We start from the raw sequence: 57,671 nt of genomic DNA, 5'->3' as shown, positions 1-57,671 counted from the left end.
CTGAGCAAGGTTCGGTTGGTGCCTCAGGTGATTTAGCGCCATTATCACATTTATTTTTACCGTTGCTAGGTGAAGGTGAATTTTGGGTAAAGGATGAGATATTACTAGCAAAAGAAGTATTGGCCAATCATGGTTTAGAACCGTTAACTTTAATGGCAAAAGAAGGCTTAGGTTTAATTAATGGTACTCAGTTTATTTTATCACATGCTATCGTAGGGTTGAAAAAGATGGAGTATTTATTAGACCTAGCAGATGTTGCAGGAGCGATGACTTTAGAAGGATATTCAGGAAATGTTTCGCCATTTAAAGAAGAATTGCATAAAATTCGTCCGTTTAAAGGAAACTTAAAAGTAGCAGAACGTATGCGTATGCTTTTAGAAGGTTCGCAAAATGTAGAAGATACAAGTTTCCCTAGAGTACAAGATCCATATTCTATTCGTTGTATGCCTCAGGTACATGGAGCTTCAAGAAATGCGTTCCATCATTTAAATGAATTGGCAGAAATAGAAATGAACTCTGTAACAGACAATCCAATTGTCTTAAGTGCAACAGAAGCAATTTCAGGAGGTAACTTCCATGGACAACCTTTAGCAATGACTTTAGATTATGCTTCTATAGCAGCAGCTGAATTAGGAAATATTTCAGACAGACGTTGTTATTTATTGTTAGAAGGGAAATATGGATTACCAAGATTGTTAACCACTGGAGGAGGATTAAACTCAGGTTTTATGATTCCACAATATACAACAGCGGCTTTAGTAACAGAAAACAAATCATTATGTTTTCCTCCTTCGGCAGATAGTGTTCCAACCTCATTAGGTCAAGAAGATCATGTATCTATGGGAAGTATTTCAGGAAGGAAATTCAACCAGATTTTAGGAAATTTAGATAAAGTTTTGGCAATAGAATTAATGTATGCGGCACAAGCAATGGACTTTAGAAGGCCTAATACATTTTCAGAAATTATTGAAGATAATTTTACCTTAATTCGTAGTCAAGTAGCCAAGTTAGAAGATGATCGTGTATTAAAAGACGATATCAATGCATTAGTTACTATGGTTAAAAACCAAGAGTTTACAGTAGCATAATTTATAGTTTAAAAAGAAAGTATTATGACATTTAAAGAACAAATTCAACAAGGAATACCAAGTGTTTTACCTCCAAAAAAGGAATATGATACCACTATAAATCATGCTCCTAAACGTAAAGAAATACTTACAGATGAAGAAAAGAAGTTAGCGTTAAGAAATGCCTTGCGTTATTTCGATAAAGAATATCATGCAGAATTATTACCTGAATTTAAGGAAGAGCTAGAGAAATACGGACGTATATATATGTATCGTTTTAGACCAGATTACAGAATGTATGCACGTTCAATTGAGGAGTATCCAGGAAAATCATTACAAGCAAGATCTATCATGGTAATGATTCAAAATAACTTAGATTATGCCGTTGCACAACACCCACATGAATTAATTACATATGGAGGGAATGGAGCTGTGTTTTCTAACTGGGCGCAGTATTTATTAACCATGAAGTACTTATCTGAAATGACAGATGAGCAAACTTTAGTAATGTATTCAGGACATCCAATGGGATTATTTCCATCTCATAAAGATGCACCGAGAGTTGTTGTAACAAATGGAATGATGATTCCTAATTATTCTAAGCCAGATGACTGGGAAAAGTTCAACGCATTAGGAGTAACTCAGTATGGTCAAATGACGGCGGGTAGTTATATGTATATTGGCCCGCAAGGAATCGTACATGGAACAACTATTACGGTATTAAACGGATTTAGAAAAATAGGAAAGTCTCCAAAAGGAAATTTATTTGTTACTGCTGGTTTAGGAGGAATGAGTGGAGCACAACCGAAAGCAGGAAACATTGCAGGATGTATTACGGTTTGTGCTGAGGTAAATCCAAAAATTACACAAGTACGTTTAGATCAAAAATGGATTGATGAAAAGATTACTGATTTAGACGAATTAGTAGCTCGTGTTCGCAAGGCCAAAGAAAATAAAGAAGTTGTTTCTTTAGCATACTTAGGAAATATAGTAGATGTTTGGGAGAAGTTTGCAGAAGAAGATATTCATATTGATTTGGGGTCAGATCAAACCTCATTACACAATCCTTGGGCTGGAGGGTATTATCCTGTAGATATTTCGTTTGAAGAGTCAAATGAAATGATGGCAAACAATCCTGAGTTATTTAAGGAGAAAGTACAAGAAACCTTACGTCGTCATGCAAAAGCAATTAATAAACATACAGCAAAAGGAACTTATTTCTTTGATTATGGAAATGCCTTTTTATTAGAAGCAAGTAGAGCAGGAGCAGATGTAATGAATCCAAGTCCTACATTGGGAAGAGAATTTAAATACCCTAGTTATGTTCAAGATATTATGGGACCAATGTGTTTTGATTATGGATTCGGACCATTCCGTTGGGTATGTGCTTCGGGAAAACCAGAAGATTTAGCAAAAACAGATGCAATTGCTTGTGAAGTTTTAGAAGAAATCATGAAAAATTCTCCTAAAGAAATTCAACAGCAAATGGCTGATAATATCCAATGGATTAAAGGAGCGCAAGAAAATAAATTAGTAGTGGGTTCTCAAGCACGTATTTTATATGCAGATGCAGAAGGACGTATGAAAATAGCACAAGCATTTAATGAAGCCATAGAAAGAGGAGAAATTGGTCCTGTAGTATTAGGTCGTGATCATCATGATGTATCTGGAACAGATTCACCATATAGAGAAACTTCGAATATTTATGACGGTTCTCGTTTTACAGCAGATATGGCTATTCATAATGTAATTGGAGATAGTTTTAGAGGTGCAACTTGGGTCTCAATCCACAATGGAGGTGGAGTAGGATGGGGTGAAGTTATGAACGGAGGATTTGGCATGCTTCTTGATGGTACTTTAGATGCATCAAGACGCTTAAAATCAATGCTTTTCTGGGATGTTAATAACGGAATAGCGCGTAGAAGCTGGGCAAGAAATGAAGAAGCAGTTTTTGCCATTAAACGTGCCATGAATGTTGAACCTAACTTAAAAGTAACTTTACCAAACTTAGTGGATGATGCATTATTAGAAAATGTATAAACCCTAAGAAAAATGAGGAAATTAAAATTACTAGTACTACCAATTATTGCTTTGGTAATTACATCGTGCAGTTCAGTTAAAGTAGCAACCGATTATGATACTAAGGCAAATTTTAACGATTATAAAACCTTTGCGTTTTATAAAACAGGAATTGACAAAGCACCTATTTCCGATCTTGATAAGAAGAGAATTATGCGTGCTGTGGAGGCTGAATTAGTAGCTAAGGGAATGACGAAGTCGTCAAATCCAGATGTCTTAGTTAGTTTATTTACGAAATCTAGAGAACGTATTAATATCAACGATAATAACTTTGGCTGGGGCTGGGGTTATGGTTGGGGCTGGAACCCATGGATGTGGGGAGGAGCCAATCGTTTAAATGTAAATCAATATACAGAAGGAACATTGTTTTTAGATGTTATTGATGCGAAGAACAAAGAGTTAGTGTGGCAAGGAATTGGTACAGGAGCATTAAAAGTTCGTAGCGGTGCAAAAAAAGAAGAACGTATTAAAGAATTTGTAAAAGAAATTATGGCAAAATATCCTCCAGGATGGGATAAGAAGTCGTAAAAAATAATCCTTGTGTATACAAAAACGTCAAGCTAGACTCTAGCTTGGCGTTTTTTTGTGAAAAAAATGTTAAAGAAAATGTAACAAATCGCTTTTTTTTTCTTCTGATAGGAAATTAAAATAATCAAAAATCAAACTTACTATGAGATTAGTTATTAAAGATTTAACTAAAACTTACAAAAATGGGGTAAAAGCCATTGATCACTTAAATATAGAAATTGGAACAGGGATGTTTGGACTGTTAGGTCCGAATGGAGCAGGGAAGTCTTCTTTAATGCGTACAATAGCAACGTTACAAAGTCCAGATCAAGGAACTATTACTTTTGACGGAATCGACGTTTTAAAGAATCCAATGGAGTTTAGAAAAACATTAGGGTATTTACCACAATCGTTTGGAGTATATCCAAAAATGTCAGCAGAAGATTTATTAGACTATTTTGCTACTTTAAAAGGAATTTCTTCAAAAGCCGATCGTCAAAAAATTATCAAAGAAGTTTTAGAGATAACTAACTTATATGAGGTAAGAAAGAAATATGTAGCCGGATATTCTGGAGGGATGAAACAACGTTTTGGAATTGCACAGTTGTTATTAAATAATCCAAAGTTAATTATTGTAGATGAACCAACAGCTGGATTAGATCCTGCGGAACGAAGAAGATTCTTAAATGTACTTAGAGAAGTAGGAACCAATTCAACAGTAATATTCTCTACACACATTGTAGAAGATGTAAAGGAATTGTGTAATGAAATGGCTATCTTAAATGGAGGGAGAATCCTTAAGCATACAACTCCAGTAGAATCTACAAAAGAAATAGAAGGAAAGATCTGGACAAAAGTGATTGATAGAGATGATTTAGAAAAATATGAAGCAAGTTATAATGTGCTTTCTTCAAATTATAATGAAGATGATTCATTAAATATTAGGGTCTTTTCTGAAACACAGCTTTTAGAAGGTTTTGTAGCTGCAAAACCACAATTAGATGACGTGTATTTTATTGCTTTAAAGCAAGATGAACCTGTTACTGCATAAGTAAAGGTAAAGTTGAATTTAAAAAGATAAAATTATGTTTTCTACAATATTTTTACATGAGATTAAGTACTGGCTTAAAAAACCAGCGTTCTATATATATGCAGCAATACTCTTTGTATTGTCAACTTTTTTCGCAGCTGCCAGTGCAGGAATTTTTGATAGTTTAACAGTATCGGTTGTTGGTAGTAAAGTGGTAAACTCACCGATGGGGGTTTATGGAATGTTCAATGGAATGTCTCAATTAATATTCTTTCTGTTTCCTTCTATTATTGGGGTGACGATTTTTAGAGATTATAAAAGTGATATGCATTCTATTTTGTATTCGTATCCGTTTACCAAAGCAAGTTATTTATTTGCCAAGTTTTTTAGTGGACTAGTAATTGTAACTTTAATTGTGTTATGTATAGGCTTAGGGGTGGTTATTGGATTTAGATTACCAGGAACAAACCCAGAAATAGTAACAGCTTTTAATTTTGGTTCTTATTTGCATTCATATTTGGTGTATATAATTCCAAATTCATTATTATTTGGAGCCATTGTTTTTGGAGTTGTAACATTTACCCGAAATATTACAGCCGGATTTATAACCATTATAGCCTTAATGTTTATTCAAGGATTAACGGTAGGCTTATTATCTGAAGAAGAGAATAGAATGATTGCTGGTTTAGTAGATCCTTTTGGAGATGCTGCTTTGAATTATTATACGAGATATTGGACTTTAGCAGAGCAAAATGACTTATCGCTTCCTTTTAAAGGAGTTGTTATTTATAATAGATTACTTTGGTTGGGAGTAGCGGGAATTGTTTTCGGTTTTGTATACAAGTACTTCTCATTTAGCCAAAGCGCAGTATCGTTATCATTATTTAAAAAAGAAAAGGGAGAACGTGTAACCAAAAAGAACTTTGGAGGAATTACAAGAGTTCAGTTACCAAAAGTTACTTATGGTTTTTCTTTTGTTGAGAATTTAAAAGCTGCTTGGAAACTTGCTAAAATAGATTTTAAATATGTTGTTAAAGCATTACCGTTTATAGCAATTGTTCTTGTAGGGTTAATTTTGGCCTTACTTACCCTATCTGAAATAGGAAATATCTTAGGTACTAAAACATTACCAGTTACTTGGAAAACGTTGCAAAGTGCTAGCGGAGCATTTGTGTTGCCAATTAACCTAATTACCTTTTTATATGCAGGAATGTTAGTGCACAGAGGTAAAATGGCAAAAGCAAATCATTTGGTAGATGTAACTCCAACACCAAACTGGGTATTATGGTTATCTAAATTAGTAGCCCTGTTAAAAGTACAGCTGGTTTTATTGACTGTGGTAATGCTATCTGGTTTAATTTATCAAGTATATAAAGGCTTTTATAATTTTGAAATCATGCATTATATGTACGAATTGTATGTGCTACAGTTTATGCACTTTGCAGTTTGGGCGTTAATGTCATTATTCATTCAGACACTAGTAGGGAATGCGTATTTAGGATTATTCATTTTATTAGTATTAAATATAGGGTTGCCATTATTAAGCTTAGCCGGAATAGAACAATCTATATTTAAATACAATCAAGGACCTTCATTCAAATATTCAGATATGAATGGTTATGGTTGGGGATTAAAAAGCTATTTAATTTATAAAGTGTATTGGTTATTGGCAGGTTTTGTACTGTTAGGACTAACAAGTTTGTTTTGGGTACGAGGCATTCCACATTCATTTAAAGAGAGATTATCAATCTTTAAAAAACGTTTTAATCTAAAAACAGGAATTGCTCTAGGAATATTGTTTATTGGCTTTATAGGATTAGGAGCACGTATTTATTATGAGAATAACGTAGTAAATGAAAGAACTTCTAGAAAAGAACGTGAAGAACAACGAGTAGAATGGGAGAAGAGCTATAAACAATACGAAGGAAAGGCACAGCCAAGAATTGTAGCAGTGAATGTTGATATGAACATTTTTCCGAAGAAATTGGATTTTAAAGCGATTGGAGTTTATAAAATGATTAATAAAACAGATGAGGTTATTGATAGTCTATTTTTAAATCATAATTCATACCCAAGTACTTTTGAATTTAATAAACCAACCACATTAGTATTGGAAGATTCAGTTATGAACTTCGATATCTATCAGCTTAAAAAACCATTACAACCTGGAGATAGCTTAGAATTGAAAATTACTGTTAAAAACAAAGAAAATACGTTTTTCAGAAAAAATTCACCAGTGCGTTACAATGGTACTTTTATTAATAACTTCCAATTGTTTCCTTCATTTGGATATTCAGATAGCAGTGAGCTTACAGACAATCAAACACGTAAGAAGTATGGATTGCCTGAGAATGATTTAAAACCACATCCATCAGATAGCACGGCATTAGGAGATACCTATATTTCTAAAGATTCAGATTGGATCGATTTTGAAGCAACTGTATCTACTTCTGAAGATCAAATAGCTATTGCACCAGGATATTTACAAAAAGAATGGATAGCGGATGGTCGTCGTTATTTCCATTATAAAATGGATAGCAAAATCTTGAATTTCTTTGCTTTTAACTCAGCAAAATATGAAATAAAGAAAGACAAGTGGAATGATGTTAATTTAGAGATTTACTATCAAAAAGGGCATGAATATAATCTTGATAGAATGATGAAAGGAATTAAAGCTTCGTTAGATTATAACTCTAAAAGCTTTAGCCCATATCAACATAAACAAGTACGTATTATTGAGTTTCCTAGAACCGCAGGAAGCTTTGCGCAATCGTTCCCAAATACGATTCCTTATTCTGAAGGTGTTGGGTTTATTGCTGAAGTAAATAAAGAAGATACTGGGGTAGATTATCCATTTGCAATTACAGTACATGAATTAGCGCATCAGTGGTGGGCACACCAAGTAATTGGAGCCGATGTATTAGGAGCAACGATGTTATCAGAAAGTTTATCTGAATACGTAGCCTTAAAGGTATTGGAGCATGAAGAAGGGAAAACAGAAATGCGTAAGTTTTTAAAGAAAGCCTTAGATGGTTATTTAACACAACGTACTTTTGAACGTAAGCGAGAAAAATCATTAATGTATAATGATGGTCAAGGATATATTCGTTATCAAAAAGGATCTTTAGTGTTTTACGCTTTAAGCGATTATATCGGTGAAGAAAAGTTGAACAATGCCTTAAAAGAGTATGTAGAAAAAGTGAAGTTTCAAGATGCTCCCTATACTACTTCTATTGAAATGGTAGATAAAATTCGCGAGGTAACACCAGATAGCTTACAATATGTAATCAAGGACATGTTTGAAACAATTACCTTGTATAGAAACCGCATTACTAAAGTATCTTCTAAAGAGTTAGATAATGGAAAGTACCAAGTTGATATTGAGTTTGATGTATCTAAGTATAGAAATAACGATAAAGGAAAACGTTATTATGGAGAAAAAGCAGGAGATACTATTTCTTATAAAACAGAGAAAATGAAAAAACCAATTCTTTCTGTTCCATTAGCTGATTATATTGATATCGGAATTTTTGGTGAACGTGAGGTTAACGGAAAGAAAAAGGAAAAAGAACTGTATTTGAAGAAACATAAAATTACTCAAATACATAATAAGATTTCAATTATCGTTGATGAAAAACCTGTTGAAGTGGGTGTAGATCCATACAACAAATTAATAGATACGAAATCAGATGATAATAGAAGAAAATTATAATAGAAACGAATAGTATTTTTGATTTTAAAAAAGGCTGCCTAAAATGGGCAGCCTTTTTATTTGAAATGATTTAAGTAAGATTAGTCTACGATGATTTTACTATCGTGCGGAAATTCTTTTTCCAATCTCTCTTTCTCTTTGTTGTATATTTTTTCAAGTTCTTCTTTATCCACTATATTTTCTTGATATTTAATTTCAAGATCAATGATAAATTCAAGCTCTTTGAGTAAATATTTATAGGTGTCAATAGAATTGTAATTAGCTATTTTTCTTAGATTGATTAAACTACTAAAAATAAAGTTATGACTATACTCCGAAATGTTTTTAGAAACTACTTCATTAGAAATAATATTTTCCATTAAATCAGGATAAGGAATCGGGTTATCTAACTTTACTTTACTTACAAGATTCGCATTATAGCTAGAATCTTTTTCAATAGTATTGATATAAGTACCCAAACCTTTTGAATAATCAAAAGTGTTGTCAATAATGTTTTTAGCCGACTTTAAAAGTTTAATGGTATCTGCTTTCTCCTTTTTAAGATTTTCTCTATTCGATAAATTTACAGCCAGTAATACTCCAAAAAGAGTAGCTAAAAGAGTTGAAACAAAAGATAAGGTTTCCGATTGTTGCTTTTTCTTTTTTAGAAGTATTAAAAAGCCAATACTTATCAAGCTAAGAAGTATTAAAATAAAAGTGTATCCCATAGAATTTAAAAAATTTAATCAATAGTACTATTTATGAGGCTATTTAACAAGCTTTTTATTATAGGAAGTTAAGTAATCATAAAAACGATTACTTTTGTAGTCATGTATAGGCAACGAATAGAATTAGAAGAAGGAGATTATTACCTTAATGAACAAGGATATAGAGTGTTTACAGAGCAATTTCATTTAAGAAGAGGATATTGCTGTAAGAATGGATGTAAACATTGTCCTTATGGATACGATAAGAAAACAGATAGTTTTAATAAATAGTGACTTTTACAGGATAAATGTATCTTAAAAATATAAATTTAGTTAGATGAAAAAAATTATAGCATTTACATTTGTAATTTTATTAACAGGATGTGCAGAATTACAAAAAGTAGTGAATCAATTGCCACAAGGAGGAGTATTAACACAAGATCAAATTGGAGCTGGATTGCGCCAAGCATTGGATAATGGGATTCAAAACCAAGTATCTAAACTAACTGCTAAAGATGGTTTTTATAGAAATGAATTGGTTAAAATATTATTGCCAAAAGAATTACAAGTTGTAGATAAAGGCTTACGTAAAATAGGATTAAGTTCTTTAGCAGATGAAGGATTAAGAGCTATTAATAGAACAGCAGAAGATGCAGTTAAAACAGCTACACCAATTTTTGTAGATGCAATAAAAGGAATCACATTTGCTGATGCAAAAAACATATTATTGGGAGAGCAAAATGCAGCAACATCTTATTTAGAAGGAAGAACTTCGCAAGCTTTATACGGAAAATTTAATCCGGTAATTAAGAATTCATTTTCAAAGGTAGGAGCAGATAAAATATGGAGCGATCTTATTACTAAATACAATAGTATTCCTTTTGTAAATAAGGTAAATCCAGATTTAACAGATTATGTTACAACGGAAGCTCTTAAAGGAGTGTTTACGATGATTGCTGTTGAAGAAAAAGGAATTAGAGAAAAAGTTGGTTTACGTAATACTGATTTATTAAGACGTGTTTTTGCACTTCAAGATGGAAGGTAGTTTGAAATAAAAATAAGAATATAAAAGACTCTTAATTATTAAGAGTCTTTTTTTTATGGGAAATATCCCTTTTTTTTCGAAAATTGCAGTTGTTTATATGGCTGGTTTTCAAATAATTGTGTATATTTATGTCCCCTGTTTAATGAAATTTATCATGTCAAGAATTAGTCAACTACATAGGTATAGAAAGCATCTTGAGGAGAGATACAACAAATTAGTTGAGAGAGCTAATGATTATAAGTATGAAGACGAATGTAAAAGTGATCGTTCTGCCTTCAAAGCAATGAAAGTATTAGAAAAGCTAAATAGGTTAAAGTATTTAGACAATGAATTAACGGTTAATCCTGTTATGTAACTTTTTAAAATAGTCAAAAGCTTTTAGTAATCTACTCCCATACCAAGAGAACATTTCACCGTCAACAAACACCGTTTTGGCATGATGGGTGAATCTCCCTACCTCAAAAGCATGTTCATCTTTAAAAGGATATGGCTCAGAGGATAAAAAAACTAAATCAGGATCACCTTCTAATCGTATCTTCTTTAATGCTACTTCAGGATAGCGTTCTTTGTTTTTATAAATGTTACTATATTTATTTAGCTCCAATAAATGATTTATAAAAGTATTGTTGGCAGCTACCATCCATGGTTCTCTCCAAATAAAATAAGCAACTTTTTGTGCTTCTTTGTCTTGAATGAAATTTTTAAAATCTGTAATCTTAAATGCTAGTTTTTGAACGATTTTAGAAGCATCCGTTCTTTTAGCAAAAATTTCACCATACTGAAGAATCAACTCTTGAGCATCTTCCAGCGTAAAAATATCAGAAACATGAGTTGGAGCAATTTTCTCACAAGCTTCAACAATTTCTTTGGTGTTTTCTTCTTTATTACATAAAATAATATCAGGTTGAAGCTCTTTTATTCGGTCTACTTTTATATTCTTAGTACCTCCAACAATGGTTTTTGTTTTTCTTAAATGAATAGGGTGGATACAAAATTTGGTTACACCTACAATAGAATCTTCTAGCCCCAAGTCAACCAATAATTCGGTTTGACTTGGAACCAGTGATATAATTTTCTTGGGTGTTTGAGTCAATTCTATAACTCTATCTATTTGATCCTTATGTTTTTTCATTATCCTTTTAAAAGTACACTCATCTGAGATTGCAATTCTTCAGCTTTTTTAGCTGCAGCTTCAGCAAAATTCTCAGTATTTGAAGCATAGATAATTCCTCTTGAAGAATTTATAAGTAGCCCAATATTGTCTGTCATACCATATTTACAAACGTCCACTAAACTTCCTCCTTGTGCACCAACACCAGGAACTAATAAAAAGCTCTCAGGAATAATTTGTCTAATTTCAGCTAAATATTCAGCTTTCGTAGCTCCAACAACATACATTAGGTTTTGAGCATTATTCCATTTCTTAGAAGTTTCTAAAACTTGTTTGTATAACTCCTGATTGTTGACCTGTAATGTTTGAAAATCAAAAGCACCTTCATTAGAGGTTAATGCTAACATAATAGTATGTTTATTTTCAAAAGCTAAAAAAGGCTCCACAGAGTCTTTTCCCATATAAGGAGCAACGGTAACACTATCAAAAGATAAATCTTCAAAAAATGCTTTTGCATACATGGTTGAGGTGTTTCCAATATCACCACGTTTTGCATCAGCAATAGTGAAAATTTCTGGATGTTTTTCATTTAAATAATTGATGGTTTTTTCCAACGATTTCCAACCTTTTATCCCGTAAGCTTCATAAAAAGCGGTATTAGGCTTATAGGCAACACATAAATGATGTGTAGCATCGATAATTGCTTTGTTAAAAGCAAAAATAGGATCTTCCTCTTGTAATAAGTGTTGCGGAATTTTATTTAAATCTACATCTAAACCGATGCATAAAAACGATTTCTTTTTTCTTATTTGGTTAACGAGTTGTTGTGTTGTCATTTGTTGTTGTAAAAGTTATGCAAAAGTACACTTTTTTGTCACTTTCTGTTATCTTTGTTGTATATGTTTCAGTATATCATAAGCAAAGTATTTTACGGTTTTCTAACACTTTTTGGAGTAGTTACAGTAATTTTTTTATTGTTTAACATTCTACCGGGTGATCCAGCTCGTATGATGTTAGATCAGCGTGAAAATACCGAGCAACTTCAAAATATTAGAAAAAAGTATGGTTTTGATAAGCCTATTTTCACACAGTATTTGTACTATTTAAATGATGTTTCTCCATTATCATTTCATAGTAAAAGTAAAGAAGACTATACTTTTTTATCAGAAAAAAAATACAATGCACAAAAGTTGTTTTCAATAGGGGAAACAGATATAGTTATAAAATATCCGTATTTACGAGAATCTTTTCAAAAGAATGGTAAAAACGTATCTGAGGTTATTGCTGAAACACTTCCTAATACGGCAATTTTAGCGGTGGTAGCAATTACTTTAGCTTTAATAATAGGTATTGTTTTAGGAATTTTTTCAGCATTATTTAAAGACACAGTTTTTGATAGAATTATTGCTGTCATCAGTACTTTAGGAATGAGTGTACCTTCTTTCTTTTCGGCTATCTTATTTGCTTGGTTTTTCGGATTTGTATTACACAAATACACGAGTTTAGAAATGACGGGGAGTTTATACGAAGTAGATAATTTTGGAGAAGGGGTATATATTCAGTGGAAAAACTTGATACTACCTGCAATAGTTTTAGGAATTCGCCCGTTAGCAGTAGTAATACAATTAATGCGTAACTCATTGTTAGAAACCCTTAGCCAAGATTATATACGAACCGCAAAGGCAAAAGGATTAACATTGTTTAAAGTAATAAAAACACATGCATTGAAAAATTCATTAAATCCTGTAATAACAGCAATTTCAGGTTGGTTTGCTTCAATGTTGGCCGGAGCAGTGTTTGTAGAGTATATTTTTAATTGGAATGGTTTAGGAAAAGAAATAGTGAACTCTTTGAACACCTTAGATTTACCGGTAATTATGGGAAGCGTATTGGTAGTTGCAACCTTGTTTATTATCATTAATATTTTGGTTGATATTATTTATAGTTGGTTAGATCCTAGAATTAGACTTCAATAAAATGAGAAATATAATTGCCTTATTATTAATTAGCAGCTTTGTAAGTTGTGGGGTTTTTCAGCCCAAACAATTTAGTCAAGAGGCATTAGAAGAAGAATTGTTAACAGTTGATAGAAAAGAAACTTCTTTAAAAGAGATTCTGGCTAAGAATCAAGAACAAAAAAAGTTCATTCAAATCTACGCAAGTTACTGTCCAATTAGTCAAGATAGCTTTGATGATGTGGTTAAGTTTCAAAATAAAAATACAGATGCCGAGTATATTTTTCTATCGGTAGATCATAGTTATCATGACTGGAAAAGAGGATTGGAATCACTTAAAGTAAAAGGAAGTCATTATTATATTCAAAAAAAAGGAAAGGGAGTCTTAGGGGAGTTTTTGAAGCTGAAAACCATACCGAGATTTTTAATTATAGATAAAGAGGGTAATATATTAGTGTATAAAACGTCTAAGCTTTCAGAAACACTTCAGCAAAAAATAAAATAATGATTAAAAATGTACTTTTTGTAGCCCTGGCATTACTATGTTTAGGGTGTACATTTGAAACTCCAACAGTTTTTTCAGAAAAAGCGTTGAATGATACTTTTATAAGTACTCATGGAGAACCAATTACATTTCAAGAAATTCTTGAGGAGTATAAAGGAAAAAAAATACTAGTGAATGTTTGGGCTTCTTGGTGTGGTGATTGTAGAGAAGCATTGCCAGAAGAAAAAAGACTTTTTGAAGAATATCCAGAGGTAGTATTCTTGCATTTATCATTAGATAGAGATATAGAAAGTTGGAAAGCAGGAATAGAAAAACTAGGAATTGAAGGAGAACATTATTTTATGAAATCTGGATGGAAAGGTGATTTTGGTGAATTTTTAAACTTGAATTGGATTCCCAGATATTTGATTGTGAATGAGAAAGGAGAAATTGAAATGTTTAAAGCAACGAAGCCAACCGATAAATTAATAAAAGAAAACTTAAAAAAATAACGTACATTAGCTATACTACTAATAATCTAAAACATTTATTATGAAGAGAATAGTATTGCTTTTATTGTTAACATGTTTAGTTTCGTGTAACTCAGAAAAACCAACAGCTTTTCCTGAAGAAGTATTAAATGAGAAGTTTTTAACAATAGATGAAAGCCCCATAACATTTAAAGAAATTCTAGCAAAATATAAAGGAAAAAAGGTTATGTTTGAAGTCTGTGCATCATGGTGTGCAGAATGTATATCAGGTATTCCTAAGATAAAAAAATTAAAGCAAGAGAACCCAGATGTGGTGTTTGTGTTTTTATCAATAGACAAGAACATTCCACAGTGGAAAAACGGAATTGAACGATTCTTTAATATTGATGGAGATCACTATTTCTTATCATCTGCTTTAAAAGGAGGTTTTGCTAAAAGTTTTGGAATAAAGGATATCCCTTACTACATGGTGGTAAACGAATTAGGAATTGCATCTTTATCAAGAGTATCTGAGCCTACAGATCCTAGATTGGAAGAAGCATTAAAAGAATAATAAATTAAAGAGAATAATTTAGTGAGAGCGAAAATAGTTGCAGGTAACTGGAAGATGAATAAAAACCTTAGTGAAGCTAAAGCATTAATAAAAGGTTTAAAAAAGGAATTAAAAAAAGTAAAATTAGATAAAAATACAAGAGTGGTAATTGCTCCTAGCTCTGTAAACCTCAGATCTGCGGTTAACAGAACAAAGAAATCAGTAATTGAAGTTGCTGCTCAAAATGTTTCTCACGAAAAAAGCGGAGCGTTTACAGGGGAAGTTTCTGTGGATATGCTAAATGATATAGGAGTAGCATCTAGTATTGTTGGACATTCAGAAAGAAGAACCTACTACGGTGAAACGGATGCGTTGTTAGCTCAAAAAGTAGATACAGTATTAGGAAAGGGAATGGAAGCAATTTTCTGTTTCGGAGAACAATTAGAAGATCGAAAAAGCAACAATCATTTTAAGGTGGTTGAAAGTCAAATAAAAAATGCTTTATTCCACTTGGAAGCAACTAGTTTTTCAAATATTGTGTTGGCTTACGAACCAGTTTGGGCAATTGGAACTGGAGAGACTGCGTCTCCTGAGCAAGCTCAAGAAATGCATAAATTTATACGAAGCTTACTAAAAGATGAGTATGGAGATAAAGTGGCTGATGCAATGTCTATTTTATATGGGGGAAGTGTAAAACCAGCAAATGCTGAAGAAATTTTTTCTAAACCTGATGTAGATGGAGGTTTAATTGGTGGAGCATCTTTAAAAGCAAATGATTTTATAGAAATAGTAAAGGCAATTTAAATGCCTAAGACATGGTTAGAAAAATATAATTCAACGAAACCACCTGTTGTTAAGGTGATTGATAAACGTTTTGCCGACTTAGAAGAAGGAACGAAAATGTTTATCGCAACTCCGAAAATTATAGATAACTATGTGAATGAGATTCCTAAAGGAACTTCAGTAGATATAAAGGTAATGCGTAAAGATATGGCAATTGAACATTTCGCAGAAAATTCTTGCCCTGTTACTACAAGTATCTTTTTAAGAATAGTTGCTGAAGTAGCTTTAGAATCTTTAACTAAAGGAAAAACTACCAATGATATAACTCCCTTTTGGCGAGTTGTACACCCCAAAACACCCTTGGCGAAAAAACTTTCTTGTGGTGTAGCATTTATTAAAGAACAAAGAAGTAAAGAAAATATTAATGGATAATATTTACATTGAATACGATTTTACAGTAACTCCAAAAGATCCAGCAACCGAAATTCTAATAGCAGAACTAGGAGGTGTAGGCTTTGAGAGTTTTGTAGAAAATGAGCATGGAGTAGTGGCGTATATTCAAAAAAATGATTGGAATGAAGCTATTTTAGAAGATTTATTTGTGCTATCATCTTCAGAATTTAAGATTGAACATTCACATAAAGAAATAGCGCAAACCAATTGGAATGCGGAATGGGAGAAGAATTTTAATCCTATTCAGGTTGATGACAAAGTAAGTGTAAGAGCTCCTTTTCACGAGAATCCAAACTTAGAATTTGATATTGTAATTGAGCCTAAGATGAGTTTTGGTACTGGACATCATGAAACAACACATATGATGTTACAGCATTTATTAGACCTTGAGCTTCAGGGGAAGAAAGTGTTAGATATGGGATGTGGTACTGGTATTTTAGCAATTTTTGCAGAAATGAAAGGAGCACAACCTATTGATGCTATTGATATTGATGCTTGGTGTTATGAAAATTCTGTTGAAAATGCGCAGCGAAATAATTGTAGTCATATTTCTGTTTATGAAGGAGATGCTAGCTTGTTAAAGGATAAAAGCTATGATGTTATTATTGCTAATATTAATAGGAATATTTTATTGCAAGACATGGAAACATATACAAACTGTTTAACAGATGATGGTGTTTTATTGTTAAGCGGTTTTTATAAAGAGGATATTCCATTGATAGATAAAGAGGTATCAAAATATAATTTATCTTTGCAAAAAACTATTGACAGGAATAATTGGGTAGCCCTGCGTTATAAAAAATAAAACAAAATGAGTACAATAGAAAAAATTCAAGAGGAGTTAGATGTTTTGTTTCAGGAAACACAAAAGCATGAAATAGTTTTACATAACGATGATGTAAATACGTTTGACTTTGTTATTGATAGTTTAGTAAGCGTTTGTGATCATACTTTAGAGCAGGCAGAGCAATGTACTATATTAGTTCATTATAAAGGGAAATGTACCGTTAAAACTGGTGAGTACAAAGATTTAGAGCCTCGTTGTTCTAAATTACTTCAGTTAGGTTTATCTGCTGAAATAGTTTAGAATGGAGAACGTTTTTAAGTATTACGAGTTTTCTGACTTTATAAAAGATACATCAGGAACATTTTCAGGGAATGAAATATGTTTTTCTGTATTAAATGAGCAACATTTTTTAATTTTTGAAAAAAAAGAAACCAATTATAATTTATACGTTTCTAGATATTCTTCTCAAAAGGAAATAGGTGTCAAGCTCCCAGAAATACTAGAGGTATTGATTGAAAACTATGATAAGTCGATACCAGAACACAGAATAATTTTACGTAAATATTTGTATTAAAAAATCTCAAAATGAAAATTTTGAGATTTTTTTTTGCAATTAAGTGACTTTTAAAAAAAAGGTGGGTCTTAATTTATGAAAGCGAAACAGAAACAATGTTTTGTTAAGTTCATTAAAATAAGAAAGTGAAAGTATTATAGATATAAGTTACCCTTAAAACTTCTCTTAGTAAGGCTTTACCCCTTATTTGTTTTACAGATGTCTGAAAAGAGAGGTTTCCTCTATAAGAAAAAATATAGTAGTTTTTAAAATAGTAGTAGTTAGTTTTTATACTAAGTTTGGTTAGACAAAAGGCTCTAGATTTATTTTAGAGTCTTTTTCATTTTAAATGTGACTTTTTTAAAAACAATGTGTCAAAATAGTAAAGACAAGAAATAATTTTTGATACAATAAAAAATAGTAGTAGTTAGTTTTTATACTAAGTTTGGTTAGATAAAAAAGCCTTAAACATTTGTTTAAGGCTTTTTTTATTTTATTACTTTAATGGATAATATATATCTGTTTGAATTTTTTCTGGACTTACGGTACTTGGATCATTCACATATAGTTCCCAAATTGGCCAAGTTCTTTCTAGATTATTAGTTAGAATGTAATTGTCAATAGCTACATGAGCTTGCTCATCTCCAACGCCATAATTACCAAATTTAGAAATAGTAACAGCTTTCCCTTTTGGTAAATTAACTACTTGCATTCCTTCTGCAGGAGCTAATTTAGTATGTAACAATAAACCAATGTAAAATTCAGTTTCATTGGTAGCTTCATCATATTTAGAAAAAACTGCTCCAGGAGTATAATCTCCTAGTTTTAAACCTGCTTTAGTGGCATATATACCCGCTTTAGGCAAGTCTTGCATAAATAATTTCGTCATGTTCTCATGATCAATTTTTACTTTATGATGATAACCAATAAAGGTTTTAGCATCCACTTCCGCAATGCTTAGATCACCTAAAGAAAATTTAGGAGCTTTTGGAATAGTCTCAATCATAACTTTTTCCAGATTGTTTAATCCATTTTCTTCCATTGGTCCTAACATGTTGTCCCAACCACCTACCATAGCGGCAATAGCTTTAAACATGAAAGGAGACTTTTCTGCAGTCATTCCCCAAGTAACCTTCGTTCCTTCAGCTACTTCTTCAAAATCCCAATAAATACCTCCTGGGTCACCATCCATAAACGTTATTTCTTGTTGGATTGATTTGTTAGGTTCAATTGCAATAGTTTTCATACTCCCTGGACCATCTTTACTAGTCCAGCTATTATAAGCACCTACACCAACGGTTTTGTCTCCATAGGTAACCACGATAGTAGAATCTTCATCATGCCATGGACCCCATTTCTCCCAAGTTTTTAAATCGTTTACCGTATTAAAAGCATGAGCAATAGGAGCTTTTATAACTTTACTTCTTTTTACATCGTATTTCCCGTCATAAGTTCCTACGTAAATAAGACCTAAAACGATTAATGCAAGTAGCAATAGTAGAATGTACTTCAAGATTTTCATTTGTGTATAAAGTTTTAGTTATGATATAAATATACTGATTTTTAGTGTATTGTGTGTTTTGAATGTGTTGCAAAAAAGAAGAGTTGCAATTTTGCAACTCTTCAAATAGTATATATTATGTAGCTTATTTTAATTCAGCATCTTCGGCATCATTCCAGTTCCATTTTCCAACGATATTACCTTTTTCAACAGTAATAATACCTGGGTTTGCTCTGATGGCTGTTTTAATTGCTTTTTCATCACAACTTCCGAATATATATGGAAGATTGTACTCTTTTTGAAAAGCATTTAATCCTTCGAAGTTTTCTTCGTAAATAACATCAGCCATCATCATGTCTGAAGTTAAGATATAAATTTCATATCCTAAGCTCTTTGCTTTTGCAGCAGCTTTAGATACTTCATGAAGACCTTCTTTATTTGCCTTTTCAATAGTTGTCATTAAGATCATCATTGCCTTATCTTTCGACAACATTTCTTCTAATTTATCACCATCTACAGTTCCTATTTCGAAATCATGAATAGGAGGCACTTCGTCACTATCATCTTGATATTGCATTCCTTGCTCAATGTTTGTACCAATAGAATATGCTCTAAAGTCAATAATTGGTAAATGACTTAATACATAGTACGCTATTAGTAAAGAGAAGAATACGGAAGCATAAGTAGCAATTGCAGATAACTTATCTGAAACTAGTGGTTTTATATACTTTATTCCAGCAATTAGAATCCCTATAAAGACCATAAAAATTAAATTTTTATAGAAGGTTTCTTTTGGGGTTAATTTAATTGCATCACCAAAACATCCACAGTCTGTTACTTTGTTGTAGGTGTACGAATACCAAGTAAGGAATAAGAATATTAAGTTAAGTCCAAACAAACTCCAAACTGTAAGTTTGGGCTTGTAACCAACTAAAAGCATTACTCCTAAAACTAATTCCGATACGATTAATAAAATCGCAAACGGAAGTGCAAATGGAATTAAAAACTCTAGGTTTAAAACATCTGCACTAAAGTATTCTTCGAATTTGTATTGAGATCCAATAGGATCAACCAATTTTACAAATCCAGAATAAATGAATAATAGTCCTACTAATACTCTTGAAATGTGTGTTAATAATTTTAAAATCATAGTTAGGGGTGTTTATTATTATTGGGGTTCAGCTTCTGAAAAGTGAATCAACGCAAAAATTGCATAATTTATCATGTCTTGATAGTTTGCGTCTATTCCTTCAGAAACCAACGTTTTTCCTTTATTATCTTCAATTTGTTTAACACGCAATAATTTTTGTAAAATTAAATCTGTTAAAGAAGAAATTCTCATGTCTCTCCAAGCTTCACCGTAATCATGGTTTTTGTTTTCCATTAATTCTTTGGTGATTTTTATATGCTTATCATATAAATCTGTTGCTTGTTCGGTTGACAAATCTGGCTGTTCTACAACTCCTAATTCAAGTTGTACCAGAGCCATAACAGAATAATTGATAATACCAATGAATTCCGACTTTTCGCCTTCATCCACTTTACGAGTGGTATTTTCTTGCAACTGACGTATACGCTGTGCTTTAATAAAAATTTGATCAGTTAAAGAAGGAAGCCTTAAGATTCTCCAAGCACTTCCATAGTCACTCATCTTATTAACAAATAAACTACGGCATTCATTAACTACCGTATCATATTGTTTTGAAGTATTCTGCATGTTTGTTTTCTCAAATAATCACGTAAAAATAGCAAATCAAATAGGTTTTCGATTATTTTTACCAAAGAATTTATAAAATCGTAATTAAAATTTAAAGAATGACGATTAATTGCAAAGGAAAACTTATTGATTTAAGTACTCCAAAAGTAATGGGGATTTTAAATATTACACCCGATTCTTTTTTTGACGGTGGGAAATACAAAAATGATAAAGCTGTTCTCGTTCAAGTAGAAAAAATGTTGAATGATGGGGCTACTTTTATAGATATAGGTGGATATTCTTCAAGACCAGGCGCAAAGCATATTTCTGAAGAAGAAGAGTTAATGCGAGTAGGGCCTATAGTAAAAATGGTTCATGAAGAATTTCCTGAAGTTTTAATTTCTATTGATACCTTTAGGAGTAAGGTGGCAAAAGAAGTAATTGCTATGGGAGGAGCGCTGGTTAATGATATTTCTGGAGGAAAAATGGATGCCAATATGTTTGCTACGGTAGCACAACTTCAAGTACCGTATATAATGATGCATATGCAAGGAACACCGCAAAACATGCAGCAAAACCCTGAATATAAAAATGTAGTTACAGAAGTGATTGCTTTTTTTGCAGAGCAATTACAACAATTGAAAGAGTTAAAAATTAATGATATAATTGTAGATGTAGGCTTTGGATTTGGGAAAACACTCGAACACAATTTTGAATTACTCAATAAACTATCTTTATTTAAAGTATTAGATGCACCTATTTTAACAGGAGTTTCTCGAAAATCAATGTTATATAAAACCTTGGATATTACTCCAAAAGAAGCCTTAAATGCAACAACGGTTGCCAATACAATTGCCTTATTAAATGGTACTAGTATTTTAAGGGTACATGATGTAAAGGAAGCGGTACAAGCCGTTACGATTGTAAATAGATTTTAAATACCTATCTTTACTTAAATCATATAAGATAAATGAATTTAGATTTTATCAACTTCTCATTTCTTGACGTTTTAGATATCATATTAGTGGCGGTGCTGCTCTATTATATTTATAAGCTTTTAAAGGGTACGGTGGCTATAAATATTGTAATAGGTATTGCCTTGATTTTTTTAATTTGGAAGATAACCCAAGCATTGCATATGGAAATGCTGAGTGGTATTTTAGGATATTTATTATCAGGTGGAGTTATTGCCTTAATCATCGTATTTCAACAGGAAATTAGAAAATTTTTATTAATGATTGGAACTACGAATTTTAATACGAAACGTAGTTTTTTAAATCAGATAAAATTTTTACAATCTGAGATTAACGCAGAGATAGATACAGATGCTATTTTAAAAGCATGTAGTAATTTGGCGAAGACTAAAACAGGTGCTTTAATAGTTATAGAAAGAACAAATAACCTTGATTTTATTGCGATTACAGGTGATAAAATGAGTGCAATGGTAACACCGGTTTTATTGGAGAGTATCTTTTTTAAAAATAGCCCACTTCATGATGGAGCCACTATTATAAGAGATAATCAGGTGGTAGCTACACGTGTAATTTTGCCAGTTTCCAACAGTTCAATGATACCAGCAAGATTTGGTTTACGACATAGAGCTGCTTTTGGAGTAACGGAAAGAACAGATGCCGTGTGTTTAATAGTATCTGAAGAAACGGGAGAAATTTCGTATATCAAAGATGGAGAGTTTGTGCTCTTTAAAACTCCGGAAGAGTTAAGTAAGACATTACAAAAAGATTTAACAACATAAAAAAAGCTCGCAATTGCGAGCTTTTTTATTTTAATATCTTTAAACAGCTTATTTAGCTGGAGCCATTTTTGATTGAATAGCTGTCATTACACTGTTAAACTTCTTAGCAGATTCAGCATCTAAAGAAGAAACAATATCTTTAGCTTTTGTTGCTAATTCAACACCTTTTTTAGCTAATTCAGCATTTTTTACTACATCACCTTTAGCATCGATATAATCTTTAGCGTATTTAGAATACGACTGTAAGTATTCACCTACTTTAGGATCTTCGAATTTAGGAATAGTAACACCTTCGATAGCAGATTGTACAGCTTCAACAGTTTTGTCAACAGCTTCTTTTGCTTCTTCTACTACCTTTGTAGTAGCTTCTTCAGTTGCTTCTGCAGCTTTATCAACCGCTTCAGTTACAGTTTGAGTTGCATCTTTTGCAGCCTCTTTTTCTTTTTTACATGAAGTTGCTACTAACGAACCAGCAACTAATACAGATAAGATTACTTTTTTCATTGTTTAATGATTATTTAGTTTAATAGATTGATTCTACACAAATGTATTGTTTTGAAACATTTTAACAAATTATTTAGAAACATTTTCTAAACTAAATTGTTTATCATACAAGTTTTTATAGTAACCTTCTTCCTTTAATAGTAGTGTTTTATGGGTTCCTTGCTCCACAATTTGTCCTTTGTCCATAACAATTATTTTGTCGGCTTTTTTAATGGTTGCCAATCTATGGGCGATAACAATTGAGGTACGATTTTGAGTAATTGTATCTGTAGCATATTGAATCATTTGCTCAGAATGTGTGTCTACAGAGGAAGTAGCTTCATCTAATATTAAGATACGAGGTTTACTTACGTAGGCTCTTAAAAAAGCAATTAATTGACGTTGACCAGAAGACAACATAGCCCCTCGTTCTTTTACATTATAGAGATAATTATTTGGTAAAGTCATGATAAAATCATGAATACCAATTTGTTTTGCAGCCTCTTGCACTTCTTCTAAAGAAATTGCATCGTTTTTTAAGGTGATATTGTTTAAGATTGTATCAGAAAACAAAAAGACATCTTGTAAAACAACGGCAATTTTATTTCTTAAAGACTGTATTTCATACTCTTCCACAGGAATGTCGTCAACTCGAATGGTTCCTTTGTCAATTTCGTAAAATCTATTTATTAAGTTAATAATGGTAGATTTTCCTGCTCCTGTAGCTCCAACCAATGCAACCGTTTCACCTTGTTTTACATCAAAAGAAATTCCTTTTAAGATTTCTTCTCCTTTGATATAACTAAAATGAACATTTTCAAAAGAGATGTTTCCTTTTAAATCATTCGATGAGAAGTTACCATCTTTGTTGATAGAACTCTCAGTATCTAAAACATCAAAAACACGTTCTCCAGAAACAATCCCCATTTGTAATTGGTTGAATTTGTCTGCAATTTGACGTAGTGGTCTAAATAACATTTGCGCCATTTGAATAAATCCAATAATTGAAGCAATGGTAATTGATTTTCCTTCAATTACTTGCAACCCACCATACCAAACAATTAAACCAATGGCAATTGAAGATAGAATTTCTGCAATAGGGAAGAAGATAGAATAATACCAAACCGTTTTTATATGCGCTCTTTTATGTTTGTCGTTGATGTCAACAAAGTTTTTATACTCTATATATTCTCTATGAAATAGTTGTACTATTTTCATACCAGTAACCCTTTCCTGTACAAAACTATTTAGATTGGCTACTTGGTTTCTTACATCTTGAAAGGTTGCCTTAATGGCAATTTGAAACAATTTTGTAGCGTATATTAAAATAGGAAGAACAGCCAAGGCAATAAGTGCTAGTTTCCAATTTAAAAAGAACATTACACCAATAACCACTAACATTTTAAGGATGTCACTAACAATCATAAAAACTCCCTGTGTAAAGAAGTTAGAAATGGTTTCAATATCAGACACTACACGAGTTACTAGTTTTCCAACAGAGGAATTGTCAAAATACCCCATTTTAAACTGTACAATTTTTTCAAAGGTTTTAATTCGTATGTCTCTAATAACATGTTGTCCAACCCAATTGGCAAAGTATATAAAAGTAAACTGTAATAATACTTGTAATAATAGTACAGCTAGCATTAGAGTTGCAAAATACAGAAGTCGATTAAGATCTTGATTTGCAACAAAATCATCAATGGCTTGTATAAGGATATACGGACTTGCAGTAGCAGCTACTGCCAAAAGAATGGTTGAAAAAACTGCGATTAAAAATCGTGTACGGTATTGTTTTGCAAAGCTCATAAGCCTTGCAAAAACTTTAATATCAAATGCGTTACCTGTAGTTTTGCTCACTATATATATGTATATGCTACTTCTGTTAAAAATAAACCTTTTGCAGGAACTGACACCCCTGCTTTGCTACGATTTTTACTTTCTATAATAGATCTAAATTCTTCTAGGCTTGTTTTTCCTAGACCAACATTGAATAAAGTACCTACAATTGCACGTACCATATTGCGTAAAAATCTATTTGCTGAAACATAAAATGTTAACTCGTCATCTACTAATTTCCATTCAGCATTGGTTACGGTACAATTAAATGTATGTACATCGGTTTTAACCTTTGAAAAGCATTCAAAATCTTCATATTCGTATAAAATTTTGGCAGCTTTATTCATTAATTCAATATCAATGTCTTTATAATTTAATTGCCAAGTGGTATCTAATAAAAATGGATTTCTACCCAATATAATTTTATACTCATAGCTTCTGCTAACTGCATCAAATCTTGCATGCGCATCATCATGAACTAATGTTGTATTGTATATAACGATGTCATTAGGTAAAATTGCATTTAATTTATAGGTAAAATTTTCATTTAGAGGACTGTCAATATCAAAATGAGCAAACATTTGAGAAGCATGTACTCCAGCGTCTGTTCTACCTGCTCCTGTAATATTTATTTCTGTACGAAGAATAGTGCTAATAGCTTTATTAATTTCTTCTTGTACAGAATTAGCATGGGGTTGTATTTGCCAACCGTGGTAGTTTTTACCCAGATAAGAAAGCTCTATAAAATACCTCAAGATACCAGAAAATTTAGAAGGCTAAATTATGGAATTTTTAGTTGCCTTTTGTTCCTATTTATGGGCATTGAATTTTAATTTTTGAAAGAAGTTATCATATGTTAATTTTTTGTTAAATAAATCCTGTTATATTTGTAGGGTATTCATGACAATGAATTTTTCCCCTTATAATAGATTCCCTTAGAAAAACCCCTCTATTCTCGTGACCCCTTGTGTTGCGAGTTTTTTTATTTAATTTCGTTTCGAAATTGATTTTTTTAATGAAAAAAATACTGCTTTTATCAGATACCCATAGTTTTATTGACAATCAAATCTTAAAGTTTGTAGCACAGGCTGATGAAGTTTGGCATGCTGGAGATATTGGTGATTTAAAAGTAACCGATACCATAAAAAAACTGAAACCACTACGTGCAGTATATGGAAATATTGATGATAAAGATGCGAGAGCAGAGTTTCCTTTAGATAATAAGTTTGAAGTGGAGGGGGTACGTGTGTGGATAACACATATTGGAGGTTATCCAAATAAATATAACCAAAGAGTACGAGAGGATTTAAAAAAAGAACGACCACAATTATTTATTTGTGGCCATTCTCATATATTGAAGGTTCAATTTGACGAAAAGTTGAATATTTTACATTTAAACCCAGGAGCTGCGGGTAACCATGGTTTTCATAAGGTGCGAACAATGCTACGTTTTGAATTGGATAACACTGCTATAAAAAACATGGAAGTTATAGAACTAGCTCACCGAGGTTAATTTAAATTCCTTTTTTTGTTGTTGAATTGGTACGGTTATAATTGCTTCGGTACCTTTATTAAGTTCTGAACTAATAATGAACTTACCATTTAAAACATGAATACGCGCATCAATTTGGTTTAAACCAATTCCGTCTTTAATAGAAGATGATGAGGGCGTAAACCCGACCCCATCATCTCTAATAAGAATGGTTAGTTGATTTTTCTCTTCTTTTAGCGCAATTTTCGCATGGTTTGCTTTACTATGTTTAATAATATTATTAATAAGTTCTTGAATGATATTAAATATCTTTATTTCAAAATCTTGATTATATCGATTCACATTTTTTGCCGAAACTTCAAAGTTTAGCTGACTATTAGAATATTTTTTAGCCACATCTTTTATAGCATATTCTAATCCGAATTTTAATAGAATAGAAGATACTAAGTTATGTGATAGATCTCTTACCTTTTGAGAGGCTTCTAAGATAATAGCACGTGTTTTTTCTACTTCGATCGGTGTATTACCGTTGTGCTGTTTTTTAGTTGCACTTAAATGCATATTGGCAGACGATAACAAGGCGCTTACATTGTCATGTAAGGTTTCTGCGATTAACTTACGTTCAGATTCTTTACCATCTATGGTAGCATTTAATATTTTTATTTGCGCCTCAGACTTTAATTTTTCTATACTTTGCTGTTGTAATAAATTACTTTCAGAAAGTTTTAAATGTAAATTCTTCTGTCTAAGCTTGTAATTGTACACAACAACACCTGATATTAGTAGAATTAAAAAAGTTAGAACCCCTAGAAGTAGTGTAGCTTTAGAGTCTTTTGCTTCTATTAGTTTCCTCTGTTCTTCTACCAAAGCCGTTTTTTCTTTTTCTAGATCAACTTCTTGTTTTGCGTAAATCTCTTCTAAAATTCTTCTTATCTCAATATCTCTTAAATCATCTTTAATATTGTATGATTTTTCTTGATAATCATAAGCTCTATAATCTTTTAACAGATATAAAGTATAGGCTAAGTTGAAGTATAAATATTCTTTATATTTTGTTGAATTATAGCTTGTGTCTTTTTGAATCAAGTCTAACCCTTCTAAATATATTTGCTTGGCTTTAAGGTAGTTTTTTTCTTCTAAAAAGATACTAGCTAAGTTACCATAAGCAGCAGCTCCCGATATTTTCCTATTATTAGATTTGTAAATATCTATTGCTTTTAGAGAATAATCCTTAGCTAAATCGTAAATGGAATCTTCTCTATATAAACCAGATAAATTGGTATATGCGCTAGCTTTTATTATTTGGTCATTTGTAGTTATATTACTATTTCCTAAAATCTTTTTGTAATAGAATATAGAACTATCTTTTTTATTATTAGCATAATATTCTCCCCCTAACCTTAAATGAATAAGATTTAAAGAAATGTTCGAATTTTTGGAAAACAACTTTTTTTCCAGAGATTTTTTATTAAATAGTTTTAAGACTTCTTTATAGTGATAGATAGCCTTGTCATGATTATTTGTTTCTCTAAAAATATCTCCTACAAGAAAATTTAAGCTTAATTTTACTTCTAAATCATTTTGTGTTTTCGGTAATAATAAAAGACTTTGTTCTAAAGATTTATTATATTCTTTTTTATTGAATAAGTCTTTAGCTATTTTTAATTTAATTTTTAACGAATCTTTTGAAATAGAAGAATGACTATTCTTATTACTTAAATATTTTTTTTCATTCTGTATAAAATTATTACTTGAAAAACAAAGGCCAACTTTCATCAAGAGTATTGATAATAAAAAAAAGTGGTTGTAAAACTTCATTAGAATAAGACTTTGTTTTTTTGTAAATATTTTTAACCTATCGTTGGATCACTAACTATAATCGTTTTTGGCTTTTCGGTAGTCATTCTTTCTTGTGCCCTACCAGAAAACTTATGATTTACAAAATTAATTTTTAAGACACCAGAGTGAGACATTTCAAAATGTCTTGAAAAATTTACTTGTTTAGCATCTCCCTTTGATAAGTGTACTTCATAAACATCTTTAATTTCGTTATAAATGAATTCCGCTTTTACATCCTCATTTACTTTAAAATCTAAACGATAAGTATTATCCTCATTAGAAGTAATACTATATGAATTTAAAAATTCTGTAACGGTACCTCTTGCAAAGGTAATATTATCATCAGTAACAGAAATATTTGTTTTTTTACCAGAGTTATTTTCAATAAAACCGATCTTTAATTGGTCGTTTTCTATAGCATATTCGTTAGAATAGCTTTTTTTCTTCACGGCTTGAGATTCTGATAAAACAATGTCATTGGAATTCCCTTTACCTTTAAACGTTGCTACTTCTGTATTATTTTGTACGTCAAAATCGATCGAGTAAGCACCGCTACCGTCTCTCTTTAAAGTATATGATTTTAATAGTTTTTGTCCTGATTTGTTGTTATCAATGATTTCCCCTTCATTGGAAGAACACGATGCAAAAACTAAACTAAGGGCTAAAAAATAAGGAGCTATTTTTCTCATAATTTAAGTTTTTTGAATTTAAGTTGAATAAAATTATTTAATAATTGGGTTAAAAATAGAAATCGGGGGACTCCTATTTGATACGGGACTTCTAATAAATTAAAAAAGCGGTGTACGGTATAATAGAAACGGGGGACGTTCTTGGTTTAGGGGGTAAAGAAAACAAAATGAAGGGTTCTTTCTTTTTCTTCCTATATCAAGGAATTATATGTACACCACTTTAGGTTTATTTTTTATAAGTGTTAAATTCTAGTAGTTATTAGCGATGTACTTTAGTATAAAAGTTTGCGGGGGATATACAACTCGGGGGACTAAAGCAAATTTTCTCCTATACAATGTTATTTTTAACAGCGTACATCGCTAAACCTACTACATTCTTCACTTGTAATTTCTTATACAAATTTCGACGATATGTCTCCACAGTTTTTAAACTTATATTCAATGCTTCTGCGATTTCAGAAGAATTTTTCTCTTTGGCGATCAGTTTTAAAACTTCTAACTCTCGGTCAGTTAAGTACTCATCTATCTCAGAGGTCTCCTCTTCTTCTTTAGATTCTGTTACATAAAGATTAAATAAACTAGTTTTAATATCATCACTAAAATATTGTAATCCTTTGTGAACAGCTTTTACGGCATCGATTATATGTTCGTATGCACAGCTCTTGTCTAAAAATCCGTTTGCACCGAGTGCAATCATTTCTTGGACAAGCTTTGGGTCTGTTAAACTAGATAGAATAATTGTTTTTACTTTTACACCTCTTTGTTTAAAGGTTCTAAGTACATCTATTCCATCCATTTCAGGCATGTTTATATCTAAAATTAAAACGTCTGCCTTGTTGTTTGAGAACCATTGTACAACTTCTTTTCCTGTTAGAGAAAAATCACGAACTTGTATGTCGTTTTCAGTATTTAATAATGCAATGACACCTTCTATTAATATCTTATGGTCATCTGCAATGTGAACTTGGATCTTATTCATTGTTTAATTACACTTACAAATTTATACTACGGGTTTAGTTTACACAATACTCAATAACCCTATACGTGCACTCAGGGTTTACCCTTAGTCTATCAGGGTTAACCCTGAGTTTTCTTTAACATTTCTTTAACATTTAAAAAGAGAGGCCAGTAAACATGGGCTATTCAAAAATAAAAAACCGAAGTTAAAAACTTCGGTTTTTTCGCACTAAATATACTAAGATGTTAGGTTTATCGTAATCTATCTACAGATTTTACAAGATCTTCATCCTTTTTAATGGCTTTATTTGCTAAAACTACTAGCAAAATAATAAGAACAGGAAAAAACATCCCAATACCTTTCTCAGAAACTGCTGTTTCTCCAGATAATGTTAGTGATAGATATATCAACAATCCTAATAAAAAAAGATTTATCAATACATTAACACGCCCTAATACAAATTGTAATTGGCGGTTTTTAAATAAAAAGATGGTTGCTAACGATAAAATCGCTGAACCAAAAAATAATACTGGAACCAATTTTTCAGTTAAAGTTGCTCCCGAGAATAAATCCATTATATTAATAGGAGTAGCACTAGCATTTGTCCATAAACTGAAAACAAAAGTTAATGCCCCTGCAAAAACAGCAGCTATTAATAAATATATTGATTGTATTCTTTGTATCATTTTTTATAATTGGGTAGCAAATGTAGTATTTCTTTTTTTAAGAAAGAAACATTGTATATTAAATTATTTATCTATATTTGTTGCATAAAACCGCACTAACTCTATTATAATATTCAATTATAATAGCAATCAAAATAAAAATAATATAAAGATTCTTCACCCTTATTAAAAAGGATTTTAATTTAATTAATTGACGAAATGTTTGAAATTTCTGAATTGAAAGCTAAAAAATTAGCTGAATTACAAGCTATTGCAAAGAAAATTGGTTTAACTAAATTTAGTCAACTTAAAAAGTTGGATTTAGTTTACAAGATTCTTGACGCACAAGCTGAGTCTTCCCCTAAAGAGGTAGAAACCAAGAAAGAAGAGAAGCCTAAAAGAAAAAGAATAGTAAAAAAGGCCGAAACTAAAGAGAAGCCACAACCAAAACAAGAACCGGTTAAGGAGAAAAAGGTTGAAACTGCTGAAAAAAAGGAAGAAAGACCTGTTCAAAAAGAAAAGCCTGTTAAAAAAGAAAGAGTTGTTCAAAAAGAAAAAGTTGCTCAAAAAGATACGCAAGAGGTAAAAAAGAAAGATACTTCAGAACAAAAGCCTCAGCAACAATCTCAGCAAAAACAACAACAACAAAATAAGCAACGTAACCAACACCATAATAAGCAGCGTCAGCATCACAACAAGCAAAATGGTAAAAATTACCAGCATAAAAGTGGTAATAAATACCGTGATCCTGATTTTGAATTTGATGGAATTATAGAAAGTGAAGGGGTATTAGAAATGATGCCAGATGGGTATGGATTTTTACGTTCTTCTGATTATAATTATTTATCATCTCCAGATGATGTATATGTGTCTCAATCTCAAATTAAATTATTTGGATTAAAAACTGGAGATACGGTAAGAGGAAATGTACGTCCACCGAAAGAAGGTGAAAAGTATTTTCCACTTATTAGAGTTTCAAAAATAAACGGATTAAACCCTAATATTGTTAGAGATAGAGTTTCATTTGAGCATTTAACGCCATTATTTGCTGATGAGAAATTTAATTTAGCACAAAAAGGAAGCTCTTTATCAACTAGAATTATCGATTTATTTTCTCCAATAGGAAAAGGGCAACGTGGTATGATTGTAGCACAACCTAAAACCGGTAAAACTATGTTGTTAAAGGATGTAGCAAATGCCATTGCTGCAAATCATCCAGAAGTTTATCAAATAGTATTATTGATTGACGAACGTCCGGAGGAAGTTACCGATATGCAACGTAGCGTTAGAGGAGAGGTAGTAGCTTCTACTTTTGATGAGCCTGCAGATAAGCATGTACGTGTTGCAAATATTGTATTAGAAAAGGCAAAACGTTTAGTAGAATGTGGACATGATGTAGTAATCTTATTAGATTCTATTACTCGTTTGGCAAGAGCTTATAACACAGTGGCTCCAGCTTCTGGTAAAATATTATCAGGGGGTATCGATGCAAACGCATTACATAAACCAAAACGTTTCTTTGGAGCAGCTCGTAACATTGAAAACGGTGGTTCTTTAACCATTATAGCTACTGCATTAACAGAAACTGGTTCTAAGATGGACGAAGTAATTTTCGAAGAATTCAAAGGAACTGGTAACATGGAATTACAATTAGAGCGTAATATTGCGAACCGTAGAATTTACCCAGCTATTGACTTAATTAAGTCTAGTACTCGTAGAGATGATTTATTATTAGATGATAAAACTGTTCAACGTATGTGGGTATTACGTAAGTATCTAGCAGATATGAATCCGATTGAAGCAATGGAATTTATTCAAGATAGAATTAAAACTTCTTTAAATAATGAGGAGTTCTTAATTTCTATGAACGGATAGTTTCATAAAATGATATAAAACGAAAAATCCCGTCAACAGCGGGATTTTTTTATACAGGATATATAACATTGTCTAGTGAAATATCATATTCATTGAGATCTGAAATGTTGTCAATAGGTTTAAAAAAATTCAGACCAATTGTTTTTACTGTTGATTTACATTCAGATAAAAAACGATCATAAAAGCCTTTACCATAGCCCACTCTATACTTGTTTGTGTCTGAGATTAATAGCGGTACAAATACCAAGTCGATTTCCGTTACATCAAATGGAGTTGCATTAACTGGCTCTGGAATACCATAATTATTCACTTCTAAAACAGTATCTTTTTCTAAAATGAAGTGAGTTAAGGTATTGTCTTTAAAATTACTTTTACTTATAATAATGTTCTTTCCTTGAGCTTGTAAAAAGTCTATGATAGGATAGGTGTTTATTTCTTTTTGTTTTTCTATCGAAAGAAAAATATGAATGTTTTGAATTTTCGAGAAATCTAAACGTTCTATTTGTGCTTCAATGCTTCGCTGAAACTCTGTTATTTGTTCTGGAGTTAATTCTCTTCTCTTTTGTTTATAGATTTTTCGTAGCTCTTTTTTTACCATTAGGAAAGATTTTCTAATTCAGCTTGTGTTTTTTTAGGTAAACTCTTTACAATAAGATCGTAAGAATGGTCTATTAATTCAAAAGCAAAAGTATCTGAAACATCTTGGTTAACAGTAACCGTATTCCAATGCTTTTTATTCATATGGTATCCTGGATTGATACTTTCATATTCACCTCTTAATTCCAATGCCCAATCTGGATTGCATTTTAAGTTGATTTGAGGTTCGTTTTGTTCCCAAGTATCCAATCCAGATAGTGCGAACATTTTATTCATTACTTTAAAAACTAATACATTATCATCAAAAGGAAAATGTTCTGTAACTCCTTTTTTAGTAATACAATAGTTTCTGAATTGTTCAATATGCATTTTTTCTGTCTTTAAGAAATGTATATACTAGAAATATAATAGAAAGTACGCCAAGTGTCAAGAAAAAATATTTTAGAATACCTGTAAAAAGGAAAAATTCAAAGCCATCGCTTAGATCATCATGATCAAGTTCCTGTTGAATTTCTTTAATTGTTTCAGAATTAAGTATGGTTGAATACACAAATAGTGACACAACAGAAACCAAGAATAACCTTAAATATTTTCGGTAATTATCCAATCTTAAACAATATTTATTCTAACAATTTTTGATCCGATGCCGGTAGTTCTAATGCAGTGTAGTCTAATTTCCAACCAATGGTTTCTACTAGGTTTTGCATTAATACAATAGCCTCTAAAGCTTCTTTATTAGCGGTTTGCATTAAGTTACTTTCTGGGATTTTTTGTAAAATATGTTCTTTGGCTTCTTGGTTTACCTGAGTTAAATCTTCTGAACTAAATTTATTAAGCAACCCGTTTTGAATATCATAAAATCGGATGTTTGGTTCTACGGAAAAAACTTCAGGTTGTGGAAACTCAGAAAGTAAAATAGTTTTCTTTTTGGTGTTAGATTCCATCTTGATTTTTCTGAAATCAAAACCAATATGCACTTTTGCATTGATTAATATGATGGCTTTTTTCTTGCTATTGAATAAACCAAGAAACTTTTCTTTGGTGTTTTCATGGTGGTAAATTTCAGCAAATTCACCTTCAACAGTAATTAATTTTGAGACCTTTTTAATTTTGTCTAACAATACAACTGACTGTTTTTCAGTGATACTTTTCTTATTTGAATATGAAAATTTTTGAAAAACAAAATAGGAGATAATTGCTCCACCTGCTAAGCCTAAAAATAGTAATTCCATAATTACGAAGTTACATATTTATTACTACAAATAATTGTACTATATTAGGGGAAATGGTTTAGATATAAAAGTTACTTTTGCGTTATGCTATCTAAGAAAACAAAATATGGTTTAAAGGCATTGACATTTATTGCAAAACAACCGAAGGGAGATAAAGTTCAAATAGCTACTATTTCTGAAAGTGAGAATATTTCACATAAATTTTTAGAAAGTATTTTACTTACCTTACGTAAGGCTGGTTTTTTGGGTGCAAGAAAGGGTAAAGGTGGTGGTTACTATCTTTTAAAAGAAGCAGCCGATATTAAAATGACCGATGTTATTAGAACTTTAGAAGGGCCAATAGCAATGGTGCCTTGTGTAAGTTTAAATTTTTATGAAAAGTGTGAAGATTGTCCTGATGAAGATGCATGCTCAGTGCATAAATTAATGATTCAGGTAAGAGACAATACTTTGCAGGTTTTACGAAATAATACTTTGGCAGATTTAGTCTAAGAATTTTATCTAAAAAAACAAAAGAGCAGTTTTAATAACTGCTCTTTTGTTTTTTATTCAACTAGATCTTTTTGATCTGTAGATTCCAATGAAGGAACTAATTCTATTTCTGGTTGTGGAATGCTATTGTTCAATTCTTTAAATACATCTAAACCACATTGTAAAAAGTTGGTATAGTCAGCTTCGTCTGGAGTATAGCCAACAGGTTGATTTAAAATTTGTTTTCCGTCAGAACTTAATAAGACATAATAAGGTTGTGAGTTTGTCTTAAAAAACTGTGTTTGGAAGTTAGCCCATTTATGTCCATAACTTTCTAGTTTTCTAGTACCGCCATTAATTCTATTTACATGAACTTGCTGGTTTTCAGGAAGTGTTTTTTTGTCGTCTACATATAAAGAGATTAATACATAATCGTTTCGCAAGTAGTTGTCAACTTTTGCTAGAGGCCAAATGTGCTCTTCCATTTTTCTACAGTTTACACAGGCATATCCAGTAAAATCTAATAAAATTGGTTTGTTTACTTTTTTAGCATATTCAATTCCTGTTTTTAGGTCTTTGAAACATTCTAGATTATTCGGACAATCATTCGGGTATATAAAGCTATATCCTACAGGAGGTGCTAAACCACTTAATAAAGTTAAAGGCGTAAATGTTTTTGTTTCTTCATTCACTCTAAATCCTGAAGCTAAGTATAGTGTAAATGCTAATACCAATACTCCAAAAGAAATTCTAAAGAACGATAACTTTTTAATCGGAGAATCATGTGGGAATTTAATCTTACCAAATAAATACAAGGTAAGTCCAGCAAAAATAATAATCCATAAAATTAAGAAAGGTTCAATCTTTAAGATGTTCCAGTGTTGTACTAAATCTGCATTGGATAAGAATTTAAAAGCTAAAGCTAATTCTAAGAATCCTAAAACTACTTTTACAGTATTTAACCATCCACCAGATTTTGGTAAAGAGTTTAGCATGTTCGGGAACATTGCAAATAAAGCAAATGGTAATCCAAGTGCAACACCAAATCCTCCCATACCAGCTGTTAATTGCCATGCACCACCATCAGCAGTTAATGAGCCTGCTAATAATGACCCTAAAATTGGTCCTGTACATGAGAAAGAAACGATCGCTAAAGTTAAAGCCATAAAGAATATTCCAAAAATACCTCCAATACTTTCTCCTTGCGTTGTTTTACTAGTCCAACTTGCTGGTAAAGTCAATTCATAGTATCCAAAGAATGAAAAGGCGAAGAATAGGAAAATGACAAAGAAAATAACGTTCAACCATACATTTGTTGATATTTCATTTAAAATGTCTGGATTGATAGAGTCTAATAGGTGAAAAGGAATACTTAATACCAAATACACTGCTAAGATGAAAAAACCGTATAACAAGGCTTTAGATATTCCAGAGCCTCTACTTTGATCTCCTTTTTTAGTAAAAAAGCTTACAGTTAAAGGAATCATAGGAAATACACAAGGTGTTAATAAGGCAATCAATCCACCAAAAAAACCAAGAACAAAAATGTTCCAAAGTGATTTTCCTTCTTTCTTTACTTCTGTAGCGCTACTGGCAACTTCATCGTCACAAGTTGTTGCGGTAGGTGTCATCTCATTTGGAGATAATCCGTATAATAATTGATTTACTTCGGTATCGTTTACACTAATAGTGTTTTCTTTTGAAGTTTCTTCTGAAGCAGTGTTTGAAAAAGTAAATTCAAAATTTTCATCAGAAGGAGGGATGCATCGTTCAGCATCACATGCCATGAAGTTAACGCTTCCTTTTAATTTTGTTTGAAGATCTTTAACTTTTACTTTTTGTGTAAATACTGCTTGTTTTGTAAACTTAGAAACAGTCATGTTATCAAAAAGCGGATCTTGAGATGTTTTTTTGTTAAGGTTACTTTCTTCTACTTCTCCAATAAACTCAATGGCATTATTTTCTTCAAAGAAAAAAGACGTAGGAACTGGTCCTCCTTTATCAATATGCTGAGAATAAATGGCCCATCCATGATCTAAATTAGCAGTAAATGTTAACTTAAACTCGGTATCATTAATTTTTTCAGCTTTAAAATTCCATTTTGCAGGCTCTAGAATTTGAGCGTTTACGAAGTTGGATATTAATAGTAGTAATACAACTAATCTTTTCATTGTTATGATTGGTTAACTATAATAGAAACACAAATCTAAATAAAAAGATGAGTTTAAGAAGTTAATAGTATGATAAATTGAAAAAAGAAAAAGCTCAATTAGTATTGTAATTAAGCTTTTAGTTTGTGTATGATATGGTATTTGAGGTTTAAATAGCTATTTTTTTGATAAAAGATACTCCTAATGGTACAGTTTTTATCGGTTATACTTTTGTGAGTTGATAGTTTCTAGTATAAAATATGAGAACTAGAAATGAAATAATAAGGGTTAGTATCACCGTAAAATAATAGTTTGTAGTTTCAAGAAAACCAAAGTAACTTGTTATTGGAATACCATTAATGTTTGCATAGGTGATTAGGAAAAACAATACTTCAAATAGTTTTTTCCCGTTTGTGATTATGCCTAATAAAGCTGAAAGTAATACGATAAATAATGCACCTAACACAATAGCAATGATGGAAGTAAATTTCATTTGAATACCCAGTTGTATGATAAACGGAACTGCTAAGAATACCATCAATAAAAATGCTGACAAAATTTGAGAGGTCAATAGTCTTTGTATCGGTTTATAAGAGGCAAATGCAAAATAGTGAACCTTGTTATTAATTTCTTTAGAGGTTAGGTTAGATAATCTACTTACTTGTAAAAACCATAGAATTGGTAGCACAATTTGATAAGAGATTTTAATCGGCAAACAAGCAAGTGATACCATTCCAATTGCGTTTAAGAACCATAACCATTTACTACCGTTTCTTATGAGTAGTAGAAGTTCTGTTTTTATAAGTGAAAAGATTTCAAATGTAGGTTTAGGTTTTGGCAAAAGAGAAAGATCTATGTCTTTCATCCCTGTAGCATGAATATTTACTTTCTTTTTGACTTTTGATACTGTCTTTTTGAATGAAAAGCGATGGAAAAATGGGGTTAGAATTGTAATAATAACTAGTCCTAAAACAATCAAGATTACACGACTCAAGATAAAACTGTTTGGAAAATCGATACCATTAAAATCAAAAGAGTTTGCCTTGGTGGTATTTCCTAAAACATACCCAATACTCATATCAATATTATGCTCAATTCCTTTAATAGTTCTTACTTTTTCTTCTAATTCATGAATAACAATTTTACTTCCAAATACATCTGTAGCAAAATCCATTTCTGTAGTAGCTTGAGAAGCCATTAAAAAAGAGAATAGGAAGAAATAAATGACATTTTGAATTACAGAATACTTTCTGAAAAGAATTTCAAAACTCACCGCAGTTACTGCTACGAGAAACATTGCTGGAATAGGAATTAAGAGATAAGGTTTTACAAATTTCCATAACTCAAAAGAGCTTCCGTCATTGTATAAAAAGAATAGTATGATGCTCATTATAAAAACAACAGCTACAATGGTAACTAAGATTAAAAAATTACTAATTGTTTTTGATAAGAGATATCGGAAATTTGATAATTGTGTAGCGGCAATAATTTGTCCCACTTTGGTATCTACATCCTTTTTAATTCCACTATTGATCAAGTAAAACCCTATCATAGATAAGAAAATAGACGTCATAATTGCTGTAACATACCCAAACCATGCAGCGTTATAGGTTCCAACATAATCAGCGATTCTAATGGTAGAATATGTAGCATTAGGTTCTGGTACAAATGTATACCCAATTGCTAAACTGGCGCATAAAGTGATTAAAAATGCGTAGCTTCTTGTACGTTGTAGATAATCGTATTTTATGATTTTTATAAAGTTCATAATTGGTGTTTTAGAAATTAAGAAGACTTTTAAAGGTTTTCTGTCTTAATGTTTAATTAATGAGCATCGTATACTCCAAAGTGAATTTTACTGGAAAAAAGTAGAATAATAATTAGTACTATAATTCCAGCAACGATAAGTTTTTGTGATGTTTTTTTGCTTAGTAAATGTTTCATTTTAATTAGTTTTGGTTAGATATAAATAAGCATCTTCTAAATTTGCTGTTTGCTTTTTTGAATTTTCAACAGGGTTTTGAGATATATACCTAACAGTTAATTTTTCTTGTTTACGAGTAGTACTTACTACCAAATGTTGATTTTTAAAATTGGGTAAAGACTCTTTGTCAATACTAGTTTCAAAAACATTGTCTTTAACTAAATTGATAATGTCTTCTTGATGACCTTGAGAAACCAATGCACCATTTTTCATAATAACTACTTTATCTGCAATAGTATCTATGTCAGATACAATATGTGAGGATAGAATAACAATGCAGTTTTGAGCTAAATTGGAAATTAAATTGCGAAATCTCACGCGTTCTTCTGGGTCCAAACCAACAGTTGGCTCATCAAAAATGACTACATCTGGATTATTTAACAACGCTTGAGCGATACCAATACGCTGTTTCATTCCACCAGAATAAGAGCCAATAGGTCTATGTGCCGTATCTATTAGATTTAGGTTTTCCAGTAACAATGTTATACGTTGCTTTAGGTCGTTACCACCAACACCTTTTAGCGCTGCTAAGTATTCTAAAAATTCGAAAGCATTAAGGTTTGCATACACTCCAAAATCTTGAGGTAAAAAGCCAAGTTGTTTACGCATAACGTTAGGGTTCTTAACGATGTTGTTTTCATTAAGATAGATATGCCCTTTTGTTGGTTTACTAACTGTAGCAATCATTTTCAACAAGGTTGATTTTCCTGCGCCATTGGGTCCTAATAAACCGAGAATTCCGTTTTCAATGGTTAAAGAGAAGTCTTTCAAACCGTATTTATCTCTGCTGTATTTTTTAGATACATTTTGAATATCAAGTGTCATAATCTTAAGGTTTAATACGTTTAATAGTAGTTTCTAAACCATTTTGTCTAAAAGTCAATTCGTCATTTTTTTCAGGATTAACCTCTAGTTCTATTCCGAATGAACCATTGTATAATTTGTTTTTCTCTTTACTAACTAAGATTACTTGTGCTCCTTGAGCTGAAAAATAGAGATGATTGTTCTTTTCTATGATTTCCATTTGCATTTTCATACCATGAGTGTCAAATTGGTATTTTCCTAAGGCATTTTTAAAATCAGAAGTAATGTTGTTACTAAAAGTGGTAGTGGATGCTTTTCCATTTATAAAATCAAATAGTTCTTTCTTTAATATTTTTTGAAATGGAATAATTTCTCCGTTCGAGAAGAAAAGTACAAGCTTCTTTTCTTTCGGATTGTAATATTCTCTAAAGGCATATCCTAAGTTGTTTCCTCCGTGCCCAATATATTCGTCTTTGAATTTAATCATACCCAATCCGTAATCGGCATCATCAAAAGAAGTTAATAACTTCAAAGAGGCTTCAGAAAGTAATGTTTTTTTCTCAAATAAATGATGATAAAACAATTGCATGTCATGCAATGTAGATGCTACAGATCCTGCAGCATAGGCATAATTGTAAAAGAAACGGTGGTCTAAAAACTCAGAAACATCTTTACCACGATGTGTTGGAGGAGCAAGATTGTTTAAATTTTTAGAAAGATACGGGTAACTTTCATGCATGTTTGCTGGTTTGAAAATACGTTCCTGAAGTACATCAAAGTAACGTTTGTCAGCTACTTTTTCTAGTATTTTACCTAGTAAAATGTAATTGGTGTTACAATACTGGTACTTTCCAATTTTTTCTGAGTTACCCTTTGGAATTCTACTTAAAATGTTTTGGTTGTAGATACTGTCATTTTTTGCGAAATACTCTTCAGCATAATTACGACCAACCATTTCACCTAAACCACTTCGATGACGTAAAAGAGTTTCAATGGTTAAAGAACTGTCTACATTTTTAATAGGTTGTAAATAAGTTCCTATAGAATCTGAAAGTTTTAAGTTTCCGTTTTCAACCTCTTGCAGGATTAAGATAGCCGTCATTTTTTTTGTGGCACTCCCAATGTTAAAAACAGTATGTTCGTTGAAATTGTTCTTACCGATGTTAGCAATAGTTGTTTTTCCTTTCTTTTCTACTAGAACAGTAATGTTTTGATTTAACTCTGTTAAGTATGGAGTATATTTTTCGGTTAATTGTTGTAAAGTTTGCTGCCCAAAAGTAATTTGCTGAAATAGAAAGAATACTATAAAAATAATGAGTTTTAAAGATTTCATAATTAAAGTTTTAATGATTATTTGCTCAAAAGTGGGGTTATATCTGCTCAGAAAAAACTTAAGATGACGAACCCTTTTATAAAAATGATAAAGGGATGTTTTCAGTAATATCATGAAATCATGTCCTTTCACACTGATCTCAGATCCGTTTATCATTAAAAAGAGCGCTATTGAGATTTAAAACTTACTTTTATAAAGAATTTGAAGCTTGTAAAAATGTCAAAACTTGATACTCTTATTGATAATAAAGTTTTCCAAAATGTAGTCGTTTGGGGAATATTATTTTTCTTGATTGCAATAACGATAACAGCAGATAATAAATGGATAGCTTCCTTGTTTGTAATAGGGATTCTAGCTCCACCAATATATGTGAGTAATTTTTATATACTGCCGTATTTTAAGAATAAACCTTGGAAGTTTTTGGGGCTCTTTTTATTGAACACAATTGTGTTTTCTCTTATTTCAGTTTACATTGTTGGATTAGCGTTAGGAAAGCATCAATTCAAATCAATTATCAATTTTTTAGGTATTTTATTGTTGGCACTTTCATTTGCCGCAGCTTTAAAAATTGCTCGCGATAGCTTTGTTCGTAGACAAGAAGAAAAGAAGGCAGAATTGTACTTGTTAAAAGCACAATTAAATCCTCATTTTTTGTTTAATACGTTGAACAACTTATATGGTTTATCGGTAGTGAAATCGGATAAGTTACCAGGTTTAATGTTGAAGTTGTCAGATTTGTTAAGATATAGTTTGTACGATACATCAGCGGTTTTTGTGTCTTTAGAAAAAGAAATTAAATATTTAGAGAATTATATTTCTTTAGAGCGAATTAGATTGGAAAATGTTGAAATCGAAATGTCAATTCAGGGAGCGATTAATGAGAAAAAAATAGCACCCATGTTATTGATTGTGTTTGTAGAGAATGCATTTAAGCATTTAGGGGGTGCAAAAGAATGTGTAAAAATTTCTATGGTAGTTACTGAAAGTGAATTGCATTTTTCATGTATGAATACTGCAGAAGAAATTCCATCTGAGAATCTGGAAACAGGAAAGAGTGGTATTGGTTTGAAGAATGCTAAAAAAAGATTAACATTGTTATATCCGAATAACCATACTTTAAAAGTGAATAAAGAAGAAAATAGTTTTTTGGTAGATTTAAAATTGAATTTTTAATATGAAAGTACTTCGATGTCTATTAGCAGATGATGAGCCCATAGCGCGCCAAATTCTTGAAAATTATATAGAAGATATTCCTAATTTGGAATTGATTGCTTCTTGTAAAAATGCATTTGAAGTAATGGAGGTTTTGGAAAAAGAAACTATTGATGTGATGTTCTTAGATATCAATATGCCGAAATTATCTGGAATTAGTTTGTTAAAATCTATAAAAGACCGACCAGAGGTTATTATTACAACAGCCTATCCTGAATATGCTATTGAAGGCTTTGAATTGTCGGTAACTGATTATTTATTAAAACCTTTTTCTTTAGAACGTTTTTTGCAAGCCGTTACTAAGGTACGTAAGAAAACAATGGTGACCCAGCCTTCCATTTCTCCGGTAGCACCAAAAGAACAATCACTCTTTGTAAAAAGTGATAAGAAAACTATTAAGCTTAATTTAGAGGAAATCACCCATGTTGAAGCTTATGGAAACTATATCAAGATTTTTACAGATGAAATGATCTTAACACCATTGACCTTATCAGAATTCTTAGAAAAGCTTTCAGATGATTTTATCCGAATTCATAAATCATATGTGGTGAATTTTTATTATTTGAAATTGATTGATGGGAATCAGTTTGTGTTGCGAAATAATGTGAAACTTCCTATTGGAAAGTCATATAGAAAATTGGTTTCTGAGAAGATAGGGAGTTAGATTCCATTTCGGTTAGAGAACTTCGAATGGAATTAATTACATACGTTGCGGTAAGATATTTTTTTTGTTTTCTTTTAGCATATTTGATTTTCTCTCCATAGATATTATTCGACCATTTTTAATTTCTGTTCTAATTGCGATACTTTTTTTAAAAATTCTAAAATATTTATATTCCTTTTCACAGATTAATACTGTGTCAAAGCTATAATTGTCACCTGAAATTTCAACAACACTAATTTTTAGTTTTTTTTCATTCAGTTCAGCTGCTTTTTTCTTTTCAGAGTTTGTGTAAGTTGATTTAATATATGTATTAATTTTAGTCAGATATTTATTCAGGTTTTCAATTAGTTCATTGTATATTTTTATTTGTGGTGATAGATTTCCATTTGCTCCAGTTTTTAGATACAAGTCAAAAAACTGGTTGTTTTCATCATAAATAATCTCCGAAAAATATATTGAATTGATCAGTATAAAATCTCGCTTTATTTTTTCGATTGACAGCGCTTGCAATTTGTGAGATGTATTCATTGATGATTAGTTTTAGATGTTTTTCTAAGGTAAAATTTGAAAGCAATGTTTTTAGTTATTTCTGTAACTTTTTTTTGATTCAATACTTTTTAAGAAGTAATTAATTGAAAAATATAAAATCAATTTTATAAATACGGTGAAAAATAACAACTTGTATGCAAATACAGTTTCAAAAATATTCATATTGTTTCCATTTTGGATCCATGTATCTGGAATCCCATTTTTGGATAACACTATCATTAATATATCAAAACGTTCGAAGTCTAAGAAAAACATTAAGCTTAGAAAAATCCTTATTAAGTAATTTTTCTTGATGAAATTTATTCTAAACAATTGAGTTAAAAATAACCAGATTGTATATTGAATAATTACTATATATCTGTACTTAGGAGTATAGTTTGTTTGAGAATCTGTAAGGTTTAGAATTATATCTTGTGATATAAATAGCACAAACCATATAATTCCAATTTTAGGAATTGAATTGACTATTCGATTATCAACTTGTGTAACGGTTTCTTGTTTCCATTTAGATAATTTAAAAACAAAAACGATTATAGAAAATATAGCAAAAGTTGCAAAAAAGTCAATTCTGATTAATTCTATTATGTATTGAGTTATTCTGTGCAATTGTTTAACGTTTTATAGTTTTCTTGTATTAGGATAGTAGCAGCTTTAAGACCACAAACTTTTGAATTTAGATCATAGTTTATTGTTCTTAGTAAAGTTTTCGTGATTGTTTTTATTTGTGGTGTTAGATTTCCATTTGCTCCAATTTTAAGATACAAGTCAAAAAAATGGTTGTTTTCATCATAAATAATCTCCGAAAAATATATTGAATTAATCAGTGTGAAATTTCGCTTTATTTTTTCGATTGATAGCGCTTGCAATTTATGAGATGTATTCATTGATGATTAGTTTTAGATGTTTTTCTAAGGGGAAAATTTAACCCTAATTAATTGTAAACTTTAGAGGTTGTAGTTAATTGTCAAATTCCCCTAACCAACTTAGTTCTTCATTCCAATTACTTTCTTTGTAGTTGTAAACTTCAAATACTTTATTAATAGGATAGGTTAATAGTATAGATTTAATAGAGTCAACTTGTTTTTTAGATACTCTTTTATCTATGAATAAAACGTATCTTAATTGTTCCATCTCATTATGTGTAAATTGTGTTTCAAACTGAAGTGTTTGCTGAATTAGATTATTTAGGTTTTTAGAGTAGTCAGTTTTAGTAATGAGTTTATCTTTTTCCTTGGTTATATAGATGTTGAAGTTGAATTCATTGTTTTTAATTGGGATTATTCTTTTTTTTCTTTTTTTTAATTCAATTTTAAGACCAATTTTATTTTCAAAGTATTCATAAGCATTATTAATTTTTCTTAGTTTAATATAAAGTATAGAATCATTTTTAGATTTTAATAATAACGTGTCTTTAGTTAGGTTAAACTTAAAATTAATGGCGTTTTCATTACTTAGCACAGTTGTGTCTCCGCGTAAAAGTGTTTGTTTAATTTTTGAACCTTTAATTTTCCATTTGTTGGAATATGAACCATTCATTAAAGAATTATCAATTACCATTGAGTCTTTAAAAAATGAAATATCTATTTGTGCGTTTGTGTCAGAGGTAGTGCTCCAATTTCCAATAAAATCAGATTTTTTAATTCCTTTTTTACAGGATAAACAAACAAGTAAAAATGTAATTAATAGTGTTGTCTTTTTCATAATTATGGGTTATGTTTTCTTTTAGCTATAAGTTACTGAAGGGTAAATTTTGTAGTTTCTTCGTAATGAGGTTTTTTAGTAATTAAAAGTAAATTCTAAACTGTGCTTGGCGCAGTCGAAGTATAGTCGAGTCTACCTTAATTACATTTATATATTGTTGTGTAAAGTAAGATTTCATTCTAATTCCATTTTATTATCTACAATTTTAGTCAGAAGAGGGGTTCCTTTAGCAGAAGGATTCCATCCTAATAAAAGAGCTTGCTTTATCCAATTAGAAATGTCAGAAGGTTTTATTGGATTTTCTGTCTTTGTTTCTATGTCATTTGGATGTTTTCGGTCTGTATGAATAAACAAAGTAGATCCTGGTTTTTCTTGTAATTCAATAGCCATATGTAATTTTCCAATTCCATAATCAGTCTGAGAATATATTGCTTTTTTACGAATCAACCATTTAAAGTTTTGATCATTCACATGTATCGTTCGGGTTCCTTTTTGAGGCATAGCCATTTTAATCTTATTGTAAACAACGGTTAGTGTAAAATACGTTTTAATGCATTTCTATATTTTGGTATGCTCTTTTTTTATTTTTTCAACTATAGTTTTTATTAGTTCATCGTTATGCGTACATCTTCTACAAGTTTTTGCAAATCCTTTTTTATTACCAATTATATCTATAAGTTTAAAAATACTTTTATCAAAAACAACTCCATCTTTCCTTAAAGTTAAAATTCCATCAATTGCGTAGAGTTGAATTTCGACAACAGTCGATTTTAACCATTTTACTAATTCTTCAGAGTCTTTCGAATTTAGCAGTTGGTTAAGTTTTCCTCTGTATCCAGGTACTCCTCTTACACGTCCACAAATGCGTCCATAAACAATACCTGATTCAAATAATTCATTATGATTTAATGGCTGTGAATATACTTTTTCGAATGCTGATTCTAATTCTCTCATCATTTTATTTGAGTTTTCACTTAGAACCATTTCTTTAGGAATCCATTCACCGTTTGATTTTACATTTTTGAGTCTAGTTAGTTTGTAAAAAGCTATGTCTCCACCTTTCTTTTTAATCAGTTTTAAATTGTAATTATATACAGTATAATTTAAGACTGTTTCTTCTTTTTTAACCGTTTTAGTAAACTTGATATCCTGCTCAAAAAAATCATTTACTAATTCTCTTTCCAGCACAGTTCGCCATTTATACTTTATTTTATCAGTAGACTTTTTCTGAAAATCATTTAGACAATCTTCTATCTCTTGATATTTAAAATTTTGACAATAAGTATGTAGTTTTTCCTCTTCCTGAGCAAAAACTTTTGTAAAGGAAAAAGTTAGCAATATGATATAAATTATTCTCTTCATCTTAAGTGAGTATAACGGTCTCGTCTATAATTTCGTTGATTCAAAACTATAATCAATCATGGTAATTGCTGTGTGTTAGTTTTTTTATTCGTTTAATTGTTTCCAACATTTTGAACTTCATATTCTATTTCGCCAACCTCTTTTTTCAATTCTTCGTACATTTTCTGAATCTTTTATTGTTTTAAGAAATTCAGATAATAAATTTAATTCATTGTCACTTTGATTTCCTTTAAATGGCATGATATAAATTGCATTGCCAAAATTGTCTCTTGTTTTTTCTGGTGAATCATCTACAATCAAAGACTTTTCAAGTCTGAAGCCTTGTTTTTTAATTTTTTTTAATCGTTTTTCATGGACATATCTGTCTAATTCATAGTTACGTCTCGGGGTACATCGGCTACGAGCCCAAACAAATTCAAATTTTATTTCTGGAGGTTTGATTAATTTTACAATATCGTTCACATATTTATCGTCAGCAGAAGACCAAACAGCAAGCTCAAAATACTGATTCATTTCAATCAGAAATTCAATTAAATTAGGTCGTTTGTAAATATAATATTGGGCATACTGAAAGTCATAATTTATTTCAAGTTTTGTTTCAGTTGCATGAATAAGGGTTTCGTCTAAATCAAGAATTAATAATATTTTTTCTTTCTCTTTCAAATTACTTATAACATTTTTTTGCAAAGACCGTTGTTTTGAGTTTATATTTTGGTTTGCAACTTTTACACTGTGTTATTTGTAGACCTTAGTTGTTTAGTTTGTCCGAGTATTCAACTATTTTATCCCAGATGGCATAATATTCTTGTTCTTTTTTTCGATCACCCAAATCTGTATTTACAACTATATACATTCCTTTCAGTGTTTTTTTGTTAAAATACATCCAGGTTGAAACTCCAGCATCCCCTCCAGAGTGGCCAACAAAACCTAAAGCACTATGGCCAATAAAAATAGCAGGATTATAATCTCCATCATAAGGATGCCCTGCGTTACGTTCGCCTTCTTCAAAATGATTTTCGGTTAGTTGTTCTTTATAGAGTTCTTTATAGCTATCTTTATTTAAAATCGTTCCTTTTCCAATAAACCCTTTAATCAATTCATTAAGGTATTTTGCCATATCATTACTTGAAGATATAAGCATTCCATCTGGATATGTAATTGCCGTATAAAAGGGTAATAAAGATTTATCATCTCTGTATAGCCTTGAATGATTAGAGATATTGACATCATTTAGCGACCAACCTGTTGAATTCATTTTGAGTGGCTTTAAAATGTATTTGGCAGTAAATTTATCAAATGACATTCCAGTTGCTTTTTCAATTATTAATGCGGCCAATGTGGCTCCTATATTTGAATAATTAAACTTTGTTCCTGGTTTAAAATTGATAAAATTATCATCCTGATAATTTACTCCATCCTTTTCTAAATAACCTTTCAAATAATCTTCCATTGGGATATTTTTATCCCAAGAGTTTAATTTCTGAGAATGATAATCTGTCCTAATATTTTCTAAATTTTGGTTATTAGCGATAACCCAGGCTTTTTCCATATACTGCTCTGTATCGTTTATAGCGGAGGTATGAGTAGCAAGATGTCTTATAGTGATAACTTCATCTGGATAATTAGGGTTTCTTACCTTAAATGGTAAATAATTTTCAATTGGGTCGTCAAGATTTAGTTTACCAATTTCTTTTGCTTTCATTAAAGAAACACCTATCAAAGTTTTAGAAACTGAAGCAATATGCTGTATCGTATTTTTAGTATACTTTTCTTTGGTTTCTACATTAGAAAGCCCAAAACCGTTTTCGTAAAGAATTCCGTTTTGATTAGCTATTGCCACTGAAAACCCAATTATATCTCCATTTTTTTGAATTGAGTCTAATTCTGCTGTTAAAGATTTTATAACAATTTGATTTTCATTTGAAGATGAGTTGTTCTTCTTTTCTTTGTGATTACATGATAAAAATGTGGTTCCAAAAAGCAATGCGATAATTATTTTTTTCATGTGTTTGTTTTTTTAAGACTAAATGGTTTGATTTCTATTTCAGTTCTGTTTTTTGCTTTGATATAAAGCTTTCTTATAGTCATTTAGCTAATGGGGAAGTTAGCGATTATTATTGGTTTAAACGCAAGACTTAGCAATTCTATGTTGATTATAGCTTCTGTTGAGTGAAGTCGAAGAATACTAGAAACTGATGCGACTGTGGTTATATATTGTTAACTATAGTTTTTATTTTTTTAATTTTCTTTTCCCATTATCTAATTCAGTCATCTTTTCTTTTTTTAGTAGAAACTTTAAATCTTTAAATTCAATCCATTTAGAACTTGATAAAGTAGGAGTTAAGTTATCACTTTTGGTCAAAGTTTGTGAATTTAAAATCAATGTATCATTTCTGTTTTTCCAGAAACCTTCAGTAAAATTTGAATTGTGTCCTTTTCTGTTCCAAAATTTAAATGTTCTGTCTTCAGCTAGGAATAATTCAATTCCCTTATAACTTTTATTGTATCCATTGAACTTCCCATAGAATTGATGTGTTTTTCTATTTGGAGGTTCAATTTTCATCAAAGCATACATCTTATTGTTAAATATTTCGATAAAATCTTCATCTCTACCAGAGCCAATACAACTATGACAAAACTTTAAGTTGATAACCTCAATATTTTTTAGTCTGAAAGTGTCAAACATTTTGTTTGGACAACCGGAAAACCCTCCAACTATACTTATCAATATTTTTTTTCCATCAACAAACAATTCTTTTGCGATTTGTTCAATTCTATTTTCCAACCATTTTTTGTCATTATCAGATAGTTTTAAGTCTTCTTTAAATTCATAATAGAGTTTTAAACTCCCAATCGTATTTAAGCTGCCTTTTAAAATTGGGCTTTGGAGTTTATGAATAGAATCAGCTTTTAGATTTTGTGGAATATAGTTTAGTAAATCAGAATACTCTTTTTTATACAGAGTTGATGATTCAGGGCTTTGAGCATAAATTAAAGTACTGAAAATAAAACTTAATATGAAAATCGCATTTCTCAAATGATGGGTGTAGTATTATTTCAATAATTCGATTTGAAATTTCGTAGCATCAAAAATCATTTGGAAAACTTCCAAGTTAATTGCGTTTTTATTTTGTTCAAATAACATAGTCAAGTGTTCAGTTTGCTTTGTGATTTTGTCGTTTTCTCCTTTAAAAATGTGATATTTTAGGAGAATTAAGTTTGCTAGAAGTTTATCATATACATTTAAATAACCTTGGTTCAGGTATTCTTTTATGGAGCTTTCTGTTTTGGAATCATTATCAGAGAGTTCATCGAATAGATAAGCACTTGCCAAATTAGGATTATCCATAGTTGAGTAATTATTCTGATTTGACATATCGTTTCTGTAAGTCATTTTGTTTCCATTTAGAAAATACCATCTGGTGTAAGAATCATTTTCTATTTTAATTTCTTTTTCAAATTCTTTTTTCTTTACTGTCCAATTTGTAAAAGCGATTAAAAGTACAGTTCCGTCATTTTTCTTTAAAATGGTAAATCGAATTAAGTAATTTCTCTTTCCTGGTTTTTCAATTTCTACATCTAATTTGTTCTCTGGTGAAACGTATTTTTTAAGAGCTTTTAAAATAGAAGCAACCTCTTCAGTTGTTGCTTCTGGAAATAATTTTTCTCTTAAGAACAAGTCAACGTATAAATAATGAGTCAAGTAAAAATCATCTGCTTTTAAATAGTTCGCTTCAGTTAAATGTTTGGTTTTGATGTTAATTTTGTTGGATTGAGCATATCCAAAATTTGTAAAAATTGCTAAAAGCAATAGTGTGGTTATTTTCTTTTTCATGCTAATGGTTTTTTTGTGTAAAAATTACTTGTATATAATTTTCCGTTGAAGAGATTCAGACGTTATAATTATCCTGTTTTCATTTTGTTAAAATTCAAAACCCTTCAGTTTTTAATATCTGATTTTTATTTAGTATGAGATTGCAATAAATTATACATTTTGTTGGAGACCAACATTAGTCTATTTCAAATTTAAATAAGTATGTTTGGGCTTTGTAGTATGGGTCTGTCGCGTACTTAACATTTGATTGATTTGCTCGAGAATAAATTAGAGTTTTATCATCTGAAAATGTTACAGAATTTAATATAAAAGTTCCTTCAGGTATTCCTTTAAACTCGTATGCAATACTTAAATCTGAATAGTTGTAGATTTTTTCATAATCTGCCAAATAATTATTCTTTGTACTACATGCCTTAATAGCAGTATTAAATGTTCTAATGACATTCAAATCTAAATCTAATTGATAATTTTCCCAAAAAATACTTTGGTTATCATTAGATAATAAGATGAACGGATATGGGTGTGAGACACCGTTTGGCCAAATAGGGTAATTTGTATCTAAATTAATAGAATTTCCACTTACCGACATTTTATACATTCTTCCGTTGCTAGTATTGCTTTCTCCAGCATATAAGGTGTTGTTTGTTGAATTGAATTCGATATCACCATGACTTAATCCACCGGTTTGAGCCCTAACTAAATCTCCATTATTACCATTATATATCCAGAAGGTAGTAGAACCTGATGTTGGAGGGTCTCTATGACAGTAGAGAAGGTTGTTATTTCCAACTTCTATTTTGTGAATTCCCCATCCGCTAGTATGGGTTGGAAAAGTTTTTGCTTCAAGTGTGTTCAGGTTAACTTTGGTGAGTTTATCAACTCTCTCTTGACATAAAAATAGGTGTTCTCCGTCAGGAGAAATATCTAAATCAGCAAAAATATCATCTTTTAATATATGAGTATTGATTTTAAAGGTTTGATCATTTACATCAATAATTAACAAACCATAAACATCAGATTCGTAACTTTTATTACCAACTAAGGCATACAGTTTTTCTCTTGAAGGGTCTTTTATTATTTTAGAAATATAATAAGGAAAGTCAATAAAAATACCAGGGTGCATACTTTCAATATTGCTTCCTATAACATGGTCATAATTTTCATTTGTTTCAACTATAACTTGATATACTTTTTTTTCTACGAGCGAATCAAAATTTGTTACCTCATACTCTAATTTATTAATGTCGTTAATTTCTGTTATAGGAATAAATCCTTCGCCATAAATTTTGTATGAAACAAAGTCACTACCTTCATATTTTGTCCAATCTAACTTTACAGATGTACCTGTGCTTAATGTTTTAAGCTTTATGTTGTTAGATAGTATTATTGAGTCTTTTATATTTATATTTTCACTTGGAATTGAAGCCTCAAAAAATACGGTGTGAACTCCTTTAGTTAATTTTTTTTCAACTTCACTTTCAAAAGCTTCATCAGGATTCCCTTGAAACAAAATTCCATCAATATTACTTCTCCAAATTAATTGAATATCAGTGTTTTTTAATTCTGCTGAGTTATTTCCATAGCTAATGTTGATACTCCCATTAAAAACTTTTAAGTCTTCTGGTTTCTCAAAAATACCTTCATAACCTTGTTTATGATAAGAGTAATCTCTTTTTTGAGATGGAGAGTTAATTTTAGCAGTGAAGTTTGTGATGTTTAAAACTGGTTTTGAAACCTCATTTTCATTAGTCTCATCTATAGTTGTTTCATTATTTGAACTACAATTAATTGTAAGTGCTAAAATAAGAAGAAGGTAAATTTTTCTTTTCATAGTTTTTTAATATTAAGCTTCTAGATAATTTTTTAAGTAAAATTATTTTCAATTTTTTTAGCAAATGTAATTAAAAATTATTGGTTTTTGTTTTTTAGTAAACAAGTTCTAAAATGAACAAAACCGAGTAATTAATTGTATATTTTTATGATGTGTAGTTATCCTTATTCTTCTTTGATATCTCGATTTACTTGAAGTATAGTTTTAAAATTAAGTAGTTCATTTTTTGCTACTGATTCGTATTCAAACTCTGCGAACAATTCACAAATAACTTCATATTTGTCTTTTTCGATCTGTCTAAATTTCATGTTTTTAATATCACTAGGGGTATGTCTAGTACCAATATAGATTGATGATTGCGTATCATCTTCTGGAGTTGTAACTATATTGATTCTATCTAATTCAAAAGGATTATTTATATCTAATTGAATCCATTCCATAACAATTGAAGTTTCTTTTGACTGTGGTCAAAACTTAATAAACTGAATCAAATGATTCTAGAGGAATTATAAATTTATAATATAAAGTTCTTTTGAGTCCAATATTTATGTTTTCAAACTAATAAGAGGATATTTCGCCGTGTTTAGCCTTGGTTTTATTTTGTAAATCAATTCAGGGTAATGCTTGAAGTAATTAATCTATTAGGTCATCATCCATTTCAATAAACTTCCCAATCGCATAAATTTATTTTTCAAGTCAGAATTAACGTTTAACTCCTATTCAGATATAATACTAAGTAGATATTCTAATGCTAAAGAGTTACTATTATTATTTAAATAAGATTTTATATTGCTTTGAATTGCAGATTTTGCCTTTTGATTTATTCTTAATTTTTCTAAAATTGAAAATAATAGCTTTACAAGCATTTTTAATTTAGTGAATTAGAAGATTAAATTATTAAAGGATACATGTTTTTAAAAAGATTTTGGAGCAGAATTGTTGAGTTTTACGAAATCAATACTTAACTTTTAAAATTTAAATTAAACGATGTTAACAACTGGTCTTATCTTAGTGCTTGCTACTCTTGGATTGGCACAAGGATTATTTTTAAGTTTTTATGTTTTTACTCTTAAAAATGGAAGTAGAAAAAAGCATTTTTTTCTGGGACTTTTTTTATTGGGGTTGACAATTAGAGTAGGTAAGTCGGTATTGAACTATTATGTACCTCTAGAAAACTGGCAAAATAACATAGGGATTTCTGGAATATTAATAGCCTCTCCAGCGTTATGGTTGTATGGTGTAACTCTTTTTGAAAAAAATAAAGAGGTAACGTTTAAAATGTATTTGCATTTTCTGCCATTTTTTTTGTTTCTATTTTTAATTCCGTTTGTGCCAAGAGAAGGGCATTTTGAGTCATTTTGGAATTATGGAATAGTTGTATTTCATTTACTTTTTTATCTTATCGTATCTTGGAATTATCTTTATAAGAATAAATCAAAAGTTAACGAGAATTTATTTAGTTGGTATCGAAAAATTTTAATCGGAGCAACGCTTATTTGGATACACTATGTTGGAAATTTATTGGATTTCACTTACTATTATATTAGAGGACCCATATTCTATTCCTTGTTAATTTATGCCTTTAGTTACCTTTTTTTGCATCAACATCGTTTGCAAATTCAAAAATACAGTAGCTCTCACTTAGATAAAAAAGATTCTCAATCCTTATTCCAACAAATTATAAGACTTTTTAAAAGTGAAAGCATTTATCTTAATGATAAAGTGAGCCTTGATATTGTTGCAGAAAAGTTGCAGGTAAAATCAAGAGACATTTCACAAGCGATCAACGAAAACACAGAACAGAATTTTTATGATTTTGTGAATCAATATCGTGTGGAAAAAGCAAAAGAACTTCTTAAAGACCCTGTGTTTAAAAATGAAAAAATTGCCACTATTGCTTATGAATCTGGCTTTGGAAATGTTACTTCTTTTAATTTAGCATTTAAAAAGAGAACCGGAGTTACACCATCCGTTTATAAAAAACAATAAGCTGTTTTTTCGTTAAAAGGAACATGTATTTTAAAGTGTTTTAGTTCAATTATACTGAGTTTTGTTTCATTCATCAGTATAATTTAATTATGAACAGAAAAAAGTTTATGTATGGTTCGTTGGTTGGATTGGGGGCAGCAATAGTTTTACCAACCTATTTTTATTCATTGTCTAAAAAAGAGCAATTTAATAGTGGTAATAAGGAGCCTACTCAATTAAATAAAAAGCTCATTAAAGATTTTGTAATTGCCGCACACTCTAAGTTAGCGTTGGTTAAGGAGATGGTGAACGAATATCCTAACTTGATATACGCTGCTTACGATTGGGGAAATGGAGACTATGAAGAAGCTATTGAAGGAGCGGCACATATGGGAAATAAAGAAATTGTAAACTTCTTTATAGATAATGGAGCTAGGGCAAACCTTTTTGCACTTACCATGCTAGGTAAAATGAATTTAGTAAAACCAATACTAGAAAACTATCCGAAATTACTTTATGCCAAAGGACCACATGGACTCACTTTGTTGCATCATGCACAAGTAGGAGGAGCTAGAGATCTTGAAGGTTTTCTCATGGCTCAAGGTTTAACAAAACGAATGATAAAAATTAAATAATATTATGAGAAAGATTATTGCAATGTTAGTAATATCGTTTTTATCTGTTCAATGTAAAGATACTACTACGTTGACCGCAAAAGAACGTGAATTTGCTATTACGGAATTAAATAAATCAAAGGATAATTTATTGAAGGCTATTAAAGATTTAAATGAAGCACAGTTTTATTTTAAAGTCGATGAAAATACTTGGTCTATTGCAGAATGTGTAGAGCATGTTACATTGTTTGTAGATGAAGTTTTTGAAATATTGGATGAATCTCTTGAACTTCCAGCAAATCCTGATAGGCGTAAAGATGTTAAGTTTTCAGATAATGAGTTGCTATTGTTTGTACAAGACAGAACTACGAAATCTAAAACTCAAGAAGAGTTTCAGCCTAATAAAACTTATGAAAATCCTTCTGAAACAATTGATATTTTCCAAGAGAAACTAGAAAAGCATATAGCTTATTTAGAAAATACAAAAGATGATTTACGAAATCATTATGTGAATTTCGGAACTGTGGATGCTTATCAGATTTTTTTATACATGGCTGCTCACACAAATAGGCATATAGCACAAATAGAAGAAATTAAAAAGAACAAACATTTTTCTAAAAACTAAAAGTAATCATATGAAAAGAGTTTTAATTTTAAGCATATTGTTTTTTGCGACAATGGCATGTAAAGAAGGTTCAAAGACAAATACTTTGGCAGAGAGTTCTCAAAATTATTCAGACTTATCTCCTTTAGAGGTTGTAAATAAAAGGATGAATTATTTTAATAAGCATAACTATGAAGAGTTTATAAAGCTTTACGACAAAAATGTAGCGGTTTATACGTATCCTGATAAATTGATGGGAAAGGGTTCTGATAGATTGAGTTCAATTTTTAAAACTGATTTTGAGAATAAGTCAGTGTCGGTAAAAATTGAAAATCAAATGTTTAATGGTCCCTATGTTATCAACCATGAAATTGTAACCCAAAATGGTAAAGAGCAAAAGTATATTTCTATTTATAAAGTAGAAAGAGGACTTATTAGTAGTGTAAGCTTTGTAAGAGAGTTTTAAAACTTAATAAGTTTAAGTAAATGAGTTATTTATGGGTTGGGAAGTAATGTTATTAAAAGTAAAAAAGCCTAATTAGAAAATCTAATTAGGCTTTTTAAGTCGGGGTGGCAGGATTCGAACCTGCGACCTCCGCGTCCCAAACGCGGCGCGATAACCGGGCTACGCTACACCCCGAATAATTATCGGACTGCAAATGTATAAAAAATACTTAATTCGAAAGCAAAAAAATGAAAAAAATATTTTAGTTGTAAGATAACCTTTCTTTATCGTCTAATAATCAAATTATATTTCAAAAAATTACGATAGAAATAAAAAAAAATTACATTTGTATCTCAAAATTTAAAAACGATGGCAGAAAAAATAAAATGTTTGATTATAGGTTCAGGTCCTGCAGGTTATACCGCAGCTATCTATGCTGCTAGAGCAGACATGAAACCAGTGATGTATACAGGAATGCAAATGGGAGGGCAGTTAACAACAACTACAGAAGTTGATAACTTTCCAGGGTATCCGAATGGAACTGATGGTACAGCTATGATGGAAGATTTAAAAAATCAAGCTGAACGTTTTGGAACTGAAGTTCGTTTTGGAATGGCTACTAGCGTAGAACTTTCAAAAGAAGAAGGAGGAATTCATAAGGTTGTTGTAGATGAATCTACAGAATTAGAAGCTGAAACAGTGATTATTTCTACTGGAGCAACTGCAAAATATTTAGGATTAGAAAGCGAACAACGTTTAATTGGTGGTGGAGTTTCGGCTTGTGCTACTTGTGACGGATTCTTTTATAAAGGACAAGATGTAATTGTTGTAGGTGCAGGAGATACTGCTGCAGAAGAAGCTACGTATTTAGCAAACATCTGTAACAAAGTTACTATGTTAGTTCGTAAAGACTATATGCGTGCTTCAAAAGCAATGCAACACCGTGTAAGTAAAACTGAAAACATTGAGGTATTATATAATACTGAGATTGATGAAGTTTTAGGAGACAATGTTGTAGAAGGAGTTCGTGCAGTAAATAATCAAACTGGAGATAAGAAAGATATTCCTGTTACAGGAGTGTTTATTGCAATTGGTCATACACCAAACACACAATTATTTAAAGGTGTGTTAGATATGGATGATACAGGATATTTAATTACTAAAGGAAAGTCTACAAAAACAAACTTACCTGGTGTATTCGCAGCAGGTGATGTACAAGATAAAGAATACCGTCAAGCAGTTACTGCTGCTGGTACAGGATGTATGGCTGCTTTAGATGCTGAACGTTATTTAGGTGCTTTAGAATAAAAGCTCGATTTATATAAATTAAAAAGCTTCCTATTAAGGAAGCTTTTTTTATGGAGTAGCATTTAGTTCTTCAATCATTTTGGTTGCTTCTGGATTTTCTGAATTCCATTTTAAGGACTCCTTAAAAGCTTTCAAAGCCTCCTCTTTTCTGTTTAACTTTAGTAAACTATTTCCGTAATAATTATAAATACGATGTGTATAGTAACCATGGTTCGGATATAGTTTTAAGTTTAATTCAAAAAACTTAATGGCATCTTCATAATTTCCTTTATCGGCAAGTGATTGTCCGTATTCATTTATCAGGCGTTCTGAAATGGCATATTCCGATTCTTTATTGTATTCACTTTTAATAAATTCAAGAATTTCCTCAGTTGATTTTTTTGGTGCTAGCTCTGCAATTAATTTTCTATTAAGCATAAGCTTTCTTAGAATCCACCAATAGCGCCATGAAGGAGTTTTAGTTCTGTCGGAAAGATTGGTGTGTGTTAAATAATCGAGTTTGGTTTTATGAGCGATTACCACATTTCTTTTTGGTATGACTGTAATGAATTGCCCCGATCGATCCCATGATGTGTAGGCCCCTTCAAAATCTGGATTGTCATAAAAACGTTCAAAAAGCCACCAAGAATACCCGTAGGATTGTTGCATCGGGCTAGAGATATCTCTACCTAATCTAACTCTTACAGAATCTTTAGAAATAGCTGTTGAAGTCATTTTATCGATCCAATTTTTAGAAACAACCTGTTTACCATCCCATGTTCCTTTTTGCAATAAGAGTTGACCTATTTTAGCCATATCTCGAGTAGAGAGATGCATTTGATAAGTGGTGAACATCGATTTTTTTAAATCTCTGGTTGTATATTGATTTTTAATATTCCAATCTTGAAACCCTAAAGGAATGGCCAATTGACTTTCTAACTCCCAATGCAGATTGTTTCTAGT

At 30.8% G+C, this 57,671-nt stretch carries 60 protein-coding genes and 1 tRNA gene (2 of these 61 only partly in view); 29 read left to right on the top strand and 32 right to left on the bottom strand.

Annotated features, from left to right (window positions below):
• The 5 genes from hutH to Q0873_RS11645 form a co-directional block, all read left to right on the top strand.
• Positions 1 to 1,088 carry the 3' portion of a histidine ammonia-lyase gene (gene hutH / locus Q0873_RS11665; RefSeq protein WP_299107837.1) on the top strand. 400 nt of this gene lie to the left of the window's left edge, so only the last 1,088 of its 1,488 coding nucleotides appear in the window; the start codon falls outside the window, past its left edge; the stop codon is at positions 1,086 to 1,088.
• A 24-nt stretch (positions 1,089 to 1,112) separates the two neighbouring features.
• A complete protein-coding gene (locus Q0873_RS11660; RefSeq protein WP_299107379.1) occupies positions 1,113 to 3,107 on the top strand; it encodes a urocanate hydratase in 1,995 nt (664 codons plus the stop codon).
• A 12-nt stretch (positions 3,108 to 3,119) separates the two neighbouring features.
• Entirely contained in the window at positions 3,120 to 3,674 is a 555-nt protein-coding gene (locus Q0873_RS11655) for a DUF4136 domain-containing protein (RefSeq protein ID WP_299107377.1), read from the top strand.
• Between the two features lie 142 nt (positions 3,675 to 3,816).
• Positions 3,817 to 4,704 (top strand): ABC transporter ATP-binding protein, encoded by an 888-nt coding sequence (locus Q0873_RS11650; protein ID WP_299107375.1) that lies wholly within the window; start codon positions 3,817 to 3,819, stop codon positions 4,702 to 4,704.
• Between the two features lie 34 nt (positions 4,705 to 4,738).
• On the top strand, positions 4,739 to 8,395 hold the full coding sequence (locus Q0873_RS11645) for a M1 family aminopeptidase (RefSeq protein WP_299107373.1): 3,657 nt from the start codon (positions 4,739 to 4,741) through the stop codon (positions 8,393 to 8,395).
• A gap of 80 nt (positions 8,396 to 8,475) precedes the next feature.
• On the opposite strand, the gene Q0873_RS11640 is transcribed toward Q0873_RS11645, so the two are convergent.
• Entirely contained in the window at positions 8,476 to 9,102 is a 627-nt protein-coding gene (locus tag Q0873_RS11640; protein ID WP_299107371.1) for a hypothetical protein, read from the bottom strand.
• A gap of 102 nt (positions 9,103 to 9,204) precedes the next feature.
• On the opposite strand from Q0873_RS11640, the gene Q0873_RS11635 reads away from it, so the two are divergent.
• The 3 genes from Q0873_RS11635 (at position 9,205) to Q0873_RS11625 (ending at position 10,481) form a co-directional block, all read left to right on the top strand.
• On the top strand, positions 9,205 to 9,372 hold the full coding sequence (locus Q0873_RS11635; RefSeq protein ID WP_299107369.1) for a DUF5522 domain-containing protein: 168 nt from the start codon (positions 9,205 to 9,207) through the stop codon (positions 9,370 to 9,372).
• 46 nt (positions 9,373 to 9,418) lie between these two features.
• A complete protein-coding gene (locus Q0873_RS11630) occupies positions 9,419 to 10,126 on the top strand; it encodes a DUF4197 domain-containing protein (RefSeq protein WP_299107367.1) in 708 nt (235 codons plus the stop codon).
• A 154-nt stretch (positions 10,127 to 10,280) separates the two neighbouring features.
• Positions 10,281 to 10,481 carry a Lacal_2735 family protein gene (locus tag Q0873_RS11625; protein WP_299107365.1) on the top strand — a complete coding sequence of 67 codons (201 nt, stop codon included), beginning with the start codon at positions 10,281 to 10,283 and terminating at the stop codon, positions 10,479 to 10,481.
• Here Q0873_RS11625 and Q0873_RS11620 read toward each other — a convergent pair.
• Positions 10,458 to 11,258, bottom strand: coding sequence for a helical backbone metal receptor (locus Q0873_RS11620; protein WP_299107363.1), 801 nt, complete (start codon positions 11,256 to 11,258; stop codon positions 10,458 to 10,460). The genes Q0873_RS11625 and Q0873_RS11620 overlap by 24 nt on opposite strands.
• Positions 11,258 to 12,073 (bottom strand): orotidine-5'-phosphate decarboxylase, encoded by an 816-nt coding sequence (pyrF, locus tag Q0873_RS11615; protein ID WP_299107361.1) that lies wholly within the window; start codon positions 12,071 to 12,073, stop codon positions 11,258 to 11,260. Before pyrF ends, Q0873_RS11620 begins: the two co-directional genes overlap by 1 nt.
• Before the next feature lie 63 nt (positions 12,074 to 12,136).
• Here pyrF and Q0873_RS11610 point away from each other — a divergent pair, with 63 nt between their 5' ends.
• From Q0873_RS11610 to Q0873_RS11570, 9 genes are read left to right on the top strand one after another with little or no spacing between them, the layout of a single operon-like run.
• Complete coding sequence (locus Q0873_RS11610) at positions 12,137 to 13,213, top strand: ABC transporter permease (protein WP_299107358.1); 1,077 nt, start codon at positions 12,137 to 12,139, stop codon at positions 13,211 to 13,213.
• Between the two features lies 1 nt (position 13,214).
• Positions 13,215 to 13,697 carry a thioredoxin-like domain-containing protein gene (locus tag Q0873_RS11605; RefSeq protein WP_299107355.1) on the top strand — a complete coding sequence of 161 codons (483 nt, stop codon included), beginning with the start codon at positions 13,215 to 13,217 and terminating at the stop codon, positions 13,695 to 13,697.
• On the top strand, positions 13,697 to 14,188 hold the full coding sequence (locus Q0873_RS11600; protein WP_299107353.1) for a TlpA disulfide reductase family protein: 492 nt from the start codon (positions 13,697 to 13,699) through the stop codon (positions 14,186 to 14,188). The genes Q0873_RS11605 and Q0873_RS11600 overlap by 1 nt, the downstream gene beginning before the upstream one ends.
• A 40-nt stretch (positions 14,189 to 14,228) precedes the next feature.
• Positions 14,229 to 14,720 (top strand): thioredoxin-like domain-containing protein, encoded by a 492-nt coding sequence (locus tag Q0873_RS11595; protein WP_299107351.1) that lies wholly within the window; start codon positions 14,229 to 14,231, stop codon positions 14,718 to 14,720.
• Positions 14,721 to 14,741: 21 nt separating this feature from the next.
• On the top strand, positions 14,742 to 15,503 hold the full coding sequence (tpiA, locus tag Q0873_RS11590; RefSeq protein WP_299107349.1) for a triose-phosphate isomerase: 762 nt from the start codon (positions 14,742 to 14,744) through the stop codon (positions 15,501 to 15,503).
• Entirely contained in the window at positions 15,504 to 15,914 is a 411-nt protein-coding gene (locus Q0873_RS11585; RefSeq protein ID WP_299107347.1) for a hypothetical protein, read from the top strand. It begins immediately after the preceding gene.
• Positions 15,907 to 16,740 carry a 50S ribosomal protein L11 methyltransferase gene (gene prmA / locus Q0873_RS11580; protein WP_299107344.1) on the top strand — a complete coding sequence of 278 codons (834 nt, stop codon included), beginning with the start codon at positions 15,907 to 15,909 and terminating at the stop codon, positions 16,738 to 16,740. The genes Q0873_RS11585 and prmA overlap by 8 nt, the downstream gene beginning before the upstream one ends.
• Before the next feature lie 6 nt (positions 16,741 to 16,746).
• Positions 16,747 to 17,022 (top strand): ATP-dependent Clp protease adaptor ClpS, encoded by a 276-nt coding sequence (locus tag Q0873_RS11575; protein ID WP_299107341.1) that lies wholly within the window; start codon positions 16,747 to 16,749, stop codon positions 17,020 to 17,022.
• 1 nt (position 17,023) lies between these two features.
• Positions 17,024 to 17,296 carry a hypothetical protein gene (locus tag Q0873_RS11570; RefSeq protein ID WP_299107339.1) on the top strand — a complete coding sequence of 91 codons (273 nt, stop codon included), beginning with the start codon at positions 17,024 to 17,026 and terminating at the stop codon, positions 17,294 to 17,296.
• 475 nt (positions 17,297 to 17,771) lie between these two features.
• Here Q0873_RS11570 and Q0873_RS11565 read toward each other — a convergent pair whose 3' ends face one another.
• From Q0873_RS11565 to Q0873_RS11555, 3 genes are all read right to left on the bottom strand, one after another.
• On the bottom strand, positions 17,772 to 18,797 hold the full coding sequence (locus Q0873_RS11565; protein ID WP_299107337.1) for a GyrI-like domain-containing protein: 1,026 nt from the start codon (positions 18,795 to 18,797) through the stop codon (positions 17,772 to 17,774).
• A gap of 124 nt (positions 18,798 to 18,921) precedes the next feature.
• Positions 18,922 to 19,926, bottom strand: coding sequence for a DoxX family protein (locus Q0873_RS11560; protein WP_299107335.1), 1,005 nt, complete (start codon positions 19,924 to 19,926; stop codon positions 18,922 to 18,924).
• An 18-nt stretch (positions 19,927 to 19,944) separates the two neighbouring features.
• Entirely contained in the window at positions 19,945 to 20,493 is a 549-nt protein-coding gene (locus Q0873_RS11555; protein WP_299107333.1) for a DUF1599 domain-containing protein, read from the bottom strand.
• Positions 20,494 to 20,591: 98 nt separating this feature from the next.
• On the opposite strand from Q0873_RS11555, the gene folP reads away from it, so the two are divergent.
• Complete coding sequence (gene folP, locus Q0873_RS11550; protein WP_299107331.1) at positions 20,592 to 21,410, top strand: dihydropteroate synthase; 819 nt, start codon at positions 20,592 to 20,594, stop codon at positions 21,408 to 21,410.
• Between the two features lie 32 nt (positions 21,411 to 21,442).
• Positions 21,443 to 22,225 (top strand): diadenylate cyclase CdaA, encoded by a 783-nt coding sequence (gene cdaA, locus Q0873_RS11545; RefSeq protein WP_299107329.1) that lies wholly within the window; start codon positions 21,443 to 21,445, stop codon positions 22,223 to 22,225.
• A 48-nt stretch (positions 22,226 to 22,273) separates the two neighbouring features.
• Here the strand turns inward: cdaA and Q0873_RS11540 are convergent, their stop codons facing one another.
• The 3 genes from Q0873_RS11540 to truA form a co-directional block, all read right to left on the bottom strand.
• Entirely contained in the window at positions 22,274 to 22,729 is a 456-nt protein-coding gene (locus Q0873_RS11540; RefSeq protein WP_299107327.1) for a hypothetical protein, read from the bottom strand.
• Between the two features lie 69 nt (positions 22,730 to 22,798).
• Positions 22,799 to 24,568, bottom strand: a complete 1,770-nt coding sequence (locus Q0873_RS11535) for an ABC transporter ATP-binding protein (protein WP_299107325.1) — start codon at positions 24,566 to 24,568, stop codon at positions 22,799 to 22,801.
• On the bottom strand, positions 24,568 to 25,302 hold the full coding sequence (truA, locus tag Q0873_RS11530; RefSeq protein WP_299107323.1) for a tRNA pseudouridine(38-40) synthase TruA: 735 nt from the start codon (positions 25,300 to 25,302) through the stop codon (positions 24,568 to 24,570). The genes Q0873_RS11535 and truA overlap by 1 nt, the downstream gene beginning before the upstream one ends.
• A gap of 260 nt (positions 25,303 to 25,562) precedes the next feature.
• Between truA and Q0873_RS11525 the strand changes: the two genes are divergently transcribed.
• Positions 25,563 to 26,060 (top strand): metallophosphoesterase family protein, encoded by a 498-nt coding sequence (locus Q0873_RS11525; protein ID WP_299107321.1) that lies wholly within the window; start codon positions 25,563 to 25,565, stop codon positions 26,058 to 26,060.
• Here Q0873_RS11525 and Q0873_RS11520 read toward each other — a convergent pair.
• The 4 genes from Q0873_RS11520 to Q0873_RS11505 all read right to left on the bottom strand — a co-directional run bounded on the left by Q0873_RS11520 (position 26,043) and on the right by Q0873_RS11505 (position 30,211).
• Positions 26,043 to 27,815 (bottom strand): tetratricopeptide repeat-containing sensor histidine kinase, encoded by a 1,773-nt coding sequence (locus Q0873_RS11520; RefSeq protein ID WP_299107319.1) that lies wholly within the window; start codon positions 27,813 to 27,815, stop codon positions 26,043 to 26,045. The genes Q0873_RS11525 and Q0873_RS11520 overlap by 18 nt on opposite strands.
• Before the next feature lie 74 nt (positions 27,816 to 27,889).
• Entirely contained in the window at positions 27,890 to 28,567 is a 678-nt protein-coding gene (locus Q0873_RS11515; protein ID WP_299107317.1) for a hypothetical protein, read from the bottom strand.
• Positions 28,568 to 28,895: 328 nt separating this feature from the next.
• A complete protein-coding gene (locus Q0873_RS11510; protein WP_299107315.1) occupies positions 28,896 to 29,546 on the bottom strand; it encodes a response regulator transcription factor in 651 nt (216 codons plus the stop codon).
• A 230-nt stretch (positions 29,547 to 29,776) separates the two neighbouring features.
• Positions 29,777 to 30,211 carry a DUF4293 domain-containing protein gene (locus Q0873_RS11505; RefSeq protein ID WP_299107313.1) on the bottom strand — a complete coding sequence of 145 codons (435 nt, stop codon included), beginning with the start codon at positions 30,209 to 30,211 and terminating at the stop codon, positions 29,777 to 29,779.
• A gap of 198 nt (positions 30,212 to 30,409) precedes the next feature.
• Between Q0873_RS11505 and rho the strand changes: the two genes are divergently transcribed.
• Entirely contained in the window at positions 30,410 to 32,065 is a 1,656-nt protein-coding gene (rho, locus tag Q0873_RS11500) for a transcription termination factor Rho (protein ID WP_299107311.1), read from the top strand.
• A gap of 49 nt (positions 32,066 to 32,114) precedes the next feature.
• Here the strand turns inward: rho and Q0873_RS11495 are convergent, their stop codons facing one another.
• From Q0873_RS11495 to Q0873_RS11485, 3 genes are all read right to left on the bottom strand, one after another.
• A complete protein-coding gene (locus Q0873_RS11495; RefSeq protein ID WP_299107310.1) occupies positions 32,115 to 32,663 on the bottom strand; it encodes a 5-formyltetrahydrofolate cyclo-ligase in 549 nt (182 codons plus the stop codon).
• A complete protein-coding gene (locus Q0873_RS11490; RefSeq protein ID WP_299107309.1) occupies positions 32,663 to 33,031 on the bottom strand; it encodes an MmcQ/YjbR family DNA-binding protein in 369 nt (122 codons plus the stop codon). The genes Q0873_RS11495 and Q0873_RS11490 overlap by 1 nt, the downstream gene beginning before the upstream one ends.
• Positions 33,032 to 33,282: 251 nt before the next feature.
• Entirely contained in the window at positions 33,283 to 33,894 is a 612-nt protein-coding gene (locus tag Q0873_RS11485; RefSeq protein WP_299107307.1) for a DUF4230 domain-containing protein, read from the bottom strand.
• 84 nt (positions 33,895 to 33,978) lie between these two features.
• Between Q0873_RS11485 and Q0873_RS11480 the strand changes: the two genes are divergently transcribed.
• Positions 33,979 to 34,386 (top strand): Rrf2 family transcriptional regulator, encoded by a 408-nt coding sequence (locus tag Q0873_RS11480; protein WP_299107305.1) that lies wholly within the window; start codon positions 33,979 to 33,981, stop codon positions 34,384 to 34,386.
• 53 nt (positions 34,387 to 34,439) lie between these two features.
• On the opposite strand, the gene Q0873_RS11475 is transcribed toward Q0873_RS11480, so the two are convergent.
• From Q0873_RS11475 to Q0873_RS11460, 4 genes are all read right to left on the bottom strand, one after another.
• A complete protein-coding gene (locus Q0873_RS11475; protein ID WP_299107302.1) occupies positions 34,440 to 36,536 on the bottom strand; it encodes a thioredoxin family protein in 2,097 nt (698 codons plus the stop codon).
• Between the two features lie 202 nt (positions 36,537 to 36,738).
• On the bottom strand, positions 36,739 to 38,283 hold the full coding sequence (locus Q0873_RS11470; RefSeq protein WP_299107300.1) for a hypothetical protein: 1,545 nt from the start codon (positions 38,281 to 38,283) through the stop codon (positions 36,739 to 36,741).
• 177 nt (positions 38,284 to 38,460) lie between these two features.
• Positions 38,461 to 39,324, bottom strand: a complete 864-nt coding sequence (locus Q0873_RS11465; protein WP_299107298.1) for an ABC transporter ATP-binding protein — start codon at positions 39,322 to 39,324, stop codon at positions 38,461 to 38,463.
• 4 nt (positions 39,325 to 39,328) lie between these two features.
• The gene (locus tag Q0873_RS11460) at positions 39,329 to 40,636 is read right to left on the bottom strand and encodes a serine hydrolase (RefSeq protein ID WP_299107296.1); all 1,308 of its coding nucleotides are present in this window, start codon (positions 40,634 to 40,636) and stop codon (positions 39,329 to 39,331) included.
• A 216-nt stretch (positions 40,637 to 40,852) separates the two neighbouring features.
• Between Q0873_RS11460 and Q0873_RS11455 the strand changes: the two genes are divergently transcribed.
• Entirely contained in the window at positions 40,853 to 41,809 is a 957-nt protein-coding gene (locus Q0873_RS11455; RefSeq protein WP_299107294.1) for a sensor histidine kinase, read from the top strand.
• Position 41,810: 1 nt separating this feature from the next.
• Complete coding sequence (locus Q0873_RS11450; protein WP_299107292.1) at positions 41,811 to 42,512, top strand: LytTR family DNA-binding domain-containing protein; 702 nt, start codon at positions 41,811 to 41,813, stop codon at positions 42,510 to 42,512.
• Between the two features lie 36 nt (positions 42,513 to 42,548).
• Here Q0873_RS11450 and Q0873_RS11445 read toward each other — a convergent pair whose 3' ends face one another.
• The 10 genes from Q0873_RS11445 to Q0873_RS11400 all read right to left on the bottom strand — a co-directional run bounded on the left by Q0873_RS11445 (position 42,549) and on the right by Q0873_RS11400 (position 52,230).
• Positions 42,549 to 43,040, bottom strand: a complete 492-nt coding sequence (locus Q0873_RS11445) for a hypothetical protein (RefSeq protein ID WP_299107290.1) — start codon at positions 43,038 to 43,040, stop codon at positions 42,549 to 42,551.
• 978 nt (positions 43,041 to 44,018) lie between these two features.
• Positions 44,019 to 44,762, bottom strand: coding sequence for a hypothetical protein (locus Q0873_RS11440; RefSeq protein ID WP_299107288.1), 744 nt, complete (start codon positions 44,760 to 44,762; stop codon positions 44,019 to 44,021).
• 174 nt (positions 44,763 to 44,936) lie between these two features.
• Entirely contained in the window at positions 44,937 to 45,269 is a 333-nt protein-coding gene (locus Q0873_RS11435) for a hypothetical protein (protein WP_299107286.1), read from the bottom strand.
• A 51-nt stretch (positions 45,270 to 45,320) separates the two neighbouring features.
• Positions 45,321 to 46,124 (bottom strand): hypothetical protein, encoded by an 804-nt coding sequence (locus tag Q0873_RS11430; protein ID WP_299107284.1) that lies wholly within the window; start codon positions 46,122 to 46,124, stop codon positions 45,321 to 45,323.
• 117 nt (positions 46,125 to 46,241) lie between these two features.
• Complete coding sequence (locus Q0873_RS11425; protein ID WP_299107282.1) at positions 46,242 to 46,787, bottom strand: HAD family hydrolase; 546 nt, start codon at positions 46,785 to 46,787, stop codon at positions 46,242 to 46,244.
• A gap of 85 nt (positions 46,788 to 46,872) precedes the next feature.
• Positions 46,873 to 48,129, bottom strand: coding sequence for a serine hydrolase domain-containing protein (locus Q0873_RS11420; protein WP_299107280.1), 1,257 nt, complete (start codon positions 48,127 to 48,129; stop codon positions 46,873 to 46,875).
• A gap of 225 nt (positions 48,130 to 48,354) precedes the next feature.
• Positions 48,355 to 49,161, bottom strand: coding sequence for a hypothetical protein (locus tag Q0873_RS11415; protein WP_299107279.1), 807 nt, complete (start codon positions 49,159 to 49,161; stop codon positions 48,355 to 48,357).
• 15 nt (positions 49,162 to 49,176) lie between these two features.
• Positions 49,177 to 49,959 (bottom strand): hypothetical protein, encoded by a 783-nt coding sequence (locus Q0873_RS11410; RefSeq protein WP_299107278.1) that lies wholly within the window; start codon positions 49,957 to 49,959, stop codon positions 49,177 to 49,179.
• 175 nt (positions 49,960 to 50,134) lie between these two features.
• Positions 50,135 to 51,790: a hypothetical protein gene (locus tag Q0873_RS11405; RefSeq protein WP_299107275.1), complete on the bottom strand. Its 1,656-nt coding sequence runs from the start codon at positions 51,788 to 51,790 to the stop codon at positions 50,135 to 50,137.
• 164 nt (positions 51,791 to 51,954) lie between these two features.
• Positions 51,955 to 52,230, bottom strand: coding sequence for a hypothetical protein (locus tag Q0873_RS11400; protein WP_299107272.1), 276 nt, complete (start codon positions 52,228 to 52,230; stop codon positions 51,955 to 51,957).
• A gap of 547 nt (positions 52,231 to 52,777) precedes the next feature.
• Between Q0873_RS11400 and Q0873_RS11395 the strand changes: the two genes are divergently transcribed.
• From Q0873_RS11395 to Q0873_RS11380, 4 genes are all read left to right on the top strand, one after another.
• Entirely contained in the window at positions 52,778 to 53,779 is a 1,002-nt protein-coding gene (locus Q0873_RS11395; RefSeq protein ID WP_299107270.1) for a helix-turn-helix domain-containing protein, read from the top strand.
• An 89-nt stretch (positions 53,780 to 53,868) separates the two neighbouring features.
• Entirely contained in the window at positions 53,869 to 54,393 is a 525-nt protein-coding gene (locus tag Q0873_RS11390; protein ID WP_299107268.1) for a hypothetical protein, read from the top strand.
• 4 nt (positions 54,394 to 54,397) lie between these two features.
• On the top strand, positions 54,398 to 54,997 hold the full coding sequence (locus tag Q0873_RS11385) for a DinB family protein (protein ID WP_299107265.1): 600 nt from the start codon (positions 54,398 to 54,400) through the stop codon (positions 54,995 to 54,997).
• A gap of 10 nt (positions 54,998 to 55,007) precedes the next feature.
• Positions 55,008 to 55,442, top strand: coding sequence for a hypothetical protein (locus Q0873_RS11380; protein ID WP_299107262.1), 435 nt, complete (start codon positions 55,008 to 55,010; stop codon positions 55,440 to 55,442).
• A gap of 99 nt (positions 55,443 to 55,541) precedes the next feature.
• On the opposite strand, the gene Q0873_RS11375 is transcribed toward Q0873_RS11380, so the two are convergent.
• A tRNA-Pro gene (locus Q0873_RS11375) sits at positions 55,542 to 55,616 on the bottom strand.
• A 174-nt stretch (positions 55,617 to 55,790) separates the two neighbouring features.
• On the opposite strand from Q0873_RS11375, the gene trxB reads away from it, so the two are divergent.
• A complete protein-coding gene (gene trxB / locus Q0873_RS11370; RefSeq protein ID WP_299107259.1) occupies positions 55,791 to 56,729 on the top strand; it encodes a thioredoxin-disulfide reductase in 939 nt (312 codons plus the stop codon).
• Between the two features lie 48 nt (positions 56,730 to 56,777).
• Here the strand turns inward: trxB and Q0873_RS11365 are convergent, their stop codons facing one another.
• Positions 56,778 to 57,671 carry the 3' portion of a DUF2306 domain-containing protein gene (locus Q0873_RS11365; protein ID WP_299107256.1) on the bottom strand. 1,206 nt of this gene lie beyond the right edge of the window, so the window shows 894 of its 2,100 coding nt (coding positions 1,207-2,100); its start codon lies beyond the right edge, outside the window; the stop codon is at positions 56,778 to 56,780.

This window comes from uncultured Tenacibaculum sp. (assembly GCF_947498805.1).
In the GTDB taxonomy this organism is placed as follows: Bacteria; Bacteroidota; Bacteroidia; order Flavobacteriales; family Flavobacteriaceae; genus Polaribacter.
This window is presented reverse-complemented; position numbering and strand designations above follow the sequence as displayed.

What these genes read in the sequence shown, in the direction of transcription:
- Q0873_RS11660 (WP_299107379.1), top strand. Translation starts at nt 1,113, where the DNA reads ATGACATTTAAAGAACAAATTCAACAAGGAATACCAAGTGTTTTACCT.
- Q0873_RS11655 (WP_299107377.1), top strand. Translation starts at nt 3,120, where the DNA reads ATGAGGAAATTAAAATTACTAGTACTACCAATTATTGCTTTGGTAATT.
- Q0873_RS11650 (WP_299107375.1), top strand. Translation starts at nt 3,817, where the DNA reads ATGAGATTAGTTATTAAAGATTTAACTAAAACTTACAAAAATGGGGTA.
- Q0873_RS11645 (WP_299107373.1), top strand. Translation starts at nt 4,739, where the DNA reads ATGTTTTCTACAATATTTTTACATGAGATTAAGTACTGGCTTAAAAAA.
- Q0873_RS11640 (WP_299107371.1), bottom strand. Translation starts at nt 9,102, where the DNA reads ATGGGATACACTTTTATTTTAATACTTCTTAGCTTGATAAGTATTGGC.
- Q0873_RS11635 (WP_299107369.1), top strand. Translation starts at nt 9,205, where the DNA reads ATGTATAGGCAACGAATAGAATTAGAAGAAGGAGATTATTACCTTAAT.
- Q0873_RS11630 (WP_299107367.1), top strand. Translation starts at nt 9,419, where the DNA reads ATGAAAAAAATTATAGCATTTACATTTGTAATTTTATTAACAGGATGT.
- Q0873_RS11625 (WP_299107365.1), top strand. Translation starts at nt 10,281, where the DNA reads ATGTCAAGAATTAGTCAACTACATAGGTATAGAAAGCATCTTGAGGAG.
- Q0873_RS11620 (WP_299107363.1), bottom strand. Translation starts at nt 11,258, where the DNA reads ATGAAAAAACATAAGGATCAAATAGATAGAGTTATAGAATTGACTCAA.
- pyrF (WP_299107361.1), bottom strand. Translation starts at nt 12,073, where the DNA reads ATGACAACACAACAACTCGTTAACCAAATAAGAAAAAAGAAATCGTTT.
- Q0873_RS11610 (WP_299107358.1), top strand. Translation starts at nt 12,137, where the DNA reads ATGTTTCAGTATATCATAAGCAAAGTATTTTACGGTTTTCTAACACTT.
- Q0873_RS11605 (WP_299107355.1), top strand. Translation starts at nt 13,215, where the DNA reads ATGAGAAATATAATTGCCTTATTATTAATTAGCAGCTTTGTAAGTTGT.
- Q0873_RS11600 (WP_299107353.1), top strand. Translation starts at nt 13,697, where the DNA reads ATGATTAAAAATGTACTTTTTGTAGCCCTGGCATTACTATGTTTAGGG.
- Q0873_RS11595 (WP_299107351.1), top strand. Translation starts at nt 14,229, where the DNA reads ATGAAGAGAATAGTATTGCTTTTATTGTTAACATGTTTAGTTTCGTGT.
- Q0873_RS11585 (WP_299107347.1), top strand. Translation starts at nt 15,504, where the DNA reads ATGCCTAAGACATGGTTAGAAAAATATAATTCAACGAAACCACCTGTT.
- prmA (WP_299107344.1), top strand. Translation starts at nt 15,907, where the DNA reads ATGGATAATATTTACATTGAATACGATTTTACAGTAACTCCAAAAGAT.
- Q0873_RS11575 (WP_299107341.1), top strand. Translation starts at nt 16,747, where the DNA reads ATGAGTACAATAGAAAAAATTCAAGAGGAGTTAGATGTTTTGTTTCAG.
- Q0873_RS11570 (WP_299107339.1), top strand. Translation starts at nt 17,024, where the DNA reads ATGGAGAACGTTTTTAAGTATTACGAGTTTTCTGACTTTATAAAAGAT.
- Q0873_RS11565 (WP_299107337.1), bottom strand. Translation starts at nt 18,797, where the DNA reads ATGAAAATCTTGAAGTACATTCTACTATTGCTACTTGCATTAATCGTT.
- Q0873_RS11560 (WP_299107335.1), bottom strand. Translation starts at nt 19,926, where the DNA reads ATGATTTTAAAATTATTAACACACATTTCAAGAGTATTAGTAGGACTA.
- Q0873_RS11555 (WP_299107333.1), bottom strand. Translation starts at nt 20,493, where the DNA reads ATGCAGAATACTTCAAAACAATATGATACGGTAGTTAATGAATGCCGT.
- folP (WP_299107331.1), top strand. Translation starts at nt 20,592, where the DNA reads ATGACGATTAATTGCAAAGGAAAACTTATTGATTTAAGTACTCCAAAA.
- cdaA (WP_299107329.1), top strand. Translation starts at nt 21,443, where the DNA reads ATGAATTTAGATTTTATCAACTTCTCATTTCTTGACGTTTTAGATATC.
- Q0873_RS11540 (WP_299107327.1), bottom strand. Translation starts at nt 22,729, where the DNA reads ATGAAAAAAGTAATCTTATCTGTATTAGTTGCTGGTTCGTTAGTAGCA.
- Q0873_RS11525 (WP_299107321.1), top strand. Translation starts at nt 25,563, where the DNA reads ATGAAAAAAATACTGCTTTTATCAGATACCCATAGTTTTATTGACAAT.
- Q0873_RS11520 (WP_299107319.1), bottom strand. Translation starts at nt 27,815, where the DNA reads ATGAAAGTTGGCCTTTGTTTTTCAAGTAATAATTTTATACAGAATGAA.
- Q0873_RS11515 (WP_299107317.1), bottom strand. Translation starts at nt 28,567, where the DNA reads ATGAGAAAAATAGCTCCTTATTTTTTAGCCCTTAGTTTAGTTTTTGCA.
- Q0873_RS11510 (WP_299107315.1), bottom strand. Translation starts at nt 29,546, where the DNA reads ATGAATAAGATCCAAGTTCACATTGCAGATGACCATAAGATATTAATA.
- Q0873_RS11505 (WP_299107313.1), bottom strand. Translation starts at nt 30,211, where the DNA reads ATGATACAAAGAATACAATCAATATATTTATTAATAGCTGCTGTTTTT.
- rho (WP_299107311.1), top strand. Translation starts at nt 30,410, where the DNA reads ATGTTTGAAATTTCTGAATTGAAAGCTAAAAAATTAGCTGAATTACAA.
- Q0873_RS11495 (WP_299107310.1), bottom strand. Translation starts at nt 32,663, where the DNA reads ATGGTAAAAAAAGAGCTACGAAAAATCTATAAACAAAAGAGAAGAGAA.
- Q0873_RS11490 (WP_299107309.1), bottom strand. Translation starts at nt 33,031, where the DNA reads ATGCATATTGAACAATTCAGAAACTATTGTATTACTAAAAAAGGAGTT.
- Q0873_RS11485 (WP_299107307.1), bottom strand. Translation starts at nt 33,894, where the DNA reads ATGGAATTACTATTTTTAGGCTTAGCAGGTGGAGCAATTATCTCCTAT.
- Q0873_RS11480 (WP_299107305.1), top strand. Translation starts at nt 33,979, where the DNA reads ATGCTATCTAAGAAAACAAAATATGGTTTAAAGGCATTGACATTTATT.
- Q0873_RS11475 (WP_299107302.1), bottom strand. Translation starts at nt 36,536, where the DNA reads ATGAAAAGATTAGTTGTATTACTACTATTAATATCCAACTTCGTAAAC.
- Q0873_RS11470 (WP_299107300.1), bottom strand. Translation starts at nt 38,283, where the DNA reads ATGAACTTTATAAAAATCATAAAATACGATTATCTACAACGTACAAGA.
- Q0873_RS11465 (WP_299107298.1), bottom strand. Translation starts at nt 39,324, where the DNA reads ATGACACTTGATATTCAAAATGTATCTAAAAAATACAGCAGAGATAAA.
- Q0873_RS11460 (WP_299107296.1), bottom strand. Translation starts at nt 40,636, where the DNA reads ATGAAATCTTTAAAACTCATTATTTTTATAGTATTCTTTCTATTTCAG.
- Q0873_RS11455 (WP_299107294.1), top strand. Translation starts at nt 40,853, where the DNA reads ATGTCAAAACTTGATACTCTTATTGATAATAAAGTTTTCCAAAATGTA.
- Q0873_RS11450 (WP_299107292.1), top strand. Translation starts at nt 41,811, where the DNA reads ATGAAAGTACTTCGATGTCTATTAGCAGATGATGAGCCCATAGCGCGC.
- Q0873_RS11445 (WP_299107290.1), bottom strand. Translation starts at nt 43,040, where the DNA reads ATGAATACATCTCACAAATTGCAAGCGCTGTCAATCGAAAAAATAAAG.
- Q0873_RS11440 (WP_299107288.1), bottom strand. Translation starts at nt 44,762, where the DNA reads ATGAAAAAGACAACACTATTAATTACATTTTTACTTGTTTGTTTATCC.
- Q0873_RS11435 (WP_299107286.1), bottom strand. Translation starts at nt 45,269, where the DNA reads ATGGCTATGCCTCAAAAAGGAACCCGAACGATACATGTGAATGATCAA.
- Q0873_RS11430 (WP_299107284.1), bottom strand. Translation starts at nt 46,124, where the DNA reads ATGAAGAGAATAATTTATATCATATTGCTAACTTTTTCCTTTACAAAA.
- Q0873_RS11420 (WP_299107280.1), bottom strand. Translation starts at nt 48,129, where the DNA reads ATGAAAAAAATAATTATCGCATTGCTTTTTGGAACCACATTTTTATCA.
- Q0873_RS11410 (WP_299107278.1), bottom strand. Translation starts at nt 49,959, where the DNA reads ATGAAAAAGAAAATAACCACACTATTGCTTTTAGCAATTTTTACAAAT.
- Q0873_RS11405 (WP_299107275.1), bottom strand. Translation starts at nt 51,790, where the DNA reads ATGAAAAGAAAAATTTACCTTCTTCTTATTTTAGCACTTACAATTAAT.
- Q0873_RS11400 (WP_299107272.1), bottom strand. Translation starts at nt 52,230, where the DNA reads ATGGAATGGATTCAATTAGATATAAATAATCCTTTTGAATTAGATAGA.
- Q0873_RS11395 (WP_299107270.1), top strand. Translation starts at nt 52,778, where the DNA reads ATGTTAACAACTGGTCTTATCTTAGTGCTTGCTACTCTTGGATTGGCA.
- Q0873_RS11390 (WP_299107268.1), top strand. Translation starts at nt 53,869, where the DNA reads ATGAACAGAAAAAAGTTTATGTATGGTTCGTTGGTTGGATTGGGGGCA.
- Q0873_RS11385 (WP_299107265.1), top strand. Translation starts at nt 54,398, where the DNA reads ATGAGAAAGATTATTGCAATGTTAGTAATATCGTTTTTATCTGTTCAA.
- Q0873_RS11380 (WP_299107262.1), top strand. Translation starts at nt 55,008, where the DNA reads ATGAAAAGAGTTTTAATTTTAAGCATATTGTTTTTTGCGACAATGGCA.
- trxB (WP_299107259.1), top strand. Translation starts at nt 55,791, where the DNA reads ATGGCAGAAAAAATAAAATGTTTGATTATAGGTTCAGGTCCTGCAGGT.